47 protein-coding genes (1 of these 47 running past the window's edge) are annotated in these 57,671 nt (G+C 68.2%); 13 read left to right on the top strand and 34 right to left on the bottom strand.

What is annotated here, in order from left to right; translation table 11 throughout:
- Positions 1-3, top strand: partial view of a glycerol-3-phosphate dehydrogenase/oxidase gene (locus GV790_RS20650; RefSeq protein ID WP_163815041.1) — the 3' portion only. 1,554 nt of this gene lie to the left of the window's left edge; the window shows 3 of its 1,557 coding nt (coding positions 1,555-1,557); its start codon lies beyond the left edge, outside the window; it ends in the stop codon at positions 1-3.
- Positions 4-12: 9 nt separating this feature from the next.
- Here the strand turns inward: GV790_RS20650 and GV790_RS20645 are convergent, their stop codons facing one another.
- Complete coding sequence (locus GV790_RS20645; RefSeq protein WP_280213701.1) at positions 13-549, bottom strand: GNAT family N-acetyltransferase; 537 nt, start codon at positions 547-549, stop codon at positions 13-15.
- 35 nt (positions 550-584) lie between these two features.
- On the opposite strand from GV790_RS20645, the gene GV790_RS20640 reads away from it, so the two are divergent.
- The 4 genes from GV790_RS20640 to fdhD all read left to right on the top strand — a co-directional run bounded on the left by GV790_RS20640 (position 585) and on the right by fdhD (position 5,375).
- Positions 585-926: a hypothetical protein gene (locus GV790_RS20640; RefSeq protein ID WP_163815015.1), complete on the top strand. Its 342-nt coding sequence runs from the start codon at positions 585-587 to the stop codon at positions 924-926.
- Positions 927-997: 71 nt separating this feature from the next.
- Positions 998-2,167, top strand: a complete 1,170-nt coding sequence (locus tag GV790_RS31790) for an FHA domain-containing protein (RefSeq protein ID WP_163815013.1) — start codon at positions 998-1,000, stop codon at positions 2,165-2,167.
- An 80-nt stretch (positions 2,168-2,247) separates the two neighbouring features.
- Positions 2,248-4,542 (top strand): FdhF/YdeP family oxidoreductase, encoded by a 2,295-nt coding sequence (locus GV790_RS20630; protein WP_163815011.1) that lies wholly within the window; start codon positions 2,248-2,250, stop codon positions 4,540-4,542.
- Positions 4,539-5,375 (top strand): formate dehydrogenase accessory sulfurtransferase FdhD, encoded by an 837-nt coding sequence (gene fdhD / locus GV790_RS20625; RefSeq protein WP_163815009.1) that lies wholly within the window; start codon positions 4,539-4,541, stop codon positions 5,373-5,375. Before GV790_RS20630 ends, fdhD begins: the two co-directional genes overlap by 4 nt.
- Before the next feature lie 111 nt (positions 5,376-5,486).
- Here fdhD and mihF read toward each other — a convergent pair whose 3' ends face one another.
- Positions 5,487-5,801, bottom strand: coding sequence for an integration host factor, actinobacterial type (gene mihF / locus GV790_RS20620; RefSeq protein ID WP_014349663.1), 315 nt, complete (start codon positions 5,799-5,801; stop codon positions 5,487-5,489).
- Positions 5,802-6,005: 204 nt separating this feature from the next.
- Between mihF and GV790_RS20615 the strand changes: the two genes are divergently transcribed.
- Positions 6,006-6,617 carry a dihydrofolate reductase family protein gene (locus tag GV790_RS20615; protein WP_163815007.1) on the top strand — a complete coding sequence of 204 codons (612 nt, stop codon included), beginning with the start codon at positions 6,006-6,008 and terminating at the stop codon, positions 6,615-6,617.
- A gap of 245 nt (positions 6,618-6,862) precedes the next feature.
- Positions 6,863-7,240 carry a nuclear transport factor 2 family protein gene (locus GV790_RS20610; RefSeq protein ID WP_163815005.1) on the top strand — a complete coding sequence of 126 codons (378 nt, stop codon included), beginning with the start codon at positions 6,863-6,865 and terminating at the stop codon, positions 7,238-7,240.
- A 163-nt stretch (positions 7,241-7,403) separates the two neighbouring features.
- Here the strand turns inward: GV790_RS20610 and GV790_RS20605 are convergent, their stop codons facing one another.
- The 6 genes from GV790_RS20605 to GV790_RS20580 form a co-directional block, all read right to left on the bottom strand.
- Entirely contained in the window at positions 7,404-7,814 is a 411-nt protein-coding gene (locus GV790_RS20605; RefSeq protein WP_163815003.1) for a hypothetical protein, read from the bottom strand.
- Between the two features lie 141 nt (positions 7,815-7,955).
- Entirely contained in the window at positions 7,956-9,236 is a 1,281-nt protein-coding gene (gene clpX / locus GV790_RS20600) for an ATP-dependent Clp protease ATP-binding subunit ClpX (protein WP_014349660.1), read from the bottom strand.
- 330 nt (positions 9,237-9,566) lie between these two features.
- Positions 9,567-10,235 carry an ATP-dependent Clp protease proteolytic subunit gene (locus tag GV790_RS20595; protein WP_014349659.1) on the bottom strand — a complete coding sequence of 223 codons (669 nt, stop codon included), beginning with the start codon at positions 10,233-10,235 and terminating at the stop codon, positions 9,567-9,569.
- A 41-nt stretch (positions 10,236-10,276) separates the two neighbouring features.
- Positions 10,277-10,864 (bottom strand): ATP-dependent Clp protease proteolytic subunit, encoded by a 588-nt coding sequence (locus tag GV790_RS20590; protein WP_036534548.1) that lies wholly within the window; start codon positions 10,862-10,864, stop codon positions 10,277-10,279.
- A gap of 294 nt (positions 10,865-11,158) precedes the next feature.
- Positions 11,159-12,550 (bottom strand): trigger factor, encoded by a 1,392-nt coding sequence (gene tig / locus GV790_RS20585; protein WP_163815001.1) that lies wholly within the window; start codon positions 12,548-12,550, stop codon positions 11,159-11,161.
- 165 nt (positions 12,551-12,715) lie between these two features.
- The gene (locus GV790_RS20580) at positions 12,716-13,300 is read right to left on the bottom strand and encodes an FKBP-type peptidyl-prolyl cis-trans isomerase (RefSeq protein ID WP_163814999.1); all 585 of its coding nucleotides are present in this window, start codon (positions 13,298-13,300) and stop codon (positions 12,716-12,718) included.
- Between the two features lie 152 nt (positions 13,301-13,452).
- Here GV790_RS20580 and GV790_RS20575 point away from each other — a divergent pair, with 152 nt between their 5' ends.
- Both GV790_RS20575 and GV790_RS20570 read left to right on the top strand, forming a co-directional pair.
- Entirely contained in the window at positions 13,453-15,945 is a 2,493-nt protein-coding gene (locus GV790_RS20575) for a phosphoketolase family protein (RefSeq protein WP_178128166.1), read from the top strand.
- A 90-nt stretch (positions 15,946-16,035) separates the two neighbouring features.
- A complete protein-coding gene (locus tag GV790_RS20570) occupies positions 16,036-17,292 on the top strand; it encodes a serine hydrolase domain-containing protein (RefSeq protein ID WP_163814996.1) in 1,257 nt (418 codons plus the stop codon).
- A 48-nt stretch (positions 17,293-17,340) separates the two neighbouring features.
- Here GV790_RS20570 and GV790_RS20565 read toward each other — a convergent pair whose 3' ends face one another.
- A complete protein-coding gene (locus GV790_RS20565; RefSeq protein WP_163814994.1) occupies positions 17,341-17,736 on the bottom strand; it encodes a DUF1801 domain-containing protein in 396 nt (131 codons plus the stop codon).
- Positions 17,737-17,920: 184 nt separating this feature from the next.
- Here GV790_RS20565 and GV790_RS20560 point away from each other — a divergent pair, with 184 nt between their 5' ends.
- The gene (locus GV790_RS20560) at positions 17,921-18,271 is read left to right on the top strand and encodes a hypothetical protein (RefSeq protein WP_163814992.1); all 351 of its coding nucleotides are present in this window, start codon (positions 17,921-17,923) and stop codon (positions 18,269-18,271) included.
- Between the two features lie 33 nt (positions 18,272-18,304).
- On the opposite strand, the gene GV790_RS20555 is transcribed toward GV790_RS20560, so the two are convergent.
- The 5 genes from GV790_RS20555 to GV790_RS20535 form a co-directional block, all read right to left on the bottom strand.
- The gene (locus GV790_RS20555) at positions 18,305-20,764 is read right to left on the bottom strand and encodes an ATP-binding protein (RefSeq protein WP_218586446.1); all 2,460 of its coding nucleotides are present in this window, start codon (positions 20,762-20,764) and stop codon (positions 18,305-18,307) included.
- A gap of 95 nt (positions 20,765-20,859) precedes the next feature.
- Positions 20,860-21,429, bottom strand: coding sequence for a dihydrofolate reductase family protein (locus GV790_RS20550; protein WP_280210720.1), 570 nt, complete (start codon positions 21,427-21,429; stop codon positions 20,860-20,862).
- A 148-nt stretch (positions 21,430-21,577) separates the two neighbouring features.
- Positions 21,578-22,510 carry a hypothetical protein gene (locus tag GV790_RS20545; protein ID WP_163814988.1) on the bottom strand — a complete coding sequence of 311 codons (933 nt, stop codon included), beginning with the start codon at positions 22,508-22,510 and terminating at the stop codon, positions 21,578-21,580.
- Between the two features lie 156 nt (positions 22,511-22,666).
- Entirely contained in the window at positions 22,667-23,389 is a 723-nt protein-coding gene (locus tag GV790_RS20540; RefSeq protein WP_175585961.1) for a MerR family transcriptional regulator, read from the bottom strand.
- A 61-nt stretch (positions 23,390-23,450) separates the two neighbouring features.
- Positions 23,451-23,747, bottom strand: coding sequence for a WhiB family transcriptional regulator (locus GV790_RS20535; protein WP_163814986.1), 297 nt, complete (start codon positions 23,745-23,747; stop codon positions 23,451-23,453).
- A gap of 151 nt (positions 23,748-23,898) precedes the next feature.
- Between GV790_RS20535 and GV790_RS20530 the strand changes: the two genes are divergently transcribed.
- Entirely contained in the window at positions 23,899-24,267 is a 369-nt protein-coding gene (locus GV790_RS20530) for a DUF1707 SHOCT-like domain-containing protein (RefSeq protein ID WP_163814984.1), read from the top strand.
- A 10-nt stretch (positions 24,268-24,277) separates the two neighbouring features.
- Here the strand turns inward: GV790_RS20530 and GV790_RS20525 are convergent, their stop codons facing one another.
- Positions 24,278-26,659 (bottom strand): serine/threonine-protein kinase, encoded by a 2,382-nt coding sequence (locus GV790_RS20525; RefSeq protein ID WP_163814982.1) that lies wholly within the window; start codon positions 26,657-26,659, stop codon positions 24,278-24,280.
- A gap of 128 nt (positions 26,660-26,787) precedes the next feature.
- The gene (locus GV790_RS20520; RefSeq protein ID WP_175585960.1) at positions 26,788-28,356 is read right to left on the bottom strand and encodes an amino acid permease; all 1,569 of its coding nucleotides are present in this window, start codon (positions 28,354-28,356) and stop codon (positions 26,788-26,790) included.
- 213 nt (positions 28,357-28,569) lie between these two features.
- Here GV790_RS20520 and GV790_RS20515 point away from each other — a divergent pair, with 213 nt between their 5' ends.
- Entirely contained in the window at positions 28,570-29,661 is a 1,092-nt protein-coding gene (locus GV790_RS20515) for an SPFH domain-containing protein (protein WP_163814981.1), read from the top strand.
- A gap of 78 nt (positions 29,662-29,739) precedes the next feature.
- Here the strand turns inward: GV790_RS20515 and GV790_RS20510 are convergent, their stop codons facing one another.
- The 17 genes from GV790_RS20510 to GV790_RS20430 form a co-directional block, all read right to left on the bottom strand.
- A complete protein-coding gene (locus GV790_RS20510; RefSeq protein ID WP_163814979.1) occupies positions 29,740-34,650 on the bottom strand; it encodes an NAD-glutamate dehydrogenase in 4,911 nt (1,636 codons plus the stop codon).
- Between the two features lie 148 nt (positions 34,651-34,798).
- Positions 34,799-35,548 (bottom strand): hypothetical protein, encoded by a 750-nt coding sequence (locus GV790_RS20505; RefSeq protein ID WP_163814977.1) that lies wholly within the window; start codon positions 35,546-35,548, stop codon positions 34,799-34,801.
- A gap of 10 nt (positions 35,549-35,558) precedes the next feature.
- Positions 35,559-36,620: a discoidin domain-containing protein gene (locus tag GV790_RS20500; protein ID WP_163814975.1), complete on the bottom strand. Its 1,062-nt coding sequence runs from the start codon at positions 36,618-36,620 to the stop codon at positions 35,559-35,561.
- Between the two features lie 77 nt (positions 36,621-36,697).
- Positions 36,698-37,033 carry a helix-turn-helix domain-containing protein gene (locus tag GV790_RS20495; protein ID WP_232052348.1) on the bottom strand — a complete coding sequence of 112 codons (336 nt, stop codon included), beginning with the start codon at positions 37,031-37,033 and terminating at the stop codon, positions 36,698-36,700.
- A 27-nt stretch (positions 37,034-37,060) separates the two neighbouring features.
- On the bottom strand, positions 37,061-38,770 hold the full coding sequence (gene eccE, locus GV790_RS20490; protein WP_280213408.1) for a type VII secretion protein EccE: 1,710 nt from the start codon (positions 38,768-38,770) through the stop codon (positions 37,061-37,063).
- Positions 38,767-40,122, bottom strand: a complete 1,356-nt coding sequence (gene mycP, locus GV790_RS20485; RefSeq protein ID WP_163814973.1) for a type VII secretion-associated serine protease mycosin — start codon at positions 40,120-40,122, stop codon at positions 38,767-38,769. The genes eccE and mycP overlap by 4 nt, the downstream gene beginning before the upstream one ends.
- Complete coding sequence (gene eccD, locus GV790_RS20480) at positions 40,122-41,660, bottom strand: type VII secretion integral membrane protein EccD (RefSeq protein WP_163814971.1); 1,539 nt, start codon at positions 41,658-41,660, stop codon at positions 40,122-40,124. The genes mycP and eccD overlap by 1 nt, the downstream gene beginning before the upstream one ends.
- On the bottom strand, positions 41,657-43,186 hold the full coding sequence (locus GV790_RS20475; RefSeq protein ID WP_256673420.1) for a MinD/ParA family ATP-binding protein: 1,530 nt from the start codon (positions 43,184-43,186) through the stop codon (positions 41,657-41,659). The genes eccD and GV790_RS20475 overlap by 4 nt, the downstream gene beginning before the upstream one ends.
- Positions 43,187-43,220: 34 nt before the next feature.
- Positions 43,221-44,093, bottom strand: a complete 873-nt coding sequence (locus GV790_RS20470; RefSeq protein WP_309139017.1) for an ESX secretion-associated protein EspG — start codon at positions 44,091-44,093, stop codon at positions 43,221-43,223.
- 20 nt (positions 44,094-44,113) lie between these two features.
- Complete coding sequence (locus GV790_RS20465; RefSeq protein ID WP_163814967.1) at positions 44,114-44,428, bottom strand: hypothetical protein; 315 nt, start codon at positions 44,426-44,428, stop codon at positions 44,114-44,116.
- Between the two features lie 47 nt (positions 44,429-44,475).
- Complete coding sequence (locus GV790_RS20460) at positions 44,476-44,787, bottom strand: hypothetical protein (protein WP_163814965.1); 312 nt, start codon at positions 44,785-44,787, stop codon at positions 44,476-44,478.
- A gap of 29 nt (positions 44,788-44,816) precedes the next feature.
- Positions 44,817-46,196 carry a PPE domain-containing protein gene (locus GV790_RS20455; protein WP_163814963.1) on the bottom strand — a complete coding sequence of 460 codons (1,380 nt, stop codon included), beginning with the start codon at positions 46,194-46,196 and terminating at the stop codon, positions 44,817-44,819.
- Positions 46,197-46,229: 33 nt separating this feature from the next.
- Positions 46,230-46,556: a PE domain-containing protein gene (locus tag GV790_RS20450; protein ID WP_256673419.1), complete on the bottom strand. Its 327-nt coding sequence runs from the start codon at positions 46,554-46,556 to the stop codon at positions 46,230-46,232.
- A gap of 91 nt (positions 46,557-46,647) precedes the next feature.
- The gene (gene eccCa, locus GV790_RS20445; protein WP_280213410.1) at positions 46,648-50,598 is read right to left on the bottom strand and encodes a type VII secretion protein EccCa; all 3,951 of its coding nucleotides are present in this window, start codon (positions 50,596-50,598) and stop codon (positions 46,648-46,650) included.
- A gap of 59 nt (positions 50,599-50,657) precedes the next feature.
- Positions 50,658-52,214: a type VII secretion protein EccB gene (gene eccB / locus GV790_RS20440; protein WP_163814957.1), complete on the bottom strand. Its 1,557-nt coding sequence runs from the start codon at positions 52,212-52,214 to the stop codon at positions 50,658-50,660.
- Positions 52,215-52,218: 4 nt separating this feature from the next.
- A complete protein-coding gene (gene eccA, locus GV790_RS20435; RefSeq protein WP_163814955.1) occupies positions 52,219-53,973 on the bottom strand; it encodes a type VII secretion AAA-ATPase EccA in 1,755 nt (584 codons plus the stop codon).
- A 107-nt stretch (positions 53,974-54,080) separates the two neighbouring features.
- Positions 54,081-55,046: a C40 family peptidase gene (locus tag GV790_RS20430; RefSeq protein WP_163814953.1), complete on the bottom strand. Its 966-nt coding sequence runs from the start codon at positions 55,044-55,046 to the stop codon at positions 54,081-54,083.
- Positions 55,047-55,233: 187 nt separating this feature from the next.
- On the opposite strand from GV790_RS20430, the gene GV790_RS20425 reads away from it, so the two are divergent.
- A complete protein-coding gene (locus GV790_RS20425; protein ID WP_163814951.1) occupies positions 55,234-56,436 on the top strand; it encodes a hypothetical protein in 1,203 nt (400 codons plus the stop codon).
- A 299-nt stretch (positions 56,437-56,735) separates the two neighbouring features.
- On the opposite strand, the gene GV790_RS20420 is transcribed toward GV790_RS20425, so the two are convergent.
- Positions 56,736-57,521, bottom strand: a complete 786-nt coding sequence (locus tag GV790_RS20420) for a hypothetical protein (RefSeq protein WP_163814949.1) — start codon at positions 57,519-57,521, stop codon at positions 56,736-56,738.
- Between the last annotated feature and the right edge of the window lie 150 nt (positions 57,522-57,671).

Here is a 57,671-nt window from a genome sequence, read left to right as displayed (position 1 = left end):
TAGCTCCCGGGATCAGTGTTCAGCGGCCAGGCTCAGTGCGGTCCAGTCCGCGACCTCGGCGCGCATGCTCGCGCGGGGCCAGCGGTCCAGTCCGTGGGCGGTCTCGGCGGCGCGAATGGCGCGCAGGCCCGGGGTTTCCTCGTCGGCGGTGAGGTAGCGGAAGCCCATGCGCTGGTAGTACGGGCCGTTCCATGCGACGTCGGTGAAGGTGGTCAAGGTGAGCGCGGGCAGATCGTGCTCGCGCGCCCAGCGGGCCGCGCGGTCGATCAGACGCCTGCCGATCCGCTGCCCGGCGTGGGTGGGATGCACCGAAACCTGCTCGATGTGGGCGTTGCCGTCGACGACGGCGACGATCAGATAGCCGACGGGCACGCCGGCGTCGGCCCACACCCAGGCACGCTCCGCGTCCACGAACTCGCGCAATGTCTCGATGCCGGGCGGATCGTCCTCGGCCACCGCCGTCATCCCGATCGCGGCGAACGGCGCACCCGCCGCGCGTTCGATCTCCTGGAGCAGCGGGGGGTCGGAGGGCAGGGCAGGTCGGATCACCGGCCCAACGCTAGTCCGGACCGCGCCTGGAGGAAGTGCTGAACGCGTTTCTCAGCGCCTTGATGAAGACCGACGACGAGCGCGCGACGATGTATCACGACCTGGTCGACGACGCATTGTCGATCGCGGCCGGCCGACGCCTGGAGGAACTGGTGGCGATGGCACCCGAGTACCAAGGCAGGATCGCGCGCAAGTACGTGGCTGAAGGCCGGGCCGAAGAAGCGGCTCGCTTGGTGCTGACGGTACTCACCGCGCGCGGGTTGGAGCTGTCTGCCGATCAGCGCGCACGCGTCGCCGCCTGCCGCGACCTGGACCAACTCGAAGCATGGGTGCGCCAGGCCGTGACCGCGACCTCCACTGACGAACTCTTCGAATGACAACAGCCGCCTGGCCCCGGTAGATGGCCTCTAGTCTGGTACCCGATGGGTGCGCCAGGAAGGAGGCGTGAGTGCGCGGCAGATCATCCACAGTCGGCGTCGCGCCGGGCGAAGGCCTGGTGGCGCGCTTCGACGACGTCATCATCTACATCGGCGCCGAAACCGCCTCTACCGAGCGGATCCTCGGCGCGGTGGAGGCCGTGGCGGCGACCGAGCATCCGGGTGCGGCCATTGCCCAGCGGCTGGCAGCGGTGGTGTTCGGCGCGGGTTCCGCGCCGCCACCGTTCGGTGTGCTCGCCCCCACCGATGACGGGACGCTCGTGCTGTTGCGCGGCGCCGTCGCCGCCCTGATCGACGGTGCCGAAGGGGCTCGGCGCCTCACCGGGTCGCGCGCCTTCACCTGGGTCGACGAGATCGTGAGCGTGCCGATCCGCACCATCACCATCGGCCCGGACAATGGGACCCCGATCACCGAACATCCGCGCACCGATCTGCGTTCTGGCGTCGTTCCCGGTGGCGGCTTCGTGCTGCGCGCCGGTGTCCGCCGCAGTGGGCGCAAGCCCGCGGCGCGTGCGGCGACGCCGGCCCCGCCACCGGGTGAGCCGCCCGCCACCGCGCCCGCCGGCTTCGCCGCCGCCGACGCCGATCCCGAACCCGATCAGCATCCGGCCACCCGCGCCGCCCCGCAGGCGCCGAGCACACCGCCGGCGGCACCGCGGCATCGTGCCCCGGCCTCCGACGCCTCACAGGCCATGTCGCTGGCCTGGTCGCAAGCTCCGGCGACGCCGCGCCCCGACCTGCCGGAACCGGTGGCGCTGCACAAACCGGGCGCACCGGACACCGTCCGCCGCAGGCCCCGCCTCGCCGTCGGCCGCGCATCGAACGCGCAGGTCCCCGGCGTGCTGGTGGCCGAGGACGGCGCCACCTACCCACTGGACCGCCCGTATGTCATCGGCCGCGGCCCGTCGGCCGACGAATCCGTGCGCCGCGCCACCGCGGCCCCGATCGTGTTGCAACGCGACCGCCACATCTCCCGGGTGCACGCCTACGTCTCGCTGGAGCGCGGCAAGGTCTTCGTCCGCGATGCGGGCACCGCCTCGGGCACCTTCCTCGCCACGCCCGACTCCCCCGAATGGACTCGCGTCGGCCGGTCGCCCACCGAGTTGCCACCGGGCGGGCGGGTTCGCATCAGCGAACATGTGCTCACCTACCGCGCCGGCGACGGCAACGCGCCGGCCTGAGCCGGGCTGCCGCGGCCGGTCCACCCGCCGCGATCCGGCCATCCCGCACGCGGCCCCGACGCGGAGAGCACAATGGCCCCATGCACCGTAAAGGGCCGACCGAGGATATCGATGAGTCCGCACTGTCGGTGACCCCGCCGAAACAGCAGGCGGCAGGCGTCACCGCGGTGGCCGTCGCAGTGAAGCGAGCGGTCGAGGACATGGGTGTGGTCCGCACGGCCCGCACCCTGGTTCGGCTCAATCAGGTCGACGGTTTCGACTGTCCCGGATGCGCCTGGCCTGAACCCACCGGTCATCGCAGGCCCGCCGAGTTCTGTGAGAACGGCGCCAAGGCGGTGGGCGAGGAAGCCACGCTGCGCACCGTCACCCCGGAGTTCTTCGCCGCCCATTCGATCGCCGAGCTGTCCGGTAAGTCCGGATACTGGCTCGGCAGGCAGGGCAGGCTGACCCACCCGATGGTGCTGCGCCCCGGCCAGGACCACTACACCCCGATCGACTGGGACGAGGCCTATCAGCTGATCGCCGACCGGCTGCGCGCCCTCGACAGCCCCGACGAAGCGGTGTTCTACACCTCCGGCCGCACCGCCAACGAGACCGCGTTCCTGTACCAGCTGCTGGTGCGCAGTTTCGGCACCAACAACCTGCCCGACTGCTCGAATATGTGCCACGAATCCTCGGGCACCGCGCTGACCAGCTCGATCGGCATCGGCAAGGGTTCGGTGACCATCGATGATTTCGCCGCTGCCGATCTGATCATCGTCGCGGGTCAGAACCCGGGCACCAACCATCCGCGGATGCTCAGCGCTCTCGCCGACGCCAAGGCCGCGGGAGCACACATCATCGCGGTCAATCCGCTCCCCGAAACCGGGCTGATCGGGTTCCGCGATCCGCAGACCGTCCGGGGTCTCACCACCGGCGTCGCCATCGCCGACGATTTCCTGCAGATCCGCCTCGGCGGCGATATGGCCCTGTTCCAGGGCCTGGGCAAGCTGCTGTTCGAGGCCGAGGACCGCGCGCCGGGCACCGTCGTCGACCGGGCCTTCGTCGACGCGCACACCGCCGGGTTCACCGAGTACGAAAAGCAGGTCCGCGCGGTCGATCTCGATGTGGTCGAGCAGGCGACCGGCCTCACCCGCGCACAACTCGAGTCCACCGCGCGCCGGTTCGCCGGCTCCGAGCGCGTCATCGTCTGCTGGGCCATGGGCCTCACCCAGCAGTCGCACGGTGTCGCCACCATCGAAGAAGCCACCAACCTGCTGCTGATGCGCGGCATGATCGGCAAACCGGGTGCCGGTGTGTGCCCGGTGCGCGGGCATTCGAATGTCCAGGGCGATCGCACCATGGGCATCTGGGAGAAGATGCCCGAATCGTTCCTTGCCGCTCTCGACCGCGAATTCGGCATCACCGCACCCCGCGCGCACGGCCTGGACACGGTGAACGCCATTCGCGCCATGCGCGACGGCAAGGCCCGGGTCTTCTTCGGCATGGGCGGCAACTTCGTCGCCGCCACCCCCGATACCGAGGTCACCGAGGCGGCGTTGCGGGCCTGCGATCTCACCGTGCAGGTCTCCACCAAACTCAACCGCAGCCACGTCGTGCACGGCGCCACCGCCCTGATCCTGCCCACCCTGGGCCGCACCGATCTCGATGTCCAAGACGGCGTGAAACAGCAGGTGTCGGTGGAGGATTCGATGTCGATGGTGCATCTGTCCACCGGTCGGCTGCACCCGGTGAGCGAACACCTGCGCAGCGAGGTCGCCATCGTCTGCGAGCTGGCGCAGCACCTGTTCGGCCCGGACCATCCGGTGCCGTGGGCCGATTTCCGCCGTGATTACGACCGCATCCGTGACGCCATCGCTCGCGTGGTGCCCGGCTGCGCCGACTACAACCGGAAGGTCCGCAGGCGCAATGGTTTCGTGCTGCCGCATCCGCCGCGCGATGCCCGCGAATTCCGCACCGCCACCGGCCGCGCCAACTTCGCCGTCAACGACCTCACCTGGTTACCGGTGCCGCCGGGCCGGCTGATCCTGCAGACCTTGCGCAGCCACGACCAGTACAACACCACCATCTACGGGTTGGCGGATCGCTATCGCGGAATCCACGGTGGGCGCAAGGTCGTGCTCGTCAACGCCGACGACATCGCCGACCTCGGTTTCACCGATGGTGAGCTGGTCGATCTGGTCTCGGAGTGGAGCGACGGTGTGCAGCGCCGGGTCGAGGGCTTCCGCATCGTCGCCTATTCGACCCCGCGCGGCAATGCCGCCGCCTACTACCCGGAGACCAATCCGCTGATCCCGCTCGATCATGTGGCAGCGCGATCGAATACGCCGGTGGCCAAGGCGGTCACCATCCGGCTGGAGCGGGCGCGCTCATGAGCCGGGTCACCGCTCGCCGCCGGATGCAGCGCGTCTCGCCCGCGGGGCTGGTACAGCGGCCCGACACCTTGGCGGTAGAGGAGCCGCTGGAGGTTCGGGTGAACGGGGCGTCGCTGACGGTCACCATGCGCACCCCCGGCAACGATATCGATCTGGTGCACGGGTTCCTGTTCGCCGAGGGCGTGATCGACTCGGCCGAGGACATCCTCGCCGCCCGCTACTGCGCGGGCACCGACGACGAGGGCCGCAACACCTACAACGTCCTCGACGTCACCCTGCGCACACCTGCCCCGGTCAAGGCCAGGAACTTCCTGACCACCAGCGCCTGCGGGCTGTGCGGCAAGTCCGCGCTCGAGGAGGTCCGCACCCGGACCCGCTTCGCCCTGCCCGCCGCGGCGCCGATGATCGGCGTCGACGCGCTGGCCGCCATGCCGGACACGCTGCGGGGCGAGCAGTCGGTCTTCGATGCCACCGGCGGCCTGCACGCGGCCGGGCTGTTCACCGCGGACGGTGCGGTGCTCGCGGTCCGCGAGGACATCGGCCGCCACAACGCGGTGGACAAGGTGGTCGGCTGGGCGGTGCGCGAGCACCGGATTCCGGCCACCGAACTGGTGCTGGTCGTGAGTGGCCGGGCGTCCTTCGAATTGGTGCAGAAGGCCGTCATGGCCGGGATTCCGCTGCTCGCGGCCGTCTCGGCACCCAGCTCACTGGCCGTCGATCTGGCCGCTGAATCCGGTCTCACCCTGGCCGGCTTCGTCCGTGGCGAGACGATGAACATCTACACCCACCCGGACCGGATCGTCACCGAAGCGGCGAGCTCGCGCCCCGCGTGATCGATGCGGGGACGTCTCGGAAATTTCTCGATGCGCGAGCCCGAAAACGCTCGCGCCGACCTGAGCGTCCGTCGCGGAGAGCTCATCGCGCGGACGCTCAGCGCCGGGTTCTCAGTCGGCGAGGGCCTCGAGCAGGGCGGCGCGCTGGCGTGCGCCCAGGCCGCCGATGCGGCGGTCCTCGGGGATCTCGGCCTGGTCGAGCAGCTTCGCCGCCTTGACCGGGCCCACACCGGGAAGGGCCTTGATGACGGCCGCGACCTTCGTCTTCTTGACCAGGTCGTCGGAGTCGGCCTTTTTCAGCAGATCAGCCACTGAGACCTTGCCCGACTTCACCTTGCCGATCAGTTCGGAGCGCGCCTTGCGGACCGCCGCCGCTTTGGCCAACGCTTCAGAGCGCTGTTCCGCGGTCATGGTAGGCAGTGCCATGTCTCCTCCGCTTTCACTCGTCACTCGAACATCTGACTCGAACATCTGGTTGACCGGACCGATTCAACATCACCGTACCGGCAAGGTACGCCCGACACACCGGGGAAAAACACACTGGATAACGCGATGATTTTCCGCGCGGCGGCCCGTCGGAACCGATAACGAGCCCGAATCGACCGGGTGAAGAAGGAAAGGATCGGACCCATGGAGCTGTCCCTGACCCTGTTCGTCACCCTCGACGGCGTCTACCAGGCGCCCGGCGGTCCGGAGGAAGATCCGAGCGGCGGCTTCACCCAGGGCGGGTGGCTGGCCCCCTTTGTCGACGACGAATTCGGCGCCTTCATCGATGCCATAGTCGGCCGGGCCGAGGCCTTCCTGCTCGGACGCCGCACCTACGACATCTTCGCGAGCTATTGGCCCAAGATCACCGACAGTGACGATGTGGTGCCGGTGAAACTGAACGCGCTGCCCAAGTTCGTCGTGAGCAGCCACCTCGATCACGCCGACTGGGCCGGTACCGAGATCCTGCGCGGCGACCTGCTCACCGAGATCACCGCGATCAAACAACGGCCGGGCGGCGAGGTACAGGTGCACGGCAGCGGCGCCCTCGGGCAGAGCTTGCTCGCCGCCGGGATGGTGGACACCCTGAATCTGGTCACCGCACCCGTGGTGCTCGGCCAGGGCAAGCGGCTGTTCGCTGATGGCATGCGCCCCACCGGGTTCCGGCTCACCGAGTCGCGTGCGAGCTCGGCGGGACTGATCATGTCCACCTACCGCGCGGCAGGCACCCCGGAGTACGGATTGGTCGGCGAGTGACGCGCGTAACAACGAGGACGCGCGCACCGACACATCAGCAGGAGCACCCGCACGGATCAAGGTTCAACGGCGAACCAGGGAGATCAAAGACGCTCTCCAGCACCGGGCGCGGACCGGAATTCCACCGGCCGTCACCGTATCCCCAGCGGGTGACAACTGAAGGGACAGTCCGTTCCCACCTCGGCGGGACCGCCGGACTGCTATCGTGCCGAACTAGAACACGTTTCAATTCGGTAGGAGTTCCCATGGCACGGCAGATCCGCGATGTGGTCGAGGAGTACGTCAAGCTGGTCGGCAGCGGCACGTCCGAGGACGTGGTCGCGCTGTACGCACCGGACGCGACCGTCGAGGACCCGATCGGCACCCCGCCGAAGCACGGGCACGACGCGATCCGCGAGTTCTACAACGTCCTGGCGAACCTGGAGCGCGAATCCACCCTGCATGCCGACACCGTCCGCATCGGCGGCAACCAGGCGGCATTCATGTTCACCCTCGTCACCAAGGCGGGCGACCAGCGTGTGACGCTGCGCCCGATCGACGTGATGGAGTTCGACGACGAGGGCCGGATCACCCATATGCGCGCCTATTGGAGCCAGGACGACATGAGCATCGAGCCTGCCTGATCCAGCGCAGGGTGACCGCGCCCATCCACTGCCGTGCAGCCCGGTGATGCGGCGGGCGCCGGTCACCTTTCTTTTGCCGCCGCCCGCGATCGTCGGCATCTACTCGGCCCGGATGTCCTCGATCGATCGCACAGGACCGCTCGAGGCCGGCCGCGGGTAGCACTCAGATCACCAGGCAGGCGTACCCGATGTGCATGCCCACACCCACCTCCACCTGGACCCACGGGGCGATCTCCTGCGCCGTGGTCGGCTGCACCGCTTGGAGCGTGTGGTGGCCGCGCGTCGTTGGCGTCCAGGTGACCAGTGCGACGCCGTCGGTGGGCGCAACGGTGGCGAACGGCACTCCGTTGTCGTAGAAGGTCACCGGCGTCAACCCCTCGGTGAGCCGGGCCCGTACGGTGTACTGGCAGGTGGTGCCGTAGTTGGTGATCGGCCCGAACGAGAAGTCCGGCATCACGCTCACCTGCGTGACGGTGGCCTCGGCCGAAGGTGCGGTGACCGCGAGGCCGAAGGTGGCCGCGGCGGCGGCTGCGGCCGCCAGGGCCGGGATGCGGGCTCGGAAACGCTTCGACATCGGCCGCTCCTCGTTGTGCGACGCCTGCAGGTGCACCGACCCTACAACGATCACACCGGCCGAGAGGCCGTCATCGCCAACTCGGCGCCGAAACGATGAACGGCCCGCCCACAGTGTGGGCGGGCCGTCCTTGCGACTGTGTCAGGCCGACTTCTCGCGACGCTCGGCGCGTTCGCGCTTGCGCGGGACGATGGTGGGCAGCACGTTGTCGTTGACGGTGTCGGCGTCCACGACCACCTTCGCGACATCGTCGCGGCTGGGGATGTCGAACATCACCTGCTGCAACACCTCCTCCATGATGGCGCGCAGGCCGCGGGCACCGGTGCCGCGCAGGATGGCCTGATCGGCCACCGCTTCGAGCGCGTCGCGGGTGAACTCGAGATCCACCCCATCCATCTCGAACAGCCGGATGTACTGCTTGACCAGCGCGTTCTTCGGCTCGGAGAGGATCTTGACCAGCGAATCCTTGTCCAGGTTCGTCACCGAGGCGACCACCGGGAGGCGGCCGATGAACTCGGGGATCAGGCCGAACTTGATCAGATCCTCCGGCATCACATCGGCGAAGTGGTCGATGGTGTCGACCTCGGCCTTGGAGCGCACCTCGGCGCCGAAGCCGATACCGCGATGACCGGTGCGGTCGGAGATGATCTTCTCCAGCCCGGCGAACGCGCCCGCCACGATGAACAGCACATTGGTGGTGTCGATCTGGATGAATTCCTGATGCGGATGCTTGCGCCCGCCCTGCGGCGGCACGCTGGCCTGGGTGCCCTCCAGGATCTTCAGCAGCGCCTGCTGCACACCCTCACCGGAGACGTCACGGGTGATCGAGGGGTTCTCGCTCTTGCGGGCGATCTTGTCGACCTCGTCGATGTAGATGATGCCCGTCTCGGCGCGCTTGACGTCGTAGTCGGCGGCCTGGATCAGCTTGAGCAGGATGTTCTCGACGTCCTCACCGACGTAGCCCGCCTCGGTGAGCGCGGTGGCGTCGGCGATGGCGAACGGCACATTGAGCATCTTGGCCAGCGTCTGCGCCAGATAGGTCTTACCGCAGCCGGTGGGGCCGAGCATCAGAATGTTGGACTTGGCCAGCTCGACGCTCTCGCCGCGGCTGTCGCGCCCCTTGTCGCCGGCCTGGATCCGCTTGTAGTGGTTGTAGACCGCCACGGCGAGCGTGCGCTTGGCCGTGTCCTGGCCGATCACATAGTTCTCCAGGAAATCCCGGATCTCGGCGGGTTTGGGCAACTCATCGAGTTTGACTTCGCTGGACTCGGCCAGCTCCTCTTCGATGATCTCGTTGCACAGGTCGATGCACTCGTCGCAGATGTACACCCCGGGTCCCGCAATGAGCTTCTTGACCTGCTTTTGACTCTTTCCGCAGAACGAGCACTTCAGCAGATCGCCGCCATCACCGATGCGCGCCATCTCGTGGGTCCTACTTCCTTGTTCGCGTGCAACCGTCCATCCAGTTGCCAGCTTTCCGCCACCTGTGGAAGGTGTCGTTGAATCCGTCGACCGTATCCGGGTGGTGGTGCACTGCTGTCAACCGGGAGCAAAGGTCCCTAGGTCGACCGTACCCGGTGTGCGCGAAACTGGTCGACAACTCGCGCATGTTTCTCGCCGGGGTTGTGCGGGTTCTCACCATGATTCACCCGATTCGCCCGGTCGCCGAGCCGTCCGCCACACGCGCAACTTTTCAGCAATCCCCGCGTGTCGGCTGGACCCGCGGCGCACGGGGCGCCGCGGGTCACCGCACTACTTCTGCGCGCTCAGCTTGCGGTAGTCGAACACCGTGTCGATGATGCCGTAATCCTTGGCATCTTCGGCGGTGAGGATCTTGTCGCGGTCGGTGTCCTTGCGGATGGTGTCGGGGTCCTTGCCGGTGTGGCGGGCCAGCGTGGTCTCCATCAGACGACGCATGCGCTCGATCTCGGCGGCCTGGATCTCCAGGTCCGACACCTGACCCTGGATGCCACCCTCCAGCGACGGCTGGTGGATGAGCACGCGGGCGTTGGGCAGGCAGGCCCGCTTACCGGGGGTACCGGCGGCCAGCAGCACCGCGGCCGCGGAGGCGGCCTGGCCCAGGCAGACGGTGGCCACATCGGCACGCACGTACTGCATGGTGTCGTAGATGGCCATCAGCGAGGTGAACGAGCCACCCGGCGAGTTGATGTACATGGTGATGTCGCGGTCGGGATCGAGCGACTCGAGCACCAGCAGCTGGGCCATGATGTCGTTCGCCGAGGCGTCGTCGACCTGCACGCCGAGGAAGATGATGCGCTCCTCGAACAGCTTGTTGTACGGGTTGGACTCCTTGACGCCGAAGCTCGAGTGCTCGATGAACGACGGCAGGATGTAGCGGGCCTGCGGGCTGGCCGGCGCGATACCGGACAGGCCTGCGCGGGGGTCGATCAGGTTGGCCATCTTCGTCTCCAAAGTCGGTGGGAGGTGAGCTGATTCGCGGCTCAGTTACCGGCGCCGTTCGCCTGGCGAGCGCTGTTGATCACGCGATCGATGAAGCCGTACTCGAGCGCCTGGTTCGCGGTGAACCAGCGGTCGCGGTCGGCGTCGGCGGTAACCTGCTCCACCGTCTGGCCGGTGTGCAGCGCCTGCAGTTCGTTGAGTTCGCGCTTGGTGTGCGCGAGCTGCTCGGCGTAGATCGAGATGTCGGCGGCGCTACCACCGATGCCCGCCGAGGGCTGGTGCATCATGATCCGGGTGTGCGGCAGCGCGTAGCGCTTGCCCTTGGTGCCCGCGGTGAGCAGGAACTGCCCCATCGATGCGGCCAGGCCGAAGGCGATGGTCGCGATATCGCACTCGGCGTACTGCATGGTGTCGTAGATGGCCATACCGGCGCTGACCGAGCCGCCCGGCGAGTTGATGTAGAGCGAGATGTCGCGGGTCGGGTCCTCGGCGGCCAGCAGCAGGATCTGCGCGCACAGCTTGTTGGCGATGTCGTCGTCGACCTGGGTACCCAGGAAGATGATGCGGTCGCGGAGCAAGCGCTCGTACACCGAATCACTGAGGTTGAGACCAGCAGTCGCGGATGTCATGACCCCTGCCTGGTTGATTGTCACGGATACCTGCCTTCTCTCGCCGGCTCGTTGCTGACACAAACATTAACGAAGCAGGGCGGCACCGAACTCCCGGTACCGCCCTTCTTCGCTCACAGCGCAATCTCGCTGGCGCTCGATTGCACTGTGCGCGACCGCGCGCTGTACTTCTGGTTCACTCGCTTCGCTCGCTCACAGCGCAATCTCGGTGGCGCTCGATTGCACTGTGCGCGACCGCGCGCTGTGTTTTCGGTTCACTCGCTTCGCTCGCTTACAGCGCAATATCTATTCGGCTTACTTCTCGGCGTCGGCCGAGGCCTCGGTGGTCTCGGCGGCCGCCTCGGTGTTCTCCTCGGCCGAATCTTCCGGAGCACCGAACATTTCGGTGGTGTCGACGGTGTTGCCCGCGGAGTCGGTGACGGTGGCCTTACCGACCACACCGGCCAGCGCCTTGCCCCGGCGGACGTCGGCGAACACCGCGCCGAGCTGACCGGCCTGCTGCACCTGCTGGATGAACTGCTCCGGCGACATGCCGTAGCGCTGGGCCTGGAACAGGATGCGCTCGGTGAGCTCCTCCTGGCCGACCTGGGTGCCCTCGGCCTCGGCGATGGCGTCCAGCAGCAGCTGGGTCTTCACCGACTTCTCGGCGGCCTCCTTGGTGTCCTTGTCGAACTCCTCGCGGCTGGAGCCCTGGGCCTCGAGCGCCTCGGCGAACTTGGCCTCGTCGTGGTCGAAGCCGTGCACGGCGTCGTGCTCGACGGCGTCGATCTCGGCCTTCACCACGGCCTCGGGCAGCGGCACCTCGACCTTGTCGAGCAGCTGCTCGAGCACCTTGTCGCGGATGTCGCCGGCCTGCTGGACCTTCTTGACCCGCTCCACGCGGCCGCGCAGATCGGCCTTCAGCTCGTCGAGGGTGTCGAATTCGCTGGCCAGCTGGGCGAACTCGTCGTCGGCCTCGGGCAGCTCGCGCTCCTTGACCGAACCGACGGTGACGGTGATGACGGCTTCCTTGCCCGCGTGCTCGCCCGCCACCAGGGTGGAGGTGAACTCCTTGGACTCACCGGCGGACAGGCCGATCACGGCCTCGTCCAGGCCCTCGATGAGCTGGCCGGAGCCGACCTCGTGGGACAGGCCGGTGGTCGAGGCCTCCGGCACGTCCTCGCCGTCGACGGTGGCCGACAGGTCGATGGAGATGAAGTCGCCCTCCTGCACCGGGCGCTCGACGCCGGTGAGGGTGCCGAAGCGCTGACGCAGCGACTGCAGCTGCTCGTCGATGTCGGAATCGTCGACGGTGATGGCGTCGACGGTGACCTCGATGGTGCTGTAGTCGGGCAGGGTGATCTCCGGGCGGACGTCGACCTCGGCGGTGAACGCCAGCTCCTGGCCGTCTTCGATCTTGGTGATCTCGATTTCGGGCTGGCCGATGACCTTCACCTCGGAGGTGGTGACGGCCTCGCTGTAGCGGGCCGGGAGCACGTCGTTGACGACCTGCTCCAGGATCGCGCCGCGGCCCAGGCGCGCCTCGAGCAGCTTGGCCGGCGCCTTGCCCGGGCGGAAGCCGGGGATACGGACCTGCTTGGCCAGCGCCTTGTAGGCCTTGTCGAAGTCCGGCTTCAGCTCCTCGAAGGGCACCTCGACATTGATCCGGACCCGTGTCGGGCTCAGCTGCTCGACGGTGCTCTTCACGGACATGCTCCTTGTTCGTAGTTCATCGGTCGTTGACGTCGGTGTGTCCCCCCGATCGCATCCAGGCAAGGTTAGTCGACCGGTGCGCACGCCCTGCAATCCGGGCACGCGAACGCCCCCGGCGCTACCGCAGCGGCGGCGCGGGCAGGGCGAGGACCTCGGGGGTCAGTTGTCCGGTACGTCTACCGCGTCGGTGACGAAGACCAGGGTCTCGTTCGGCTTGATGCCGTTGCCACCCATGCCGTAGCCGAGGTCGGGCGGAATGATCAGCAGCCTGCGGGTGCCCTCGTTGACGCCTTCGAGGCCCTGATCCCAGCCGGGGATGACCATACCGGCGCCGAGGGTCAGTTCGAACGGTTCGCCACGGTCGAAGGAGCTGTCGAGCTTCTGCTTGTCCGACCAGGTGACCAGCGTGTAGTTCATCTTCAGTTCCTGGCCGGGCTGCGCGCCCGGGCCGGAGCCCGCGACGAGATCCTTGACGATCAGCTGCTTCGGCGGATCGCAGTCGTCGGGGATGGTGATGGTGGGGGCCTCACCGAAGCCGCCGGTGACGCCGATGTCGTCGGCGGTGCATTCACGGCCGGTGGACGGCTTCGGGGTGGGCGCACCGGTCGCGGCGTACGCGCTCGTCGCGGCCGTGGCGGTGGCCGCGGCCTCGCTGTCGGAGCTGTCGTCGGAGCCGCAGGCCGACAGCGCGAAGGCGGCCGCGGCGAGGGTGGCGATACCGATGGTCCTGGCGGAGGTAGGCATGCCGCGCACCCTAATCGACGCGGCCGGGCAGCTGCCGATCGAGCCCGCGCCTGCCGGTCCCCGATCGAGTCCTGGGCCCAGCACGGGTCCGGCCGGTAGCCTGACGGGGAATCTCCATCCGGTGCGTGGCACGAACGTGAGGAGAATCGCCCATGGCACAGCCTGGCTCACAAGGCAATCCCGCCGCCGAGGACACCTCGGCCGACAATGTCGGTGGTCGCGGCGGCCGGTCGGTGGCGCCGAGCCCGTATCGACTCACCGACGCCCCCGGCCCACTCGACGCCGACGAACTCGCGGCCGTGGACGCCTGGTGGCGGGCGGCGAACTATCTGTCGGTGGGCCAGATCTATCTGATGGCCAACCCGCTGCTGCGCGAACCGCTGCGCGCCGAGCACATCAAACCCCGGCTGCTCGGCCATTTCGGCACGGTGCCCGGACTGAATCTGGTGTGGGTGCATGCCAATCGGGCCATCCTGGCCCGCGATCTCGACGCGGTGTTCGTCGCCGGTCCCGGTCACGGCGGCCCGGGGCCGAACGCCTGCGCGTGGCTGGAGGGCACCTATTCCGAGCTGTACAGCCACGTCCCGCGCGATGTCGATGGCATGCGCGCGCTGTTCGCGCAGTTCTCTTTCCCCGGCGGGGTGCCGAGCCACTGCGCGCCGGAGACGCCCGGTTCCTTCCACGAGGGTGGTGAGCTCGGATACTCGCTGCTGCACGCCTTCGGCGCCGCGCTGGATCACCCGGACCTCACCGTGTTCTGCGTGGTCGGCGACGGCGAGGCCGAGACGGGGCCGTTGGCGGGCAGCTGGCATGCCGACAAGTTCCTCAACCCCGCCCGCGACGGCGCGGTGCTGCCGATTCTGGCGCTCAACGAATACAAGATCGCCAATCCGACGATTCTGGCCCGGATCCCCGAGCCCGAGTTGATCTCGCTGATGCGTGGGTACGGCTACGAGCCGCTGGTGGTGTCCGGCCGCGATCCCGCACGGGTGCATCAGGCCATGGCGCAGGCGATGGACACCGCGCTGGAGCGGATCGCGCAGATCCAGCGGGCCGCGCGCGGCGACGGTGACGGTTCCCGCCCGCATTGGCCGATGATCGTATTGCGCACCCCCAAGGGCTGGACCTGTCCCCCGGTGGTGGACGGCGAACCCGTGGAGGGCACGTTCCGCGCACATCAGGTCCCGCTGCCCGCGGCCCGCACCGACGACGCCCACCAGCGGGTGCTCGAAGAGTGGTTGCGGTCGTATCGGCCCTCGGAGCTGTTCGACGAGTCCGGGGCTCCCGTCTCGGAGTTGATGGATCTCGTCCCCGCCGGTGATCGGCGGATGAGTGCGAACCCGGTGAGCAATGGCGGCGCGCAGGTGCGCGATCTGCGGTTGCCGGATTGGCGCGATTTCGGCGTCGAGGTGCCCGCGCCCGGCGCGACCCAGCACGAGGCCACCCGGGTACTCGGCGGCTGGCTGCGCGAGGTGACCGCACACAACCCGGACAACTTCCTGACCTTCGCGCCGGATGAGCTGGCCAGCAACCGTTTACAGGACATCCTCGAGGTCACCGGACGCAACTGGCAGGCCGAGATCGACGAGTTCGACGTCGGGCTCGACCGGCGGGGCAGGGTGATCGAGGTGCTGTCCGAGCACATGTGCCAGGGGCTGCTCGAAGGCTATCTGCTCACCGGCAGGCACGGCGTGTTCACCTGCTACGAGGCCTTCGTGCACATCGTCGACGCCATGTTCAATCAGCACGCCAAATGGCTCGACGCGAGCGCGGCGGTGCCGTGGCGGCGCCCGATCCCGAGCCTGAATTATCTGCTGTCGTCGCATGTCTGGCGGCAGGACCACAACGGCTTCACCCATCAGGACCCGGGTTTTCTCGATGTGGTGCTGAACAAGAAGCCCGAGATCGTGCGGGTGTACCTGCCGCCGGACGCCAACACACTGCTGTCCACGTTCGACCATTGCCTGCGTTCGCGCCATTACGTGAACGTGGTGGTGGCGGGCAAACAGCCACAGGCCGATTGGCTTTCGGTCGAGGCAGCGGCGCTGCATTGCGCGCGCGGGATCGGTATCTGGGAGTGGGCGGGTAACAACGACGAACTCGGCGCCGCCCCGGATGTGGTGCTGGCCTGTGCCGGTGACGTGCCGACCCTCGAGACGCTGGCCGCCGCGGCCATCCTGCGCGAGCACCTGCCGCATCTGCGGGTGCGGGTGATCAATGTGGTGGATCTGATGCGGCTGTTGCCCAGCACCGAACATCCGCACGGGCTTCCCGATTCCGAATTCGACACCCTGTTCACCCGCGATCGCCCGGTGATCTTCGCCTTCCACGGCTACCCGTGGCTCATCCATCGGCTCACCTACCGGCGCACGAACCACTCGGGCCTGCACGTGCGCGGATACAAGGAGCGCGGAACCACCACCACCCCGTTCGACATGGTGATGCTCAACGATATGGATCGCTATCACCTGGTCATCGACGTGATCGACCGGGTGCCGGGGCTGCGCGAGAAGGCCGGCGGCCTGCGCCAGCAGCTGCAGGACGCACGGCTGCGGGCCCGGGCCTGGACCCGAGAGCACGGGGAGGACATTCCCGCGGTGGCGCAGTGGACGTGGCCCGACGGCTCAGATCATTGCCCGACGTAATGAAACGAGTTACATTCGGTAGCAAGGTCGCTTGCAACTGCTAGCAAGCAGCAAGCGGCCGGGGCGTTTCGCAGACAAAGGAGTCTGATCATGCCGGCTACCGGGACCGATGGCGCGTGGGCCGAGGAGTCCGTCCCACCCCTCTCGCAGATGCTCATCGACGACCGCTTCGTGCCGGTGGCCATGAAGTTCTTCGCGATGGTCCGTCGTCGCCGCCACGGTGGCGCGGCGCTCGCGGTCTACCTGGACGGCGAGCCGGTGCTCGACATCTGGAGCGGCTGGGCCGCACCGGGCCGGCGCTGGCGCGGCGACACCATGGCGCTGGCCTACTCCACCGGCAAGGGCGTCGCCGCGACGGTGGCGCACCGGCTGATCGAACGCGGCCTGCTCGCGCTGGACGAACCGGTCGCCACCTACTGGCCCGAGTTCGCCGCCAACGGCAAGGGCACCATCACCGTCCGCGAGGTGCTCAACCATCGCGCCGGCCTGCAACGCACCCGCGGACTCCTCGACGATCCCGACGGCATGCTCGACCACGACACCCTGGCCGCCGCGCTCGCCGCCGCGGCACCCGATCCGCTGCGGCTGCGCGCCTCCGGCTATCACGGGCTGACGTTCGGCACGCTCGTGGCCGAGATCGCCCAGCGTGCGACCGGCTTGCCGTTCCCCCAGCTGGTGCGCACCGAACTGGCCGAGCCGCTGGGGCAGGACGACCTCTGGTTCGGCGTACCCGACCACCATCGGGCGCGCATCGCACCGCTGTCGCCGCGCCTGCACATCGCCCGCGTTCCACTCGATCGGCTGACCGGTCTGACCGGATCGCTGCGGCCGCTGACCTCGCTGCGCGAAGTGATCTACGACGGCTGGGCCGAGATGAGCCAGACCGAGCGCCCCTACACGGCGATGATGCCCGGCTGGAACGGCGTGTTCACCGCGCGCGCACTGGCCGCGATGTACGGCGCGATCGCCAATGACGGACGCGTCGGCCATCGGCGGCTGCTGAAGCCCGAAACCACCAGGATGATCGCGAGGATGCCCGCCAACAGCCGCTTCGACTATGTGCTCGGCGCCCCGCCGCACCATGCGCTCGGCTATCACCGCGGCATCGTCGGGGCCACCCTGACCAGGCACGCCCTCGGCCACTACGGCATCGGCGGCTCCGGTGCGATGGCGATGCCCGGTCTGGGGCTGTCGATCGCCTTCGTCACCAACCAACTGGGCAATCACGCCATGTCGCTGGGTGATGGACGGCTGCCGATGCTCGCGGCCGCGGCGGTGCGGTCCGCGCGGTCCGCGCGTTCGGCGCATGGTGGCGGCCCGGCGGAACTGACTGCTGCCGCGAGCTGAGCCGACGGCCCGCCGGAGCGAACGGCCTCAGCGCGAGAGCGAACGGCCTCAGCGCTCGCCTTTGAGCTTGCGCCAGCCGCCAGCGCGGTTGTTGGCGATGATCTGCCGGAACATGGCCAGCAGCGCGGGCGCGTTCAGCGTTTCGCCCTCATGGATCGCGACGGTGCGGGCGGTCTTGTTGTCGTGCCCGCCGGTGATGATGCCCTCCGGGTCGGGGACGATCGCGCCGTCATAGAGGAAAACATTCACATGCGATCGTGCCGCTAGAAGCGCGCAGATATTGCCGTCGAGCACGAAATACGGCTGGACGGTCCGCGTGATCGTCTCCTGCACCTGCGGGTCGGCCGCGTGCACGAGATCGCGCACCTCCCGGCAGATCTGCTGCTGCCAGGCGGGCAGCGCGTCGATGTAGTCATCCACGCGCGGATCGACTCGGTAGGTCACCTCTCGATCACACCACGCACAGCACAGTCCGGTCAGCACTTCCCAGCCCCGGGAATAGCGGTACTGCAATCAGCGTCACATCGACTATCGTACCGTTATATAACGACACATTGATTGGGTCAGGCAGCGCCGAGGCCCAGCCGCCGACCCGATGCGGGCACTGGCACAACGAACGGAGCAGACCATGAGCAGCACTTTCCACCGGGGCACGGTCCGCAAGATCCTGGCCACCACCGCCCTCGCCGGCGCGCTGGCCCTCGTACCCGCCGCGGTGGCGCCGCAGATCGCGGCCGCGATGCCCGCGGGCGCGGACGCCAAGGCTTCCAGCCAGCGCGGCGACAGCCACAGCAGCCGTGGCAGCGACAGCCACGGGCACGGCCACGGGCGTGGTTACGGTCAAAGCCGCGGATACGGCCAGGGACGCGGTTACGGCTCGCACAACCACGGCGGACTGCGCAACTCCTCCAGCCACACCGAGTCCGACAACAAGCCCGGCTACAGCAGCCGTTGCCACGGCGAGTGCGGCCCGGACTAAATCCCGCAGGCACCGCCGACCACGATGATCGAATCAGCGCCCGCGCGTCCGCCGCGGGCGCTGCGGTCGTTGTTCGGCCTCCGCACGCACCCGTTCGGCCAGCTCGGGCGGCACGTGGGCGGCAATATCGTTGCGGGAGGAGATCATCAGCTTCTGCCGAATACCCGCCACCTGCGCGTCGACGGTGCGGACCGAACTGCGCCGCCGGCCGGCGATCGCGCTGTTGGGCCAGCCGGCCGCAGCGAGGATGGCGACATCACGTTCGGCCCGCGACAGGGCGTCCCACAGGCGCGAGCGCGGCGGGGCCGGGTGCTCCCCCGGTCCGTCTTCGCGCCACTGGCCTTCGCCGAATGCGGCCGCCGACGCCTCCATGGCCAGCCGCAATTCGGCAGCGACCAGGGGCAGCGCCGCGACCGCCACGCCCATCGTCCGGTCGAATTCCTCGAAACTTCCCACCATGCGGGCGATCTCGGTGGCCATCGCGACCGCTGCGCGCCGCTCGCGTTCGGCCTGCAGCAGCCGGGTCTTGGCGATGATGCGCGCGGCGACCGCCCAGGTGGCGGTCCAGCTGTCGCTGGTGCGCCGCAGATCCGCGGGCAGCGCGTCGATCAGTTCCAGCGCTTCCCGCGCGCGACCGTGTTTCGCCAGCGCGACCGATCGCGTGATCTGCGCCCACGCCTTGGTCAGATTCGAGCCGGAGCTCATCGAACGCTCCAGATAGCGCGCGGAACTGTGCAACGCCGCGGCCCGGGAACCGAGCGCAGCGCGGCACAGGGCCAGGAACATATCGCTGCCCTCCTCGCCTGCGTGATCGCCGGCCTCCGCGTATTTGCGGCGGGCCCGATCCAGCACGCTGACGGCTCGCGGGTCGCGACGGACGAGCATCAGCTCGAGACCCCACGTCCATTCGACGGGAGCGGGCAGGCCGGTATCGATGCCGATGGTCTCGCGCCACGGCACGCCGGTCACCGCATCGGTGCGGCACAACGTCACGCATTCGTCGAGCAGCCGGGCCGCGTATTCGTTGCGGCCCTGCCAGATGGCATTCCACGCCAGCATCGCCGACGCGCGAATGCGATGCCTGACGCCCGCCGGCGAGGACGTCTGCGCCGCCTCGAGCGCCCGCTCGGTCAGCCGGGTGACCGCCCATCCCCCGCATCGGATCGACGGGATCCAGGTGGCGAGCAGGACGGCGGCCATCTCCAAGGCGACGACGGCGGTCTCCGGATCATCGAGTCCGGTGTCGATGGCCAGCAGGATGTTGTCCCAGGCCGTGCGCACCCACTGCACCCAGGCCCACTCGCGCGGCCCGAACCAGTCATCGGCCCCGACCACCACTCGATCGCGGTAGTAGCAGCGGTGCCGATCCGCCATGCGGATCGCCTCGGCCGGATCCCGGCGCTGCAGGCGATCCCGTGCGAACACCCGCACGCTCTCCACCAGGTACCACCGCACCGATTCGGCGGTCTGGTGGGTCGATAGCAGGGAGCGTTCCGCCAGCCGTTCCAGCAGATACTCCACGGTGCCGGGCGAGAGCCGATGATCGGCGCACACCGCGACGGCGTCGGCGAGCTCGATACCGTTGCGCACCGCGTCCGCGCCGTCGGTCTCGTATCCGGCCGCGAACACCGACAGTCGTTCCAGCAGCAGCTTTTCCTCTGGCCCGCACAGGTCGTAGGACCACGCGATGACGTCGTACACGCCGCGATGGCGGTGCTCGTTGCCCACCCGCACACCGTGTGACCAGCGCATGCGCTTGTCGTCGAGATCGCCGGTGAGTTCGGCCAGCACCATGGCCGGCGGCTGATGACGTAGCCGGGCCGCGGCCAGCCGGACGAACAGCGGGCTGTGATCGACGTGGCGGCAGATCTGTTCGGCGATCTCGATCTGCTCCGGATCGTCGGGAATCGGGCGTCCGGTGCGTTCGGCGCGCTGCCGCAACAGGGCAAGCGACTGGCCGGGGGCCAGCGGCGGCACGGTGAGGATGTATTCGTCGATCCAGCCGATCGGTTCCCGGCTGGTGGCGAGAATTGTCAGCGCGGGCGCGGTGGCCAGCAGTTTCGTGATCACCCGGCCGACGCTGCGGAGCACGTGCTCGCAGTTGTCCAGCACCAGGATTCGCCGCTCGTCGGAGGCCGTGGCGTCGGTGAAGGTGCTCATCAGCAGATCCCACTCCGACGGATCGGCGCCGTCGGTGCGCATCACCGAGCGCACCACGTCTTCGTCGGCGAGCCGGTCGTCGCGTTCGACCTCGGCCAGCCTGGCCCAATACACCGGTTGACGCTGATCGTGCGGTATGCGACGCAGGGCTTCGGCCGCGAGCCGGGTCTTGCCGATTCCGCCGGGCCCGACCAGGCTGATCAACCGCGCGTCACCGGCCAGCAGGGCATCCAGCCGGGCCAACTCGGCCGTCCGCCCGACGAATTCGCTCACCCCGAGGTACTCGTGAGCGGATTCGGAGAGCACTCCGTCGGACACCGGTAACACGACCATATGGACGTAAATTAGCCGATGGACCGGGCGCCGGAAGAAAATTTCGCCGGAGGATGCCGCTACGGGGCCACTGTCACGCCGACCGCCTACCGTGTTCAGCTCGTCGCGCGGCTCGCATGCTGATAGTGCATGCCGACCACGGCGCTGTCGAAGGTCATCACGTCGACCAGTTGCAGCCCGGCGGCTTCGGGACCGGTGTGGAACAACCGAACTCCGCCGCCGAGCAACATCGGATGGACGAACAACCGGTATTCGTCGACCAGATCGTGCCGGATGAAGGTGGATGCGGTCTCCGCGCCGCCGAACAGCACCATGTCGCAGTCCGGCCGGTCGCGCAGTGCCGCCACCTGCTCGACCATGTCGTCGCCGATCACGCTGGTGTTCCACGGCGCGGTGCGCAGGGTGCGGGAGAAGACGATCTTCGGCTTCTGCTTCCAGCAGCGGGCGAAATCCAGGTAGAACGGCGAGATCCCCGGCGCCGCATCGGCGGTCGGCCAGAACGAGGCCATGATCTCGTAGGTTTTGCGGCCGTAGAGGAACAGGTCGGCGCGGCGCAACTGGTCCAGAGACGATTCGCACAGCTCCTCGTCCACGACCGGCCAGTGGACCTCGTCATCCGGCCCTTCGGCGAAGCCGTCGAGCGAAATCTGCATCCATAACGTCACGCTTCCCATTCCAGGCAACCCTCACTGTCCCTAGCTGTGCGACAGTGCGCATTGTTGCTCCGGGCCGCGGCGGCGCGCATCGGTAGGCGCGCGACTATCTACCTAGGTAGAAACGGTGCCGGCCGTGCGCGCGCTATGCCTACGCGGACTACCGCAGGCCGGCACTGCCGCTGGGCAGCGACAGCCCGAACGGCAGGCCGGGAATGTGCGGCGCCGGCTGTGCGGGTCCGCCGTCGAACAGGTCCGTATCGCAGTGCGCGCCCTGCTGCCACGGTGCGCAGGGCGGATCGGCGTCGTCGTGCGATTGCGGTGTGGGTGTGTTCGGGAAGAAGGGGCTGAGCGGATAGCCCGGGTCGGGGAACGGCCAGCGGTCGTTGTGCCAGCCGTCGTTGGGGTCGTGCGGGTGGATGGGATCGGCGGGCGCCGGTTGACCGAGGTCAGGCGTGTCCGGGCGGTCGGGGGGCGAGGGCAGTTGCGGGGCCTCACCGCCGGGGAGGGTGCCGATCCCGGAGTCCCCGCCCAGGTCGGGAAGACCGGGCAGGCCCGGATCGGGTGTACTGCCGCCGAATCCGCCGCCGGCACCTCCGTCGCCCAGACCGCCACCGAAGCCACCATCACCGCCGATGCCGCCGTCACCGAAGCCGCTTCCGGCTCCGCTGTCGCTGGTGACGCCGCCGTCACCGAGTCCACCGCCGATACCTCCATCACCGAGGCCACCGCCGGTACCACTGTCGGTGCTGATCCCGCTGTCGGTGCTGATCCCGCTGTCGGTCGTGGTCCCGCTATCGGTCGTGGTCCCGCTATCGGTCGTGGTCCCACTATCGGCCGTGGTCCCACTATCGGCCGTGGTCCCGCTATCGGTGATCTCACCGGCGAACCCGGTGTCACTGACGAATTCGACCCCCGCACCGGCTACCCCTGCCGGCCCCGAGCCCACTGCGGATGCCGGCGCCACCGCGGAGGCGGGTGCCGCGGCCAAGCTCGCGACGGCCGCGGGGGTGAGTGCGAGTGCCGCCGCGATGGCGGCGCCCGCCAGCCATGTCGGCGTCCGCCGGGTTCCTGTGAACGCTCGCATCGCCATCACTCCGTTCCTCGCTGATCGGGATCTGGCCTGACGGACAGCCCCATCGTTGTCGCCACTCAATGTACCGTTAGTTGGCGGCGCATTAGATTGCGGGGAATTATCAGGGGTGGGAAATCAGCAGGTGGAAGCAGGGGTCAGCACCGCCGGGCGGCACTACAGCTCGGCGAGTTCGGTGTCCTCGTCGAAATAGCGTGCGACGAACCGGTTCACCAGCTCCCCCGTCACTTGCCCGGGGACAACCTTGGCGACGTCGAGGCTCTCGGTGAGTTCCGCCCGATCCGCGGCGGACCGCTCGGACCGCTGGTACTCCTGCCAGACCGTGCGGTGGAACAGTTCGACGAAGCGGCGCGCGACACGATCGGCGTCGGTACGCAGTTTCTCCAGCTCGGCCAGCATGTCGTCGACCGGAATCCCGGCCGCCTCCATCTGTTCGAGGACGCGGATGAGTGTGCGGTCGGCCGGACGATAGGTGCTGGCGTCGACGGGTTCGTACAGGCCGGCCGCGACGACACGCGCCAGGCCGTTGGGCACCGCGCTGTAGCGCTCGGCCAGTTCGGTCGCCGCGATGATGTCCTCGGTCGCGGCGCTCGCCGCGGGTTCGGCCGAGCTTTCGCTCACGCCGAGCACGTCGCCGAGATCGTCACCGCGATCCCACGCCGCGAGCAGCTCCTTGATGCCGTTGAGTTTGATGCCACGATCGAGCAGCCGGCTGATGGTGCGGACCCGGTTCAGGTGCTCGGCGCCGTAGAACCCGGTGCGGCCCTTGACCCGAGGCGGTGGCAGCACCCCGCGCTCGTGGTAGACCCGCAGGCTGCGCACCGTGGTGCCGGCCTCGCGAGCAAGCTCGTCGATCGTGTACTCCACACGCCCAGCCATACCTCAAGGAAACCACATCCGGGCGTGTCGCAGCGGGCGTGCGCGGGCGCGGCGCGTCCGCTCAGGCGCCCTGATGACCCCAGGGCCTGCGGCGCGACGCCGCCCTGCGCTCGTCTTCGGACATGCCGCCCCAGATGCCGTACGGCTCGCTGACGGCGAGCGCGTAGTTGCGGCATTGGGCCAGGACCGGGCAGCTGTCGCAGATCTGTTTGGCCCGCCGTACCCGGGCGGCGCGGGCCCGGCCCCGTTCACCGTCCGGGTGGAAGAACACCGCCGATTCCACCCCGCGGCAGGATCCGCGCAGTTGCCACTCCCAGGCGTATGCGGCCGGGATGGTGCGCTCGATCACGGTGGACATACCTGGACTCCTCATGGTGCGAGTTCGTGCCGGTGTCAGCCTAAATTCTCCCCAGATGTGGGAACCGTCACTCGAATGCCGCCCGGTGGCCTTCCCGCCCATGGCAATTCGAGTGGCCGGGCGTGCGATAACGCGCGCCTATTCTTCGGATATGACCGATTCGCCGGGGCTTCGGATCAGTGTCGCCGAGCGCGAACGCGCCCTGCGTGAGCTCACCCATCATCTGGGAACCGGCAGGCTGAGCCTGGACGAGTTCGAGATCCGCAGCGCCGCCGTGGCCGCGGCCGATCGGCCCGAACAGCTGGCCGAGCTGTTCACCGATCTGCCCGGCGCCGTGCCGGATTCCACTCCGCTCGGCCCGCCGCCGAGCCCGCTACCCGCGGTCGGCGCGGGCACGGTCGTCGTGCTCGGTGTGGTGCTCGCGCTGGTATTCGGTAGCTGGTGGTGGTTGCTGCTGCCGATCGCGGCGGCCGCCGCCGCGGCGGTGATCCTGCGACGTCTACCGCGCGCGAAGGGCTGACCGCCACCGTTCACCACCGGCTGTGCGGCCGCACCTGATTGGCGAGATCGACCAGCCGGTATCGGTGCAACCGATCGGGTGCGGTCCGCGCCAGAGCACGCAGACAGGTTTCCAGCCCGCGCGCCAAACCCGGTTCGGTGAACGGGAATCCCAGCAGTGTCGGCCCCTGGGTCGGCGCCGCATGGCCGGCGCGCAACCATGCCAGCGCCGCGCCCACCACGATGACCTGCAATTGCAGGGTGCGCGGCTCTTCGGGCAGGGCCTCGAGCCGCTCGGCGGCCTCGCGCAGATCCTCGGCGATGATCTCGCCCACCGGGCGTGACACCAGCAGCAGGCATCCGGTCATCCGCGCCACAGCGTGGTGCCGCGATGCGACAGGCACCTGGTCGAGCACGCCGACGGCTTCGAGCAGTTCACCATCGGCGGCCAGCCGGCGAGCCAACCCGAACGCGGCACTCACCACGCCGTGGTTGGTGCGCCACACCATCCGGTGATACTCGGTGGCGGCGCTGTGCCAGCGATCGGCGTGCTCGGGCTCCTCGAGATGCTGCAACACCAACTCGGCGGCGGCGGCCAACGCCAGCGCGGGCGCGATCTCCCCCGGCAACTCGGTATGCACCTCGTCGAAGCAGGCGTAGGCCTGCTCGTACCTGCCGTCGAGCAGATCGGCGATGCCGGAATACCACTGGATGCGCCAATCCCTGCCGAAGCGCGGTCGCAGTTCGGCGAGCCGGGAGCGAGCCGGACCCACCTCCCCCAGATCCAGGTGGGCGCGCACCGCCGTCAGCGGGCCCTCCAGGTCGAACGATTCGGGCGCCTCGATCGTGCCTGCGCTGATCCGTTCGGTGGTGCGTTCGAGCACGTCGAGGATGTGGCGCGGATCGCCGTGCAGCAGCGTGGCCAGCAGCTCGGCGCTGGGATCTTCGCTGTCGATGAGCGGAATGGGCAGCGCCGCGACGACGCTGGCCGCGTCCACCGCGGGCATCCGGTGCATGCCGTCGACCATGCCGTCGGTCTGGCCGATGAGCGTGTCGATTCCGAAATCACCGCGCATCGAACCGAATTCGGTGGAGGCCTGCGGATGCTCCAGACCGGTGTCGGCGGCCAGCACCATCCGCAGCACGCCCGCGAGCTGGCAATACATGGTGTAGGCGGACGGAAAACGGCGCAGCGGGTCCGGGTCGGTCGCGCGCAGCAGCAACCGGTGCAGGAACGGATAGCGACGCAGGATCGGCTGCTGCTCTGGTGCGGGCATGCCGGGCAGATAGTGGCCTTCGGAGTCGGTGGGCAGATCGAACAGCAGTGCCGCCAGCGTCCGGCCCACCGCGTAGATGTCGGATTCCACCGTCGGCCCGGTCTGCAGGATCTCCGGGGCCTGATAGCCGGGTGTGCCGTAGATACTGCCGTAGGACTCCATCGCGGCCACCGCACCGAGGTCGATGAGCTTGACCTCGTCGTCGCCGACCATGATGTTGTCGGGCTTGAGGTCGTTGTAGGCCAGGCCGATGGAATGCAGATAGTCCAGCGCGGGCAATACTTCCATCAGGTAGGCGATGGCTTCGGCGACCGGTATCCGTTCGGGCGCGCCCCGGTCGAGCATCGACTTGAGCGAATGCCCGCCCACGTACTCCATCACGATGTAGCCGTCGGCCACCTCGCGCGCGGACTTGTGCTTGACGAAGTTGAAGATCTTCACCACGCCCGGGTACGCCACCTCGGACAGGAACTGCCGTTCGGCGAGCGCGACGACGTGCGCTTCGAAGTCGAGTGGATTCTGCAGGCCCTTGAGCACTACCCAGCGATCGCTGACATTGCGGTCGATGGCCAGGTAGATCCAGCCGAGTCCGCCGTGCGCGAGGCAGCCTTGCACCTCGTACTGGTCGGCAACGAGTTCGCCGGGACTCAGCGCGGGCCGGAAATTGAACGGGGAACGACATCGACGGCATTCGCCCGAGACCGGGCCGGGCCCGTCGGTGGTCGCGCGCCCGACCGGATCCTGGCAGTTCCAGCAGAAGCGTTTGTGCTCGGGAACTTCCGGGTTCTCCAGCACCGCGGAGAGCGGGTCGGTCTCGGTGACCCGCGGTACCACGACGAGGCCGGCGCCGAGACGGCGCACGCTCGGCCGCGACGGTGTGTTGCGGCCCGAACCCGACTCCAGCTCGTCGAGTTCGGCCAGATCGAAATCGTCGAGTCCGGCCGGCTCGGTGCTGTCGCCGGCAGCGGCGCCGGTGCCCGACAGCGGCGGCGAAACCCGCTGGGATAGTTCGGCTTTACTGAGTCTTCGGGTGGACCAGTGCGGAGCGAGGCGGTGCGGCACCTCCATTCCGCGCATGCGCCGATCGGCCCATGCGGGCAGGCGTTGCTGGTCGGATGTGCTGGGCTGTTCCGGCATATGAACCCCTCGAACCCGTTGAACCGAGGCCTTATTCTGGTGCGCCGCACGACCATCGCGCGTCGGCACTGTTCCCGGATCTGGGAACACCGCTGCCCCGGATTATGCGTCCGGGGCAGCGGCGATACTCAGTGTTCGTCGGGCTTTTCCAGGATGACCACCGCTTCGCGGGCATCCTTGCGCGGTGGGCGCTCGGCCACCACCGGGAACTGGCCGGTGTGCCCACCGCGGATCTGGGCGAGCTGCAGTACCTTTCCGCGGGCCAGGAACCAGCCGCCGACCAGCGCCGGGATCATGATGGCGCCCATCGCGATCACCGCGCCGCGCTGTACCTCGTCGTCACTGAAGGCCATCAACACGACCACGCCGACCAGGAACATCAGGGTCGCGATGCTGGTGTAGGGCGCGCCGATGAGGCGGAAGGACGGACGCTCCACCTTGCCCTGCTTCGACCAGCGCCACAGCTGCAACTGGCACAGCACAATCGCGGCCCAGGCGAAGATGGTGCCGAGTGCCGACACGTTGATCACGATCTCGAAGGCCTTCTCCGGCACCATCGCGTTCAGGCCGACGCCGAACAGCGCGATCGCGCCGGTGGCCAGGATGCCGACGTACGGCACACCGGACTTCGACATCCGGGCGGCGATGGTGGGCGCGCTGCCGTTCATCGACATCGAGCGCAGAATGCGGCCGGTGGAGTACAGCCCGGCATTGAGGCTGGAGAACGCCGCGGTGAGCACGACCAGGTTCATCACCGAACCGGCACCGTCGATGCCGAGCTTGGCGAAGAAGGTGACGAACGGGCTCTCACCGGACTTGTAGGCGGTGTAGGGCAGCAGCAGCGCGAGCAGCACCAGCGAACCGACGTAGAACAGCGCGATCCGGGCGATGACGGAGTTGATGGCGCGCGGCATCACCTTCTCCGGGTTCTCCGTCTCACCGGCGGCCGTGCCGACCAGTTCCACCGCGGCGTAGGCGAACACGACACCCGTGGTGACCAGCACCAGCGACAACACACCCGTCGGGAACAGCCCGCCATTGTCGGTGATCAGGCTCGGGCCCGTGGTCTGGCCCTTGATGTCGAACCGGCCCGCGAGGAACACCGTGCCGACGATCAGGAAGGTGACGAGTGCGACCACCTTGATCAGCGCGGCCCAGAACTCCAATTCACCGAACCACTTCACCGACACCATATTGATCGCGACCACCAGGACCAGGGCGATCAGCGCGATCGTCCATTGTGGTATCGCCTCGAACGCTCCCCAGTAATGGACATAGGTGGCGATGGCGGTGATGTCTACGATCCCGGTCATGCACCAGTGGAAGAAGTACATCCACCCGACCGCGAAGGCGAGCTTCTCGCCGTAGAACTCGCGGGCATACGAGACGAACGACCCGGAGGACGGGCGATGCAGGACCAGCTCACCAAGGGCCCGCAGGATGAAGAACACGAACACGCCACAGATGGCGTAGACGATGAACAGGCCGGGTCCGGCGCTGGCCAGCCGGCTGCCCGCACCGAGGAACAGCCCGGTGCCGATGGCGCCACCGATGGCGATCATCTGCAGCTGACGTGGGCGCAGCGACTTGTGGTAGCCGGCGTCCTCGGCGTGCAGCGCGTCGACCGACGTCGCCGGCGCGCCCGGCTCGGGCAGTGCGGCCGCAGCCGGCGCCGAGGTAGGTCGAACAGTGGTCATGGTGATGGCCTTTCCTGTGGCGGCGATCATATCTATGGGTAATGTACCGTCAGACAGCGGCACGTTCAATAGGTATCTACCCGCTGTAACACACTGGAAACCAAGAACTTTCAGAAATCGCCGCGCCGGACCGCATAATCCCTGGTCATAGCCGAACGATCGTGCCGATACCAAGCGGTACGTTATTTGTTGTCACTCGCGGATGGAGCGTCCATGGCTTGGTTCGATCGGGAGTTCATCGCGGTGCCGGACACCGCGGCGGGTCAACTCGTCTACAAGTGGCCCGATGTCAATATCCGCCGTTACAGCCGTGCCATCGTCAACGCCGATCAGACCGCGCTGTTCGTCAAGTCCGGTCAGGTGGTCGCCAGCATGGGGCCGGGCCGCCATCGCGTCGACGCCGACGAATTGCCCGTGCTCGGTGCACTGGTCGACACCCTGTCCGGCGGGAACTTCTACCGGGCGGAGCTGTATTTCGTCTCCACTCGCGAGTTCCCCGGCCTCAAGTTCGGCGGCCGGCTCGCCGATATCGTCGATCCGATCAGCGAGCAGGTGGTGACACTGCGCGTCTTCGGTGAATTCGCGCTGGCCGTGCGCGATCCCGGGCAGTTGATCACCGGCCTCGCCGGCACCGCCGATCTCGCCGATCCGGTCGCACTGAACTCCTGGTGTGCGGATCTGCTGCTGAAATCGATGAAGATCGCGGTGACGCAGGGCGTTTCGCGCGGCGAATGGCCGGTGCTCGGCCTGTCGGCGCACCTGCTGCCGATCGAGACCGCGGTGCTGCGGCAGACCAACATCACCCTCTACGAATACGGCCTGCGCATCGTGCGGATGGGCAACTTCGACATCACCCTCGCCCCCGAGGACGCCGACCGTCTCAAGCGGCTGGCCAAGGACGTCACCTACATCAAGCTGGCCGGCGATTTCCGCCAGTACGCAGCCGGTGAGCTGGCCTTGGGCGCGAGCCAGGGGTTCGCGCACGGCGGTGGCTCGGACACCGGATTCCTCGGCGCAGCCCTTGGTTTGAATGCGATCAACCAGCACACACCACCGCCCGCGCCGATGCCGCAGCCGATGCCGCCCGCTCCCCCACCGGCCGCACCAGCCGCATTGCCCGCCCCGGCCGCGCCGGCACACCAGACCTGCCCGGCCTGCACCGCGGACAATCCGTCGGCCGCCCGCTTCTGTATGCACTGCGGCCAACGGCTGACGACCGAACCACGCCATTGCACGAACTGCGGCGCCGAACTCAGCACCACCGCCAAATTCTGTGGCGACTGTGGCACACCGGCCGGCCCCTGACCACGAGCCTCCGCGCGCCTGACGACGGCGGGGCCGGTGACCACCAGTCACCGGCCCCGCCGTCGAACCAGACCGAACTCAGCTCGCAGCGCCGGCCGTCACCACACTCGACTCCCCACCGGCACTGACCATTCCGCGCACTTGACGCGCTGCGACGGACAGGGTCGCCAGGTCGTACGTCCCGGAGTCGAAGATCTCGCCGAGGGCCGCTGCTGCGCGGGCGAGGCGGGAGCGGTTGGTGGACTCCCAGTATTCGATCTTCTCGGCGACGGTGTCGTCGGGTTCGGTCGCGGTGGATACGTCGAGGGTGAGCAGCCGCAGCGATTCGTAGAGGTCGTCGCGCACGGCCAGGCGGGCCAGGGTGGGCCAGCGGTCGCCGTGTTCGAGGTTGCCGACGGCGGTGAGGAGCCGCTCGATGTCGAGATGCTCGTTGAGGGCGAAGTAGAGCACCGCGACCTCGTCGGCGTCGCGTTCGGCGATATCGGCGATATCGAGCACGTCCAGCAGCGGGAACAGGTGGATCAGGCGGAACACCTCGGTGGCCAGCTCCGGAGGGGCGCCGAGGGCGACCGCGCGCTGCGAACGAGCGGTCAGGTCGTCGGCGAGGTAGCCGGGCAGCCAGTCCGAGACCCGGCCGGCCAGCGCGGTCACGCCGTCGCGGTAGCGGGCGATGTCGGCGCCGATGGCGATGGGTTGCGGCCGGTTCAGCAGCAGCCAGCGCGAAGCCCGTTCCAGGGTGCGGCCGGTTTCCAATTCCAGCGCGTCGCGCGCGGCGGACGGGATGGGCGCGGTGCGGATGCGCTGCCAGACCTGCCGCAGGCCGAAGATCTCGACCGCGGCGGAGAAGGCGCGCACGGCGTCGTCGGTGGTGGCGCCCACCTCCTCGGCCAGCCGGAAGGCGTAGGTGATGCCGCCGTAATCGACCAGATCGTTGACGACCATGGTGGCCACGATCTCGCGGCGCAGCGGATGTTTGCGGATGGCCGCGTCGAAGCGGGTCCGCAGCGGGGTCGGGAAGTAGTCGGGCAGCATCGCCGCGAACGCCGCACTGTCGGGCAGGTCGCCTGCCAGCACATCCGCCTTCAGCGAGAGCTTCACATGGGCCACCACATTCGCCAGTTCCGGTGAGGTGAGACCGGCGCCCTCGTCGGCCCGGCGGGCCAGCTCGGCGTCGCTGGGCAGTGCTTCGAGCCTGCGGTCGACGCCGCGGCGGGTCTCGAGTTCGGTGAGCAACCGGCGGTGCACTGCATTGCGGGCCGCGGCCTCGGCCCGGCACAGGCCCATCCGGAAGTTCTGCGAGATATTGTCGCGCAGCACCAGTTCGGCGACTTCGTCGGTCATCGCGGCCAGCAGTTCGTTGCGTTCGCTCGCCTCCAGGTCACCGCCGGAGACCACCGCGTCGAGCAGGACCTTGATATTGACCTCATGGTCGGAGCAGTCCACGCCCGCGGAGTTGTCGAGCGCGTCGGTGTTCATCCGGCCGCCGTTACGGCAGAACTCGATCCGTCCGAGCGCGGTCGCTCCGAGATTGCCGCCCTCACCGATCACCTTGGTGCGCAGCTGATTCGCGTCCACTCGGACGGCGTCATTGGATTTGTCGCCCGCGTCGGCGTGAGATTCGGTGCTGGCCTTGATGTAGGTGCCGATGCCACCGTTCCACAGCAGATCCACCGGCGCTTGCAGGATGGCGCGAATCATCTCCGGCGGTGACATCGTGGTCACTCCCGCAGGCAGGCCGAGGGCCGCACGCACCTGCGCCGAGACCGGAACGGCCTTGGCGGAGCGGTCGTACACTCCGCCGCCTTCGCTGATCAGCGACGTGTCGTAATCGGCCCACGACGACCGCGGCAACTCGAACATCCGCCGCCGCTCGGCAAACGACGACACCGCATCCGGATTCGGATCCAAGAAAATATGCCGATGATCGAACGCCGCCACCAGGCGAATGTGCTCCGACAACAACATGCCGTTACCGAACACATCACCGGACATATCACCGATACCCACCACCGTGAAATCCTCGGCCTGCGTATCGATCCCCATCTCCTGGAAATGCCGCTTCACACTCTCCCACGCACCCCGGGCGGTAATACCCATGGCCTTGTGGTCGTAGCCGACGGAGCCGCCGGAGGCGAAGGCGTCGCCCAGCCAGAAGCCGTAGCTCTTGGCGACGTCGTTGGCGATATCGGAGAAGGTCGCGGTGCCCTTGTCCGCGGCCACCACCAGATAGGTGTCATCGGCGTCGCGCCGCACCACGCGGGCGGGCGGCAGCACGTCACCGCTGGTGTGATCGACGTTGTCGGTGAGATCGAGCAAACCGGAGATGAAGGTGCGGTAGCAGGCCACACCCTCGGCCATCATCGCCTGCCGATCCGCGCCCGCATCCCCGGTGGCCGCAGGCGGCTGCTTCACCACGAAACCACCCTTGGCACCCACCGGCACGATCACCGCATTCTTCACCGCCTGCGCCTTCACCAAACCCAAAATCTCGGTCCGGAAATCCTCCAACCGATCCGACCACCGCAAACCACCACGCGCCACCGCACCGAACCGCAGATGCACACCCTCTACCCGCGGCGAATACACGAAAATCTCGAAACGCGGCCGCGGCTGCGGCAATTCGGCGATGGCCTGCGGATCGAACTTGAACGACAGGTAGCCGGCCGGCTCACCGTGCTCGTCGCGGCGGAAGTAGTTGGTGCGCAGGGTCGCGGTGATCAGCTCGAGCACGGCGCGCAGAATGCGGTCGGTATCCAGGCTCACCACCGCATCGATCTCCGTGCGCAACCGCTGTGCGATCGCCTCGACCCGGCTCGCGGACTCCTCGCCGGCCGCATCGGGATCGAAATAGGCGTCGAACAGTTCGATGAACGCCGCCGCCAGTGCCGGATGGGCCAGCAGCACCCTGGTGATATTGCCGAAGGTGTAGGCGAATCCGGCCTGCTGCAAGTACTTGGCGTAGGCGCGTAGCACTGCGATCTGGCGCCAATGCATTCCGGCACGAAGCACCAGCTCATTGAGACCGTCGACCTCGGCGTCGCCGAACCACATCGCGGCGAAGGCGGCCGGGAACCGCTGCCGGATACCGGCGGCCTGCTCGGCGGCGGGATCGAGCAGATCGGCTCCCATATCGGGGTCGAGCGAATCGCGCAGCAACGCCGCGGGCACCCGGAGCGCGAAATCGTAGATCCAGCGCAGGGGGCCGTCCTGGCGCGCGATCCGGTAGGGCCGCTCGTCGACCACTTCCACGCCGAGGCTGTGCAGCACCGGCAGCACCCGGCTCAGCGACACACCCGCACCGGCGACGTAGAGGGTGAACCGCCACTCCCCCGCCGGCGCGTCGGCGAGCCGGTAGAGCGCGGTATCGATCTCGCCCTCGCCGAGGCGCTCCAGCCTGCGCAGATCCGTCAGCGCGCGATCGGCGCCGAATTCCTGCTGATAGCTCGCCGGGAACGCGGTGGCGTAGTCGGTGGCGACCGCACGGGAAATGCCCGCGACGCCTGCGGCGGCCGCGACCACGCGGTCCGACCAGGTGCGCGTGGTGGCGAACAGAATGTCCTGCACGCGTTCGCGATTGGCCTCCGACAGATCCGCTGCCGTACCCGGCGCCCGGTGCACCGTGAAGTAGACGACCGCCAGCTCGGACTCGGTGACGCGCGCCGAATAACTGATCTGGTCGCCGCCGAACTCCGCGAGCAGGATGTCCTGCATCCGTAGCCGGACCTCGGTGGAGTACCGGTCACGCGGCATGTAGACCAGGCAGTAGATCGCGCCGCTGCGCCCGTCCTGGCGCAGGAACAGCCGGATCTGGCGGCGCAGACCCAGATTCATGACCGCCGAAACGGTGTCGAAGAGCCTGCGCGCGTCGGTGGAGAACAACTCGACCCGCGGGAAGGTCTGCATCACCTCGAGCATGGCCTGACCAGAGAACGAATTCAGTTCGAACCCGGCCCATTCGATGACCTGATGCACCCGCCGCGAGATCACCGGGATATCGAGGATGTTCTCGTGCAGCCCGGTCACGGTGAAGGTGCCGACGAACACGTGCTCGCCCTTGACCGCCGCGACCGTGTCGCCGGAGGCACCCGCGCCACCCGGATCGGTGGTGGCGTATTCGGCGACGCTGATGAAGTACAGATCCGGCGAACCCGGGATCAACGAGTCGACCGTGCCATTGGTCAGCCGCAGCACCGGGCGCTTGGCGCCGAGCACCGGCACCGGGATCTCGGCGCCGGAGCCGTCGCGCAGCACACCGAGCCCGGTCCCCGGCACCGGCCACATGCCGAATTCGGCGTCGGGGGTGGGGCTGGTGCGGCGCATCCGGTAATCGCTGTAGCCGAGAACGGTGAAATGGCCGTCGGCCAGCCAGCGCAGCAGCCGCGCGCATTCGGAGATCTCGGCGTCGTCGGACCATTCGGCGGTGCGATCGAGCCGATCGGCCAGCGTGGTCATCGAGGCGACCATGGCCGGTGTGTCGTCGGTGACCGAACGCAGATCGCTGAGGACCTGCGGCAGCGCCTGTTCGATGCGGTCGAGGGTTTCCGCGCTCACCGCGGGATCGAGCTGGACGTGGATCCACGATTCGGGATAGCTGTGGGCGTCGGTGTAGTCGCGGCGGGCGCCGTCGCCGTCGCGCGGGGCGATCGCGCGCAGCTCGCCGGCTGCGTCACGGGTGACATCGAAGACCGGGTGCACGACCTCGGCGACGGTGGCGCCGAGCCGGTGCAGCGCCGAGGTGACCGACTCGACCAGCAGCGGCATATCGTCGTTGACGATCTGAATGGCCAGGCCGAGCCCGCACTCGTCGTCGGCGCGGTAGACCCGGGTGGAGACGGTCCCCGGCGCGCGCCGCGCGGCCAGCTCGAGGTGGTGGCGCAAGATGTGCCCGGCGCGGTCGGTGATGGTCAGGGCGGTCGAATCCGGGCGGATCCAGCGGAAGTAGGCCGGTTCCAGCTCGGTCGGATCACCCCTGAACTGTGTCGCATCCATCGCGTTCTGTGTGGTTGTCACCGTTGACCTGCGCCTTCCGCCATCGTCGGGTGGGGTTACCGAACAAGAGTAATACGTTGTTCAACGTACCGCTATCTAACGGTACATTAACTGAGGGTTTATAGCTCGTGGTTTGCGCGAATCGCGATCACTGCAGCAAACCCGCGCGCGACAGGAACTCCCGCGCGCCGGCCGAACCGGCGAACGTGCCGGTGTCGAGCAGCAATCCGGTGCTCGGGTTCGCGTACTGCACGGCAGCCGAAGCGCTCAGCGCCGCGAACACCGCACCGTCGGCCAACACCGTCGATCCGGCCGAACGCCATTGACCCACAGTGTCGTTCAACCGCGTCCGAGGCACCAGCCGAGCGTGAAAGATCAGATCCCGCCCGGAGGTGATCGACCCGGACAACATCGGATGCCGTGCGCCGATCACACACCGCTCCACCGGCACACCCGATTCCGCCATCGGCTGACATGACGCGGCCGCGCGCAGCGGAGCGGGCAGCACCATGGCCGCGGACCCCATCGCCGTGCCCTCCGGCGGCGGGATCGACACCGAACATGATCGGGCGAGCAGGAATCCGAGCACGAGCAACACCACGATCGCGGCGCCCACCGCCTGCCACTGCCAGCGCGGATGCGGCGCATGGGCCACCGCGTGTTCCACGGCCTCGGCATCTTTGCGTACCGCTGCCGCGTCGTCGCGGACGATCTCGCCGACCCTGCGCAGCGTGGTTCCGATCAATGCCCGTGTGCTCGGCTCCGGTGCCGCCGACGGCTGCGGCGGGGCTGACGCGGTGGGCACGCCGGGCGCGGCCAACGGTGCACCGCAGTTGGTGCAGGTGGCGTGCCCGCCGCTGTCGCGGTGCGAGCAGTACTGACAGATCACTGCGGACACGGTGGCACTCTCACCGCCCGGTGATGACGATGGAGGAGATCGCGGTGGTGTTCACCGATGACGCACCACTGGATTCGAGGACGGTCAGCACGATCTCCGAGGCCTGCACCGGAGGTTCGATCCTGGTCTCCACCAGCGTGCGCTGATCGAGGGTTTCCTGGGTGTAGACGGTGTCGTCCTTGTCGTCGAATTGATACGAAACGCGGCTCACGGTGCGGAATTTCGCCCACTGATCCACACCGTCGGTGCCCACGTGGTCCCACCCGGGCACGATCGCGATCGATTCGATCTCGTAGGTCTTGCCGAGGTCGATGCGGATGATCTGCCCATCGACCTGATAGGCGCGCGCACACGACCACGCCTTGCCCGGCTCACCGGAGAAGGCGTCCATGGCATCGGTGCCACCCGGCGGGCACTGCGACTTCGCCGACTCGGGCACGATGACGCTGCCCGGCGCCGGACCGGGCGGCGGGGCCGCGGGGGCGCTGGTCGGCGCCTCGGTGAGCACCTGCAGTTGCTCGGACTTGGTCTCCTCACCACCGGTGACGACCAGGATGAAGACCAGCAGCACCGCGAGGGCGGCGGCCACCCCGAGCGCAACCTTCGGTTTCCGCAGCTGCGTCACCAGATCGCGGGCGTACTGATCGGCGCCGCCGCGACGACCTGCCGTATCGGGCGGTCGCTGCGCGGGAGCGGAGGTCTCGGTACGCGGCGGCTCGTCGGCGGCGGCCTCCCGGAGCCGGGAGGCGGGCACACCCGCGAATTCCGACCCCAGCGACGAATGCGACCCGGAATCCGGCGACTGACCGCTCAGCAGCGCATTGATGCGCTCACTCGCGCTGGTCTCGCGCCTACGTGGCGCGGCCCCCGCCGAACCGGCTGCCGCCGCGGACGCAGCGATCGCGGCCATGAGTTCTGGGTCGGGGGTGTTGCTGCTGGGTGCCGCGGCCGATGCCGGACGGTCGGCGACCGCACCGCCGCCGGATGATCCGAGCGCGGGATCGGACAGCAGGGCATCCAGCACCGCGCCGCGGTTACGAAGGAAGACATCTCCCGGGTCCTCGGCGGGCATGCTCGGATGGTATCCCGGGTTCGCGCCCGGCGAGCCGACGCTATTCCCGGCACCGAGAACAGCGTGGCCGGACCGCGCTACTTGTCGGCGGTGACGAAATATTCAGGCGGAACGTCGAATACGCGGGCCAGCGCGATGATCAGATCGAGCCGCGGAATCGCCTGGCCGTGGATGAGCCGGTACAGCCCCGACTGGGACACCGGCACATCCGGGTAGGCGAGTTCGAGGTGCTGCGCGAGCGAGTACAACGTCAGCGATCGCGTGGAGCCGTCGTCGGTGGAAACCACCGACTCGGCGATCAGCTCCGAGAGTTTGCTGGAAAATATCGCCGCCGCGGACTGTCTCGGAGTGAGTTCGTCCGCGTCGTCGGGTTGAGGGGAGGATTCGACATCCGACCGGGAGTCCGCTGCCACGATCTGCGACCCTACCGTCTCCATGACTCAACTGACACGACGGCCACCTGGTGGTGCGAGCAACGCCACCTCCGAACCCGCCGGCGCACCGGGCGGGGCGGGCCGGTCGGCGGCATCCAGGTACCGGGTTTCGCCCCTCGGTTCGATCAGGTCCACCCGTACTCGGCGCATCGGAATACTCACATCCACCGCCGTCGCGCTGACCTGATCGATGGCCAGATCGGCGGCCCGTCTGCGCGGCGCACCCGGCTCGGAGATCGTCACGGTGGTCTGCGCGGCGGAGGCGTGCGCGGGTACCTGGTCGAAGACCGCGATCGTCGCCGAAGAGGCCGCGCCGGCACCGTTGTCGTGGGTGGCATCGGCCAGCCGCAGCGTCGACGGGTCACCGACGGCCGACACCAGCTGGCGCCAGCGCTGCGGTCTGCTGGTGTGGATCTCGACCTCCGCCCCGACCACCGTCGCGCGCAACAGGATCTGCTGCGCCACCGACAGTTGTGCCCGCACATCGATCGAGCGCCGGCGCGGGTTGTAGCGCGCCGGGTCGAACAACGGCAGCGCCAGCGTGTGTCGCGGCTGACCGCTGACCGCACCGAGGATCTGACCATTGGGGCCGATGGCGATCGGCAGCTCCCACAGCTGGGGCAGGGTCGCGGTGTCGCTGCCGGTTTCGTCGGGCGGCAGTGCGTCGACGGACAGTTCGGCAGGCAGCGTGGCCAGCAGCGCATCCGCCTGGCGACCCGAGACCAGGTTCAGGTAGTCGGGAAGGTCCTTGGCCTCGACCGCGGGCCCGATGAAACGCACCAGGGCGCGGGGCCCGCGCTCGGTGGTCAAGCTCACCACCAGCGTGGTGCGGCCACTGTTCCAGGACCAGCAATCGTCCAGCCCCGCGCCGTCGAGCCGATTCCAGTCGATGACGAAGCTGGTGACGCAACGCCCGGGTGCGGAGGATTCCAGCCGGTTCCACGTCTCCCGCAGATCCGGTAGTTCCACGCCCGCGTGCAGCAGCCGGGTGGCCTCACGCAGCGCGGCGGCGGGCAGGGCGTGGGCTTGGATGCCACGTTCACGCAACCGGCCCGCGATCCGGTGGGCCGCGGCGGCCAGTGCCTTGGGGGCCACGACCTCGCACGGTCCACGCCGGTTCAGCACCCGCAGATTGCGTTCCTGATCCAACCGCACCACCAGCCAGGTCAGCCGATCGCCGACCACCGGATGCGAACCGATCAGCTGGTCGTAGAGCATGCTGTAGCTGCCGGTCGGGCGCACCCGCTGGCCGGTGGTGACGATGTCGATGCCGACCTGGATGCCGTACTGGTCCAGCAACGGCACCAGAGCATCGACCGGCACCGTGTCCTCGGTGTAGATCGAGGTGTCGGCGATGACGGTGGGCAGGTCCAGATCGGGGGCCAGCTGGATCATCGCGACCAGGGTGTTACCCGACCTCCGGACACCGCAGGCCCCGCTCTTGGTCTCCACGTCCTGGATGTCCGGCGGCTCGGCCAGCAGCCGCGCCCGCGCGGAGCGACCGGACCGGTATTCCACCCAGTCGAGCAACCAGCGCACGGTGGTCCGGCCGTTGACCCGGACGGTGACCGTCACCAGCAACACCGTGACCACGGCCGCACCGGCCCACCACGGTGTGTGTGCCGACAGCGTCACCAGGAAGGGACTGCCGCCGACCGCCAGCACAGCGAACGGGACGCGTTCGGCACCGCCGACGCGCACACTCGGAAACCTCACCGCCGCCTCCGGATGGCATTGCCCGCGTAGGTCGCGCCCGCGCCGAGGATCGCGGCGGCGACGATGACGATCGTCGCGGTGACCGCCGGGCGTGCGTCGTCGGCTCGTGGTGGCGGCGGGATGTCCAAGGCCGCCGAGGCGAACAGTCCCTGCGGCGGTTGCGGTGGTGTGCGGTAGGCAAGGGCGGCGGCGGGGTCGATCACGCCCGCGCCGACCGCATTGTCGATCCCGCGCGCCGGCTTGTGGGCACTGGCCTGCAAGCGAGCCGCGATCTCGGCCGGAGTCTCGTTGGGAAAGCGGGAGCGCAGCAACGCCGCGACACCGCTGACGTACGCGGCGGCGAACGAGGCACCCGCCACCGGCACCAATTTGCCGGGAGCGCCGACGCCGTTGATGAGCCCGGTGCCGCCGGGCCCGAGCGACTCGATGCCGGTACCCGGTGCCGCCACCGACACCCACGGACCGTTCAGCGAGTCCGGCATCGGCGTGCCGTTGGCGGTGGTGAAGCCGACCGTCAGCACGGTCGGTGCGTACCAGCCGGGTGTCGAGATGGTCTCGACGTCGCGCCAGTTCCGTTCGTCGGTGGGCCGCCCCGGATCGATCTCCGGGTTCTGCCGGCAGCCGTCGGCGCCGGTGTTGCCGGCGCCGGCCACGATGAGCGAGCCCTTCACGTGGGTCGCGTAGCCGACGGCCGCGGCGACCATGTCGTGGTCGGCGGGCTCGTCGACGGGCACGCAGACCGGCAGCGACACCGTGATCACCCCGGCACCGAGGTTGGCCGCCCTGATGATGGCTCGGGCCAGCGCGCGCATATCGGTGGTCTTCTGGGCGGTCTGATCGCCTGCGGGCCGTTCGGCCCGGAACGCACCGGACCGGTAGCGAATCGAGATGATCCGCGCATCCGGCGCCACGCCGGCGAAAGCGTCCGCCGGATCGGCTGTGGCGCCGATGATTCCGGCGACCAGCGTGCCGTGGGCGTCACAGTCGGACAGGCCGTCGCCGCCCGCGGTGACATAGTCTCCGCCACCGACCAGGTTGGGCAGCCGCGGATTCGGTTGCACGCCCGTATCGATGACGGCGACGGTCACGCCCGCGCCCCGGCTCAACGATCGCGCCCGCTCGAGGTCCAGCGCCAGATCCGGCGGCGGCACCTGCGTCAGATCGCTGTCGGGCAGCACACCGGTGGCCAGGCACGCCTTGTCCTGCTTGGTCGGGAACTCCGGGCCGGGTGGATCGTCCGGTGGCGGTGGGCCGACGACCACCTGCGGCGGCGCCACCGCCGCGGCCGGCCCGGTGGCGATGGCCAGCATCAGCCCGGCGAGCGCCGCCACCGCGACGCGTCCGCCACCCATCAGAGCTCCCGCATAGCGGTGTAGATACCCATGATCCAGAACGCGATGATCGGCACGACCAGAATGTGGGCGTATTCGATGAGATCGATGACGCGACGCGTCGGCGGTGACAGCCGCTTGCCCGGCATCCGCACCGCCGCCACGCAGGCGAGGGTGGCCAGTACCGCGACGACCGCGACGACGACCAGTCGCGCCGGCGCCGTCTCGTAGGCGCCGACCAGAACCCAGCCGACCCCGGCGACCGTCACCGCGGCCGCACAGACCAGCGCGATCGCCTGCACCAGATCCGGATACCAGCGTGAGCGCAGCACCAGCACCACGGCTACCGCACCGGCGAGCACGATTTCGCGGATCCCGCCCGGACTGACCGCCGCGGTGATCACCGAGGAAACGGCCAGCAGGGTGGAGATCGCGACGATCAGGCCGCGCAGGCTCGTCACCGCGAGCCTGGCCCGGCTCTCGATGCCGGTGGAGGCATCGCGCCGGTCGGAGTCCTCGGCCGCCCGGTCCTGCTCACCGTCGCCGCCGGATTCGGCGTCGAAGATCCCGGTCAGGGTCGACGGCGCGACCTCGTTGCCCGGGTCGGGCAGGTCCGGTGGACGGATGCGCGCGATCACCACGGCGATGCGGGGCGCCAGCGTCAACAGGATCAGGCCGACGAACACCGCGCCACTGGACACCTGACGGACCGCCAGATCCGAATAGGTCAGCGGCAGTGCGGCCGCGGTGAGCGTCAGGCCGGTCACGGTCACCGCCATCAGGGTGGCGATCCCGAGCCCGGTCAGCCGGATCATGGTCGCCGCGGCCACCGCGACGACCACCGCGCCTGCCGCGAGATTGGCCGCGGCGAACGGCCCCGGCTCGCCGTACTCGGGCGGCACCAGCATGGCCGCACCCGCGAACAGCAGCGGAAGCGCGGCCAGGGACAGACCGAGACAGATGTGTGGCGCGGATTCGCGCGCACGCGACCGCACGGCCGCGCCCCAGCAGATCAGCCCGAGCAACAGCGCGGGCAGCGCACACCACCACAGCGACCCGGTCTCGGTCCATGACCACGACAGCAGCGCCGCGACGACGGTCGACCCCGCGCCCAGCGCCGCGAGTCCGACGATGCTGGACGCGCGGGGGTCGAACTCGGCGAACTCGCGCTCGTTGATCATCGCCAGTGCGTCGGTGATGTCCTCGACGACGGGTGTGAACACCTCCGCCGATTCCACCACCGACAGCATCAGCACCGTGCCGTCGACGACATCGTGATCGGCCAGCGTGCGCCAGCGCGGCATCGGCGGCTCCCCCGGCCGTCCGAGACTCCACTGGCCGGTGGGCGGGGTGAAGTCCACGCTCTCGTCGTCTATCGCATCGGCGAGGACGACGAGCAGATCGTCGATGAAGGTCTCGATGCTGAACTTCGTCGGGACCACGACATCGACCTGGTATGTCCCCACGAGCACCGCGATCCTGGCCCGCGCGACCTCGGCGGGCGGCTGCGCCGCAGTGGCCGGAGCCGAATTCGCCGGCGGCGCAACAACAGTGGTCATCGCCACCCTCCGTGATGGCCGGGATCACCGGCGAGATGAGTCGGGAAGTCGTCGGCGAGCGCGGCCGCGAGTTCTTCGAACGCGAGCTTGGTCTCCTTGGTGACCAGCCGCAGATCGATCTCGCCGCCCTCGGCCAGATGCGCGTCGTACGGGAGGGTGAACGTGGGCCGATGGGCGGTGGCGAAAAGATTCTCGATCGCTTCGACGTCCACGGTCGGCTTGAGCGGCTGATGATGCACGATGGCCACCATCGACTTCGCGATCAACCGGTCCAGTCCGTGGGTGCTCAGCCAGTTCAGCGTCGCCACCGCGCCGGTCACGCCACCCACGGTCGCCGGGGTCACGACCACGACCGCGTCGCTGGTCTGCAACACCGTCCGGGTGGCCGAATCCAGCACGCCGGTACCGCAGTCGACGAGCAGCAGGTTGTAGTGGCGGCGCAGGATCTCCACCCCGGTGCCGTATTCCTGGCCGGAGAGCGCCTCGTTCGCCTCGGTGGTCCACGGTGAGGCGAGAACAGCCAGATTCGACGCATTGACCGAGGTGTAGGACTGCACCGCCGAGAAGGCGCCGAGATTGGGATCGCGCGCCAGTTCGCGCAGCGTGAGCCCATAGGGGTGGCGCACCGTCCGGGTGGACAGATCGCCGAAGTCCGGATTGGCGTCGATCGCGACGACGCGATCGGGACGCAGCGAGGCGAACGTGGAGCCGAGAGTCGCGGTGGTGGTGGTCCGGCCGACGCCGCCCTTCACGCTGATCATCGCGATCTGGTAGGTGTTGTTGAGCTGTCGGCGGATTCGGCTGCGGCGATCTTCGGTGCGCTGTTCGGCCGGCGAGAGCCCGAGCCGGAAACCCACCTTGTTCAGCGCACCGCGCACACCGCTGTTGGAGCGCAGCTGGGCCTGGTTGGCCGCGGAGATGTTCGCCAGCAACTCGATGGAAGTGAGCGCGACCGGAAGTACTTCGACGCGCGACTGGTCCACAGTGGTGACCTCGACGCGGTCGGGCACCCAGTTGTTGGGCGGTGGCGCGGCAGCACCGGACGCCGGGTTCTGCAACTGATTCGGCTGCGCGGGCGGGTACCCGGACTGCGCGTGTTGCTGCTGTTGCTGCTGTTGTTGTTGCTGGTGCTGTGGTTGTTGCTGGTGTTGCTGTTGTTGGTGCTGGTCTTGCGCAGGCCGGGCCTGGCCGGCGGCGTTCTGCTCGGCACCCGGCGCCGCGACAGCTGCCGCGGGCGGCGGCGCATCGCTGTTCGGCAACGACAATGAACTGGGCGCACCTGGCGCCGAAACCTGCTGCGGTGCCGAGCTGTTGCCCTGGGCCGGCGCAGCGGTGGGTCCCCGCTGGTCGCCCGCGGGCCTCGATGCGTCCGCCGCTTCGGTAGTCGACGGATGCACACCGGCCCCGCCCACCCCGGTGACCGACCCCGGCGGCAGGTCCACCTGCTGGGCGAAGTAGGCGTCGTAGCCACCGCGAGCCCGCACGGGCTCCGCGGAATGACCGTTCGTGGTCGGTGCGCGATTCATCTGTTCGTCCTCTCCGAAACCGCTCTGGGGACGGTCAACTGATGCGGGTGGTGTCGAACCAGCTCCGGCCGGGCAACAATTCGACCAGCGCCGCCACAGCGGTCGCGATCGCGGAATCGTCACCCGGCAGGTATGTGGTCCACAGCTGCCCATCCATCGCGACGCTCGGCGTCACAACGATCCGGCCCGACACCGTGTCGAGCACTGCCGAACTCACCTTCGGTACCGCCTGGACGCCGTCGTGATGCTCGAACATCACAATCTCCGCGCGGCGGACCACCTCGTCCATCACCCTGCTGAGCACACCGGCGGTCTGCCGGTGCGCACCGAGCTCCAGCAGCGCCTGCCGTCGCTCGGTCTGTTCGGACGGTACCTCACCGAACTGTTCCTCGGTGGCGGACAGCGGCTCGAATTCCAGTGGCGGACAGGGACCCACCGCTGCGACGACCGCGGCGGCGAGCGTCTCAAGACTCCGGCCTTCGACGAACACCGGCTGGATGACGACATGGTCGTCGCAGCGCACCGCCAGCACATGCTGCTCGCCCTGACGTACCAGGGACATGCGCAGCATCGCCATGTCGTCGTCGCCCTGCCCGCGGTCGATGACCCGGACGACGAGTTCGGCGTCGGGACGGTCCAGGCAGTGCAACCACTGCCGGACCACGGGATGCACGCGACCGTCCTCGACGATGCCCGCGGTCTCGAGCTCGTCGAGGACGACCGCGCGTACCCGTGCGTGATCGTCTTCGTCGTAGATGTTCGGAAGCAGGGCCAGGACCGGCGGATAGTCGTCGATCCCGGTCAGATCCTGCAGCGCCAGCGCCGCGTCGACATTGAGGTCGACGACGGTCGGGTCCTGATCGGCGTCATCCGATCCGGCGATATACGAACCTGACGAAGAAATCACCACTGGTGGACAACCACTCCTTATCCGAGGATCCCGTCGAACAACCCGCGCAGGCCCTTGTCGGTGATGTGCATTTCACCGCCGCTGCCGCCCACGTTGCCGACCGCGCCCTTGAGGCCCTTCAGCGCCGTGTTGTATTCGTTGACGAGAGTGTCGAACCGGGCCTGGAACTGAGACTGCGATTCACCACCCTCACCACGGAAGTTCTCGGCGACCAGATTGCTCAAGGTGCGCTTCTCGGTGTCGTTCAGTTCCATCTGCGAAAGCAGATTGGTGGTCGCCTGAACGAGCTCGTCTACCCGGTAATAGTCATCGGTCAATTCGCCTGCGGCCATGATATTCCATCCCTTCTAATACGAATAGTGTTGTATGAGAAGATTTCTCAGAAGTTGAAGTTCGTGCTCTTGCCGACGGCAACGGAACCATCGAGGTCCTGGTTGCCGACGCGCGCGCCGGAGGTCTTCAGGGCGTCGACCGCTTCGTTCAGGAACTTCTGCAACTGCGTGCCCTTGTTGATCGCGTTCTCGAACTCGTCCTGAGTAGCCTTACCGGTCGCACCGGTCAGCGGAGCCTGGAACTGAACCTTCAGATCGCGCAGCACCGACATGTGCGCGCCCATCGTCTCCACATGAGTGAAGAACTTGTCGGCGAACCCTTGCAGCTCCCCCTGTGAGCCGTTATATCCCATTGCCATAATGACATTCCTTTCAGACAGTCCGTGTTTCACACTCGGGCGGATTCGCCGAGTAGTTCTTGGTCTCGTGTCTCGACGTCATCGGAGTATTCGATGACGCCGATGGCCGGGGGTCTCTCCAGTACTGGCACCTCCTGGGGTTCGCCGGGGGTGTACACCGCGGCCGTTTTCCGAAGTTCCTCGTTGTCGCGGCGACGGCGACGAGTGTTCGGGGCGATGGCCCCGCGCGGTGGGACGTTCCTGGCCGCGGGTGGGCCCGAGGGGGGAGCGACCGGCGCACCGAAGGTCGCGCCCGGCGCGCGCAGCGACCAGCTCGGCGGCATCCGGAATCCGGTGGCGGCCCCCGACATCGCGCCGATACCGCCACGGACCATGCCGAGAGCGACGGCAGAGCCGACACCACCTTGCAGGCCGGCCAGGGTCGTCGATCCCGGTGTGGTACCGAAGAAGCCCGGATCGCCTTCCATCGCGCCCTGACCGAACGTGTCCGGCCCGGGTGTGCCCATATCCGTCAGCGTTTCCGGCGCGCTGACCGGATCGCTCAACCCGGGGTCTCCCGGCATCGCGTCATTGGGCCCGGCGCCACCATCGGTAGGAAGTGTGTCGCCGCCGTTGGGCCCGCCGTTGCCGGCGTCGGAGGAGCCACCACCACCGGAATCGGAGGATCCGCCACCGCCGCCGTCGCCACCGCCGTTACCGCCGCCGTCGCCACCACCACCGGAGGACGAGGGACCGTCCTGGCCGCCGGAGTTGTTGTCGAATTGCGAGCCACCATTACCGAAATCGCCGCCCTGGTTACCCTGTCCCCAACCCGACGAGTTCGGGCCGGTGTCGGGCAACAGGCTCATCAGCGGCGGCACCATGCCTCCGCCTGCCGCCGAGGTGATGGCCGGCGGCGGGATGGGCGGCGGCAGCGAAGCCGCGTTCGCCTGCGACTCGGCCTCGTAGAACGCCATGGCCGCCGCCGCCAACGCCCGCATCACCATGTACTCGGCTTCGTTGGCCGCGAACGCGGCCGCGCTGGCCCCAGCCATCGTCGAGCCGACGGCCAGTGTCGCGGCCCTGGCACGGTTGGCGAGGATCGCCTCGGGGCGCGGCATGATGGCTCGCGCCTGCATGTAGGCCGCGGCTTGGGCATCACATCGAACCGCCACCTGAGCGGCGAGGTCGGATTGCTGCCGCAGCCAAGCCGAATGCCGGCGGTAGGCGGCCAGCGCGCCGTTGGAGGTATCTCCCTTCCAATGCGCGGCCAGCGCAGCGGTATGCGCTTCCGAACAGGTGGCCGCGATGCTCATCGTTTCGGCAATACCGCGGTAAGCCCGGGCCGTCTGTTCCATCGGGAAGGGGCCCGGCCCGGTATTGAGCGCGATAGACATCGCCAATGGCGACAACGCAGCGAAAATCGGCACTGTCGGCCTCCACTTTTCCGACCAGGCGCGTTATCAGCGCAGTGCGGCTACGGACCCGTACGCGGAAACCGTTCCGCCGCCGGCGATATCAGAATCCGTGTAGGCCGTCGCGACGGGCGCGAGCACTTCACCGCCGTCACGCCGCTTGAGGGACCCGTCGCCGACCTCTTTGAGCAGCGACCCGGCGTAGCTGTTGAACCGCGCCGAAACCATTTTGCTGACAGGGTCGATGGCGGCAGGCATAGCGATGGTCGCCGGCGCCGCGATCGAGAGCGCAGCCTCGAACGCGGCCTGATCCACCTCGTACGAGGCACCGGTCGACCGCATCGCCGAGGACGAGACTTGGAGAGGGAGTGTCATCGCATTACTCCAATCAACACCATGAACAGCTCGGAGCGAGCTGCCTGAGTAGAACGGTAAGTTATGTCCAACAGTGGGAAGGCTCACAGTTTCACAGCCGTGGAGGTATCCACGCCGACTGCACGAGCTCGCGCCGGGTCAGCATCGGCTCCACCAGAATTCCGCGTCCCGGCGGCTGCTTCGTGGCGCGCACATCACCGATGAGGGCACCGTCCTGCCGGGTGCCGTCCATGATCAGGCCGGATGAGTTCAGGTTGCGGATACCGCCGATGACGTTGTCGTACATGGCCGTATCGGCGCCGGCGATATTGCGGGCGACGACGACGTGCAGGCCGGTATCGCGGCCGTCGACCAGGATCTGCTTGAGCGGATCCAGCGGGTTCATCGCACCTCGCGGCACCACCATGTGGTAGTCGTCGACGAAGACGAAGACCTCGGGGCCGCTCCACCAGGAGCGCTCTGCCAGCTGTCGCGTGGTCACCGTGTCGGGCGGCCTGCGGCTGTCCATCTTCGCCAGCAGATCCGGCATGATGCCCACCACATCGCGCTCGTTCGTGACATGCGCGATCAGCATGTTCTCCGGAACGGCTCCGAGATGGCGGCGGCGGTAGTCCACCAGCAGGATCCGCGCCTCATCGGCAGTGAACCGGCGGGTGATCGATTCCAGCAGCGACGCGATGACCGACGATTTGCCGGAGCCCGAGGAGCCGAGCACGGTGAAGTGCGTCGACATGCCGAAGTCGATCGTCGCAGGCCCCAGATCGGATTCGCGCACACCGAACGGGACCACCAGCCGCTGCGCCAGATTCGTGGGCGCGGGGGTCGCGGGGATCTCGTCGAATTCCAGCAGGGCGGGCAGCAGCCGCACCGGCGGCGCCGCACGATCGGGGTACCGGCGGTGTACCTCGGCGATCGCCGCTTCCAGGCCGGTCGCCACCGATTCGGAGTCGGCGATCCCATCGATCCGGGGCAGCGCGACGAACATGTGCAATGCCTCGGCCGACACACAGCGGCCGGGGCGATCGGTGGGGATCGCGGCGATCACATTGCGGTGGGTATTGAAGGTGGTATCGGTGAGGTCGCCGAGCCGCATCTCGATCCGGGTCTGGATCATGTCCTTGACCGCGGGCCGCACCGCCATCCAGCGCGAACTCGTCAGCACCAGGTGGATGCCGAAGTTCAAGCCCTGCAGCGCGATCTGCTCCATGGTCGCGGAGTACTCGTCGAAGTAGGGTCCGTTGGTGGACAATCCGATGTCCCAGCCGTCCACGACCAGGAAGACATCACCGTACGGGTCGCGATCGGCCCAGGGTGGGCGCCCACCGGACTCGTTGCGCATCGCACGGAACTTCCGGATGGTGTCGATGCCGAACTCCGCGAACAGGTTCTGCCTGGTTTCGAGCAGATTCGTGATCAGCGCGATGGTGCGCCGGATGCGGTCCTGATCGCGCGGCCCGGCCACCGAGCCGACGTGCGGCAACGATCGGATCGCCGACAACGAGCCGCCGGAGAAGTCCACGCAGTAGAACTGCACCTGTTCCGGGGTGTGGGTGAGCGCGGCCGACAGCATGAACGTCTGCAGTGCCGTCGACTTACCGGACTGCGGGCCACCCACGATCGCCATATGCCCGCCGGCCGCCGAGAGATCGGCCGTCCAGCTGTCCTGGCGCTGCTGGCGCGGCTTATCGATCAAGGCGACCGGAATGCTCAGCGAACCCGGCTCGGTCCCGCCCAGCAGGCGGTCCAGCGTGGGCGGGGTGTTCAGCGGCGGCAGCCACATCTTGTGCGCCGGCCTGCCGTGTCCTGCCAATTGCTGCAGCACCGTCTCCATCACGGTGATCTGCTCGCCCTCGACCGCCTCGGGCTGCTGGGACCGGGTGGGCGCCTGCTCGACCACGGTCGGCCGGATATCGGCGACCGGGCCGGTGGTGAATCGTTGCGGCGGACGGTATCCGCCCCCGGCGCGCCGGGCCCGGTTCGACGCGTTCGGCGCCGAGACGGTCGCGCGCGGCGTGTACGCCTCGCCGACGTAGGTGGCTTGGAACCGTTGCAGATCACCGGAACCGACCCGCAGATAGCCCGAGCCCGGCTTCTTCGGCAGGTGGTAGGCATCCGCGGTGCCGATGGCGTCACGGGAGTCGCTGGTCTGGTTGGTGCGCAGGGCCACTCGATAGGACAGGTGCGCCTCCAGCTCACCCATCCGGTTCGCCGGCACCTTCTGCGAGGACAGCAGCAGGTGGATGCGCAGCGACCGCCCGAGCCGGCCGATCGCGACGAACAGTTTCGAGAAGTCCGGGTAGTGCTCGAGCAGTTCGGCGAACTCGTCCAGGATGATGAACAGCGTCGGCAGCGGGGCCAGGTCCGCGCCCTGTTCCCTGGCCCGCTCGTAGTCGGCGACGTTGGCAAAATTGCCCGCGTCGCGCAGAATGCGCTGGCGGCGCACCATTTCGCCGTTGATCACGTCCTCCATACGGGTGACCAGGTCGGACTCTTCCTCCATGTTGGTCACCACGGCGGTCACGTGTGAGAGCCGGTCGAAGCCGAGGAAGGTGGCACCACCCTTGAAGTCGACCAGCAGCAGGTTCAGCTGGTCCGGAGAGTGGGTGGCGACGGCGGAGAGCACGAGGGTCCGCAGGAATTCCGATTTACCCGAACCGGTGGCACCGATACACATGCCGTGCGGGCCCATGCCCTCTTCGGCCGATTCCTTGATATCGAGGTGCACGATCGCGCCCGCCGGATCGTGCCCGAACGGAATGTTCAGCCGGGCCCGGTCGCTGTCACGGCGCACCGGCCACTGCTGGTCGATGCGGATATCGCCGGGATCGGTGAGACCGACCATCTCCTCCCAGGAGGTGCCGGTGCTGGCCTGTTCGGCGGCCACCGCCTCCACCACCGTGGACAGCCGGTACGGGGCCACGCGCCGGGCCAGCGCCATCATCGCGGGCAGCGACAGGGAATCCGCGACACCGACTCGGCGCAGGCCGCGCGCGGTCACCTCGCTGAGCGAACGATCGTCGCCGACAGTGAATTTCAGCGCTCGCGGCAGCGACTGCTCGGCGGGACCGAGGCGCAACCAGGTGCAGCCGTCGATGCCGGAGATATCGCGCTCGTTGGCCTGGCCGCCGACATCGACGATCAGCAGGTGATGCTTGCGGTCGAGCGCGGGCTCGCTGTTGGCGGAGAACGGGCCTCGATTGAGCTCGGCCAGCACCTTGGCGCGCAATTCGCCGACGCTGCGATACACCATCCTGGCGGGGCCGACCGCGTCGGTGGCGGTGGGATGCTGGGTATGCGGCAGCCATTTCAGCCACGCCCACTCGGGTGCGTCCGGATCCGTCAGCGCCGCCGCGACGGCCACCTGGTCCGGTCCGTGCAGGACGACGGCCTCGGCGATCATCGCGCGGATCAATCCGGCCACCGCGGCCGGATCACCGTCGAATCCGACCTGCGGCGCGGACAGCAGATTGATTGCGACCGGCATACCACCGACGGTGGAGTACGCCTTGGCGAACCTGGTGAGTTCGACGACGCCGACCGGATCGAGATCGGAGGTCGGCGCCGCTTCGGGCACGATCACCCGCACCTGGTTGGCGATGCGCCCCCGCCCGATCCGCACCCGCAGGAACTGCGGGCTGGCCACCTGCACTTCCCACATGCGCTTGCCGCCGACCAACCGGGCGATCTCGGCAGGCCCGGGGTGGGTGTAGCGCAGGAAGGTGTGCAGATCCTTTTCGGCCTCGTGCACGGTCTTGCGGTTGTCGGTGATGCTGCGCAGGTAGTCCTTGCGTTCCTCGTTGAGGCTCGCGGCCGATGTCCCGCCACCGCCGGAGAACTGCCCGCCGACCATGCCGAACATCGACACCATCATCATCAGCGGGAAGAACAGCATCATCGGCGATGTCGGCATCCCGCTGCGGAACATCATCACCATCATGCCGACCATGGCCGCGACCATGACGACGGGCAGGATCATCTTGAGCTTGGACGGCGGGACCGGCTTGGGCAGTTCGGTCGGCGGCTGCAACCGGAGTTCGGTCACCGCGGGAGCTTTGGGCCCACGGATCATCCGGGCCGGCCGGACGAATCGGCGGGTGGCGGTCACGACGGTCCGCCGAAGCCCAGTCCGGCTTTGTCGACCGGGATGCCGTCGTGCACGACCTTGGCATCGGCCTGGGACAGGGTAGGCCCGACAGCGAACAACGACACGATGCTCCAGGGTGCGGGTACGGGCGCGCGCAGCGCCAGGGCGGACAGGGTCTGGCGGGCATCGGATTCGTTGGCCGCGTCGACGTCGATGCCGTAGCGCACGCCGCTGTCGGAGATCCAGTACAGGCCCTCCCGCAGCGGTGAGGCCGGATCCGAACCGCTGACCTGCACGAATCGCCCGGTCGTCCGGGGCATGTACGCGGCGTCGGCGGTCTTGCCCTGCGAGTTCGGCGCGGTCACCAGTGGCACCGTGCGCGACTGTTCCTCGGCGGGCAGCGGCAACCGATCCCCCGCCACCAGTTGTGTGGTGGCGGCGGCGTCACCCGCGGCACGCGACCAGTGGTAGCAGGTGACGCCGAACCGCTCCGGCTCGACGATGTCGACCTGGGTCGCGGGATAGGTCGCCGTCCCCGGCCAGGCGCCGGGGCGCAGATTCGCCGCGATCACATCGGGTCCGACGGTCCGCACCGAAATGGCGCCTTGGGAGTCGGCATTGCGGATCATGTCCGCCAGCACCGCGTTCACCTGAACGACGCCGGACTGCGACACCACATACGTCGCGCCCTCGGTGTCGCGTCCCGACACCGTCAGCACCGAGCCCACCGGAACGGTCAGTCCGGTGGACAGGGTCGTCATCTCCCCCGCACCGGGAACGGCGGGCACCCGGATGGGTGGTGCCTCGGGGATCGCGTTGATCAAACCTTTGGAGGCGGCGACCACCGTCGCCGTCGGGTCGATGCCGAGTGCCAGCACCACAGCCGAGTCGGCGAGATCGATCGCCGCGCGCACGAAGCCCTGCTCCTGATCGGCGTAGACCAGCCAGGTGGTGGAGTCGTCACGCAGCAGGCGCGCCTCGGCGCCGGCCAGCGCGCGGGTGGTCTCGCCGTCGATGTTCAGCGGCCCGCCGATGGCGGTGGTTCGTGGTGCGGTGAGGGTAGCCGTAGGAAGGCCGGTGCGAGAATCGACCGGCGCTGCGGCTCCGGAGCGAGTGGTATCGCAGACCGCCCAGGATGAGTCCTTCGATCCGGAATCGACGATATTGCCCGGTGCTCCGGGAATACCGACCCACGGTCCGCGTGGATACTTCGAGAGTTCACCATTGGAGACACGGACCGGATTGTCGGCCGAACCGACCACGAGCCGCGCCGAGGTCAGGTTCAACGCCGGATGCAGCCGATCGCCGATGCGAACGTACAGCGCACCGGTGTCCTTGTCGGCGACGATCTTCGAATCACCGACGTTTTTGGCCGGTTTGAAAAAGGCCATCACCGCAGCGCCGGCGACACAGACACACGCGAGGGCGACACCGATCATCAGCGCGGTCGACCGGCCGCGCTGCGGATCATCGATCATGGAGGCATCGCGACGCACCAGGGCGTGCTCGATCCGGTGCAGGAGAAAACGCCAGCCCGATATCTGGTGTTTGGTCACCACCCGGAAACGTGCCATCACATCACCTGGTGGGTGCCAGACCCGCTAGCGCGGAGGTGATGTCGAACGCGTCGACGGTCATCAGCTCTTCGTCGGTCATCGTCGACACATCGAGGTTGTCGCGCGTGAAGCGGTAATCCCGTTCGGCCTCGGCCGCTTCCACCACATTGCGGATGAAGCGGCCGTTGCCCGCCAGGTCGATCAGCCGCCTGCCGTCGCGGTTCTGCACCGCCAGCTGCTCGCAGCGCTCGCGCAGCACCTCCATCGCCTGTTCGGACAGGATCGAATCCTTCTTCTTGGCAATGTGCTCGGCGATCTGCACCAGTTCGTCGGCGTCGTAGCTGGAGAACCGGATCCGCTTGGTGAAGCGGGAGGCAAGGCCGTCGTTGGAGGCCAGGAAGCGATCGATCTCGTCTTCGTAGCCCGCGATGATCACGACCAGCTTGTCCCGGTCGTTCTCCATCCGGGCCAGCAGCGTGTCGACGGCTTCCTTACCGAAGGCGTCACCGCCGGACAGCCCTTCCTGGATCAGGGTGTAGGCCTCATCGATGAACAGCACTCCGCCCAGCGCGGAGTCGATCAGCGCATTGGTCTTCGGCGCGGTGTGACCGAGGTGGGTGCCGACCATGTCGTTACGCGAGACCTCGATGACCTCGGCGTTCTGCACAACCCCGAGCCCGGCGAAGATCTTCGCGATCACCCTGGCGATGGTGGTCTTACCGGTTCCCGGCGGCCCGGAGAAGATCAGATGCTGCGACTTCGATTCGACGGCGAGCCCACGCTTGGCGCGCACCTGATCCATCAGCACACCGGATTTCAGCCGGTCCACCTGCTCCTTCACCGAGGCCATGCCGATCTGGGCATTGAGCAGCTCAGACGCCTCGGTCAGCAGGGTTTCGCGTTCGGCCTTGGCGGCGCTGGCGGCGACCTGCACCGGATCGTCGCCGGACCGCGGATCCCAGATGTCGGCGCGGGAAGCGATCAGCTCCGGTGTGGTGATCGCGAACCGGTAGCTCTTGTCCCGGACGGCGCGCTGCCATTCCTCGCGCTCACCCCACAGGCCCGACCCTTGCAGGCCCGCGAGCACCTTGTCCGCTGCTTCGGTATCGCCGTTGTGCCGCAACAGCATGCCGAGCAGGAAGTGCGCGTCGGCCCAGATGTAGGACAGGTTGCCCGACGAACTGTCCTCGACGATCCGCTGCGCGCGCGGCATCGCCTCACCGAACCGGCCCAGATGCGCCAGCGCCGAGGTGGCCATCAATTCGGCCGCGATATCCAGCAGGCCGTCGTCGAGCGAGGGCTGCGCGGTGCGCGCGGCGAGCACATCGGTCCACCGTTCGGTGCGGTAATACAGCGACATCCGAACGAAACCGGCCACGTCGTCGCCGGGGACCTCATCCAGAATCGCCGCGGCTTCGGCCCACTCGCCACCGTCGGCGTAGAAGCACGCCTGTGCGATGGCGATCTGGGCCCGGTCGGCCATTGCCACCCGCAGCCCGTACATGCCGACCTCGACCTGACACCACAGCGCGCGATCGGCGAGGCCGGCGCGCTGCTGATCGCGGTACAGGTTGTGCACGGAGCGGTAGGCCCCGTAGATGACTTCGGAGGTCACTTCACCGGCCATGGCGCGGCCCAGCCAGGCATCGCACATGTCCGGATCGAGGTCGGTCGCCGTCCTGAAGGCGGCGGCCGCGTGTTGCTCGTTGCGCACCCCTCCGGCGACAAGCCCCAAACTCTGTACACCCGTGTAGAACGCGTCCTCGGCCGCTGACACTCGGACTTCCCTTCCGCCGATCTCCGCCTGAGTGCAGGTTAGCCACGGGGGCGATCAGTTGAATCGACCACAGTCCCCAAAATTGGGAAGAGGCGGGGTGATTCGTTCTACAGCACCCGGATGACGACCGAGTCGCTGTCCATCCGCGACCACGTCACCGTCTGCCCGAAGGTCGGCGCCTCGATCACCATGCCGTTGCCCGCGGCGAGCTGTACATGCTCGGGAACACCAGGGGCACTGAACGATCTGCCGGGGAAAACCAGATCACCCGGCTGCACGTCGGATGGATGCACCCGGACGCCGCTGTGGATCTGATCGTAGGTGGTGCGCGGCAGGATCACTTCACCGTTGGTGGCCTGCGCGATCGCGTACTGCGTGAGCCCGGAACAGTCGAAGCCGCCTCCGGTGGGGCCACCGGGGCCGCCCCCGCCCCAGATATACGGCGCACCGAGCCAGGCGCTGGCCGCGCTCACGGCGAGTCCGCCGCGGGTGCCGTCCGAGGGAACCCGGCGCCGGTCGGCACTGCTGCGTCGGATACCGCCGGAGGCTCGCCCTCTCGATGGCCGACGGCGTCTGCGCCGCTGGATCGGCGGTTGACCGCGGACACGCGATTTCGGCACCTCGGGTGGGACGATCTGCGCGGCCTGGCGCCTGGCCGCGTCGAGATCACCGTTGACCTGCTTGGTGGCGTTGGTGACCGCCTTCTGCGCGGAATCGAGCAGGGCCGGACCGCTGAACCGCAGGTCGCCAAGGGTGCTCAGCGCCTTGACCCGGGAATGGAATTCGGCGATCTCGCGGTCGAGGGCGCGCCGGCCGAGCACGGTGCCGTCACCGGAGCCGGCGACCGCCTTGTCGACCACTCCCGCCCTGCCCGCATGTGCCTCGACGGCGGATTCATGCCTGGTGCGTGCTTCGGAATAGCCGGCCTGCATATGACCGCCGCGCAATGCGCTCGCCGCCAGATCGGCCTTGGCGAGGGCCGTGTTCGTGCCCGCCGTCGGTTGCCCTTCGCCGTAGAGGCCGGCCAGCGAACGCAGCACGCCCTCGGCGTCCGTCGTCAGCCCCGGCGCCATCCGACCGACCTACCGTCGCGCATCACCGACCGCCTTTCCGATTCCACGTCATTGTCCCGGCAGCCGAATCGAGCATCTTCCCAGCAATGGGACGTTGCGCTCGGGCACAGCACTTCCCAGCGCGGGGAAGGCAAGACAATGAGGGGCGATAACAGCGGGAGGCGGTGTCGACAGAATGGTGGCAGGTGTGGCGGACACCGAAGTTCAACAGGCACAGAGCACAAAGCCCGCAGAGGTCGCGGCGGTAGCCGCTGCTCCACGCGCGCAGAGCGCCACTCCCGCCGAACCCGAGGTCGGCCGAGTTGTCGCGCAGCCCGTCGAAGAAGCGCGACGAGCCGGCTCCGCCGACCCGTCGGGCGCCAAGGACGCGACGACGACACCGCCGGCGCGCCCGGCCCTGCCTGCCGACGGAGCAAAGGGGTCGGGCGATCCCGATTCGGTGCGGCCGATCTCCGCCAAGGACCCGGTCCGCACCCCGCCGCCCGCCAACGGCGACTGGATGAACCTCGATCCACCGCCCGGCGCCTCACCGCAGACGAAGCTGTTGATCGCGCAGGCCGAGAAGGCGATTCGGTTCGCCGTCGACCTGTTGGGCCGCGAACACACCGTCACACCGCCGCCACAGGTGAGCGAGCTGCTCAAGACTGTCGCCGCCGACAATGTCGGAAACGGCCAGATGGTCGAGGCGTACAACAAGGCTCTCGGCCAATCCCGCCAGACCAAGACGGCGCTGCTGTCCATGGACGACAAGGTCGCGAAGACCTCGACGGTGATGGCCGACGAGAAGTCCAAGAATCTGGCGGCCATCAAGACGATCGTCACCGAACTCAAGGCCGCGCTGAAACCGTATTCCGCAGCCAAGCTCACCGCCGCACAGGACTACGCGGTGATGAAGATCGTCGCGCGTGCCCTGCGCAAGATCTGCGAGAAGATCGTGGCCGCTGCTGATTACAACTGGGACATCGCACACGGTGGTGGTGGTAACGGTAGCGGCGGTGGCGCCGGCGGCGGCGGTGGCATCCCGGGCGGCGGTGCGCAGCAGCCGGGCGGCGGCCAAGCCGGTGGTGGTGATGGCGGTCTGGGTGGCCTGCTCAGCATGCTGCCCATGCTCGGCATGATCCCCATGTCCCTGATCCCCATGCTGCCGATGCTGCACGAGGCGTTCGCCCCTGAGGAACCCAAGAACGCCGAAGAGAAGAAGGGCGAGGGCGCTCCGCCGCCACCGCCGCCGGGTGACGGCAAGCCGCCCGAGGGTCAGGCGCCGCCACCGGGCGATTCCGGCAAGCCCGCGGAAGGCGCTGCGGCGCCGGGCGATCAGAAGCCGAATGATCCGAACAAGCCGGCGGGTGAGCCGGCGAAGGGCGAGGAACCGAAGGCTGCCCCGGCCTGAGTTCGGCAGGGCACGCCACGTCCGTATGCCGTCATCGGCGGATACTCCGTGGGGGCGATGCGGCCACGTGACCAGGTAACACGAGGGGCGGCCTGGACCAACCTGCGTCATGCTACCGTGATACGCCCCAGGCGACCTGGTAGCACGGTTGCCTCTGGTGCGACAGGGTGCCGGGCAGTCGGGAACGATCGGTCGGCGCGATCCCATCTCGTCGCCGGCCGGGGTGTCTCGTGGCCGGCCGCGAATGGCGAAGCGCCCGGTCCGAGCAGGCGAGGCGCAACGTCCGCCGCGCCGATGAATCAGGTATAGACCTGCGGCCGAACCGGTTTCGGCTGCGGCGGCGCACCGCCGCCCGGCGCGACATCCACGGTCGGTTGCGCGCCCGCGGTGAGATCGCCCGCGGCCTTGTCGATTCCGCTGGGGTGGAAGAAGCCCTGGAACCGTCCGAACGGCCCGTGACCGTCGTCCGGTGGATTGTGCGGATCCATCTGCACGAGCTGGCCATTGAGCAGGACGTTCAAACCGGAATCGTTCATCACGACCAGCGCGGTCCGGTTCTCCCACTGGATCACATCACCGGTGCGCAGACGTTTGTCGGGGTCGGTGGTGTTCGGGTCGACGGCAACCCACGGGTTGCTCGGGGTCTGCTGCCCGGTGGTGCCGGCATACGCGGCGTGCGCGTCGCTGCCGTTGGTGTTGTAGATTTCCTTGTTCAGAGCCTGCGCGACGGCTGGCGGCACCTTCTGTGGGGGGCCTTCAGGCAACGGGGCATCGACCATGCTCCCTGGCATGACTACCGGTGGCGGCGCACCGGGACCATACGATGCGGCCGCAACCGGCGGCGCACCCTCGCCGGAGGCCGGCGCGCCACCGGCCTGCGCCGACGCCTGTGCGGTGGCGGCTTCCTCGTCGGCTTTACGCTCCTCTCGCTCGAGCTGACGCTCCTCCCGTTCGAGCCTGCGCTCCTCCTCGACCCGTTCGCGCTCCTGCTGCTCGGCCTTCTGCGCCATCATCATCTGCGCGGCCTGGCCGACGACCTGCGGCAACATCGACATCATCATCATCAACGGCATCGCGAGATTCATGCCGCCGCCACCCTGCTGCTGCGGCTGCTGCGGCTGCCCCGCGCCACCGGAACCGGACCCGGGCGGGAAGCAGAAAGACGGTTCTTCCGGCAATACGGGTGACGGCGGCGGCAAGCGTAATGGCGGTGGGCAGCAGACGCCGCAGGGTCC

It is taken from the genome of Nocardia cyriacigeorgica (genome assembly GCF_010858045.1).
GTDB lineage: Bacteria > Actinomycetota > Actinomycetes > Mycobacteriales > Mycobacteriaceae > Nocardia > Nocardia cyriacigeorgica_E.
The sequence above is the reverse complement of the archived record's forward strand: the minus strand, read 5'-3'. Positions and strand labels throughout refer to the sequence as shown.

Bases quoted from the DNA above. Each gene is read 5' to 3' on its own strand.
- GV790_RS20560 (WP_163814992.1), top strand. From the start codon at position 17,921: ATGAGCAGCACTTTCCACCGGGGCACGGTCCGCAAGATCCTGGCCACC.
- GV790_RS20515 (WP_163814981.1), top strand. From the start codon at position 28,570: ATGGCTTGGTTCGATCGGGAGTTCATCGCGGTGCCGGACACCGCGGCG.
- GV790_RS20545 (WP_163814988.1), bottom strand. From the start codon at position 22,510: ATGGCGATGCGAGCGTTCACAGGAACCCGGCGGACGCCGACATGGCTG.
- GV790_RS20590 (WP_036534548.1), bottom strand. From the start codon at position 10,864: ATGACATCCGCGACTGCTGGTCTCAACCTCAGTGATTCGGTGTACGAG.
- GV790_RS20570 (WP_163814996.1), top strand. From the start codon at position 16,036: ATGCCGGCTACCGGGACCGATGGCGCGTGGGCCGAGGAGTCCGTCCCA.
- GV790_RS20465 (WP_163814967.1), bottom strand. From the start codon at position 44,428: ATGGCCGCAGGCGAATTGACCGATGACTATTACCGGGTAGACGAGCTC.
- GV790_RS20450 (WP_256673419.1), bottom strand. From the start codon at position 46,556: ATGACACTCCCTCTCCAAGTCTCGTCCTCGGCGATGCGGTCGACCGGT.
- GV790_RS20580 (WP_163814999.1), bottom strand. From the start codon at position 13,300: ATGCCTACCTCCGCCAGGACCATCGGTATCGCCACCCTCGCCGCGGCC.
- GV790_RS20530 (WP_163814984.1), top strand. From the start codon at position 23,899: ATGACCGATTCGCCGGGGCTTCGGATCAGTGTCGCCGAGCGCGAACGC.
- eccB (WP_163814957.1), bottom strand. From the start codon at position 52,214: ATGGCACGTTTCCGGGTGGTGACCAAACACCAGATATCGGGCTGGCGT.
- GV790_RS20540 (WP_175585961.1), bottom strand. From the start codon at position 23,389: ATGGCTGGGCGTGTGGAGTACACGATCGACGAGCTTGCTCGCGAGGCC.
- GV790_RS20575 (WP_178128166.1), top strand. From the start codon at position 13,453: ATGGCACAGCCTGGCTCACAAGGCAATCCCGCCGCCGAGGACACCTCG.
- GV790_RS20595 (WP_014349659.1), bottom strand. From the start codon at position 10,235: ATGGCCAACCTGATCGACCCCCGCGCAGGCCTGTCCGGTATCGCGCCG.
- eccD (WP_163814971.1), bottom strand. From the start codon at position 41,660: ATGACCACTGTTGTTGCGCCGCCGGCGAATTCGGCTCCGGCCACTGCG.
- GV790_RS20555 (WP_218586446.1), bottom strand. From the start codon at position 20,764: ATGGTCGTGTTACCGGTGTCCGACGGAGTGCTCTCCGAATCCGCTCAC.
- GV790_RS20500 (WP_163814975.1), bottom strand. From the start codon at position 36,620: ATGCCCGCCGAGGACCCGGGAGATGTCTTCCTTCGTAACCGCGGCGCG.
- mycP (WP_163814973.1), bottom strand. From the start codon at position 40,122: ATGGGTGGCGGACGCGTCGCGGTGGCGGCGCTCGCCGGGCTGATGCTG.
- mihF (WP_014349663.1), bottom strand. From the start codon at position 5,801: ATGGCACTGCCTACCATGACCGCGGAACAGCGCTCTGAAGCGTTGGCC.
- GV790_RS20430 (WP_163814953.1), bottom strand. From the start codon at position 55,046: ATGGCGCCGGGGCTGACGACGGACGCCGAGGGCGTGCTGCGTTCGCTG.
- clpX (WP_014349660.1), bottom strand. From the start codon at position 9,236: ATGGCGCGCATCGGTGATGGCGGCGATCTGCTGAAGTGCTCGTTCTGC.
- GV790_RS20520 (WP_175585960.1), bottom strand. From the start codon at position 28,356: ATGACCACTGTTCGACCTACCTCGGCGCCGGCTGCGGCCGCACTGCCC.
- GV790_RS20475 (WP_256673420.1), bottom strand. From the start codon at position 43,186: ATGAATCGCGCACCGACCACGAACGGTCATTCCGCGGAGCCCGTGCGG.
- GV790_RS20525 (WP_163814982.1), bottom strand. From the start codon at position 26,659: ATGCCGGAACAGCCCAGCACATCCGACCAGCAACGCCTGCCCGCATGG.
- fdhD (WP_163815009.1), top strand. From the start codon at position 4,539: ATGAGCCGGGTCACCGCTCGCCGCCGGATGCAGCGCGTCTCGCCCGCG.
- GV790_RS20605 (WP_163815003.1), bottom strand. From the start codon at position 7,814: ATGTCGAAGCGTTTCCGAGCCCGCATCCCGGCCCTGGCGGCCGCAGCC.
- GV790_RS20630 (WP_163815011.1), top strand. From the start codon at position 2,248: ATGCACCGTAAAGGGCCGACCGAGGATATCGATGAGTCCGCACTGTCG.
- GV790_RS20510 (WP_163814979.1), bottom strand. From the start codon at position 34,650: ATGGATGCGACACAGTTCAGGGGTGATCCGACCGAGCTGGAACCGGCC.
- GV790_RS20535 (WP_163814986.1), bottom strand. From the start codon at position 23,747: ATGTCCACCGTGATCGAGCGCACCATCCCGGCCGCATACGCCTGGGAG.
- GV790_RS20460 (WP_163814965.1), bottom strand. From the start codon at position 44,787: ATGGCAATGGGATATAACGGCTCACAGGGGGAGCTGCAAGGGTTCGCC.
- GV790_RS20615 (WP_163815007.1), top strand. From the start codon at position 6,006: ATGGAGCTGTCCCTGACCCTGTTCGTCACCCTCGACGGCGTCTACCAG.
- GV790_RS20610 (WP_163815005.1), top strand. From the start codon at position 6,863: ATGGCACGGCAGATCCGCGATGTGGTCGAGGAGTACGTCAAGCTGGTC.
- GV790_RS20420 (WP_163814949.1), bottom strand. From the start codon at position 57,521: ATGAATCTCGCGATGCCGTTGATGATGATGATGTCGATGTTGCCGCAG.